We start from the raw sequence: 54,469 nt of genomic DNA on the forward strand, positions 1-54,469 counted from the left end.
GGGAGCCGGATTGGAAGTCCCTCTCCCAAAGCGGGAGAGGGATTTAGGGTGAGGGCTACAAAAGTGGGATACACTCGCTGTGGCTAGAGTGCCCGTTTCAACCAGGGACTTAACAGATTTTGCTAGATGAATAATCGACAATAAGCATCCGCCATCTCGCCTATTGCACCGCAGGCAGCCACTTCATCAGGAGAAAAAATAGGACAAAAAAACGAGGGATACAAACTGACTGTGCAGCAGTCCATAACCCTCATCCGTGATAGTGCTTACGCAGCTTAGTAAGTTCTCATCAATTCATCACCAACTTCTCACCAAAAAGTCTCCGAGAAGTCATTGAAAGATCTGCAAACCCCATCATTTATACGTAAGTTATACGTCAGTCTAGAGATGAGTTAAACCGATTGCCAACTCCATCCAAAAACCAAGAAAACAACAGGACTTACGCACTTGCGATCAGTTTTCTGGGTTTTAGACAATTTCTCGCGGGCTACGCTCGCGAGAAATTGTCCAATTGCGTAAGTCCTAAACAAGTCAAACGGACTCGTTCAAGCCATTTATAGTTTCTAGGGAAAGTTAATTTAAGCCTAAACAGAGATGCTGCCGACGTTGCTTTGTAGAACGCTAGCCTGCGTCCAACTCACAACCCCCAGCACGTTAGCCCCCTCTTTAATCTGGGCACCGCCTGCAACGTTCTGGAAGCTCAGAACGCCGATATTACCCACATCAAACTTGGTCTTGCCCAGAGGAGTGAAACCGTAGCCGTTCAACTTAGATGCCCAAGATTACAGCTTAGATGCCCAAGATTACAGCTCAACACGTAACCCAAGAGAAATCTGGAGCAAAGGAAACCTGGAGCAGAGGTATAGCTGGCTGAATTGAATACCGTGAAGCAGGATGCTTACTCTGAAAATGCGATCCTGAATGTCAAGTTATCATGATGCTATTCCCAAAGATAGATATTTTTATATTTCTTCAGGAAAGATTCTTAAAAGTATTCTTAAACACAGTTACTTTTCCGGCGATATGGCCCTGAAGAAGTATGCAATGCCTGGAGAGATCGAGGGTATGGATACAATGCTTAGGATCATCCTTATACGCCATGAGATAGAGCACATCCCAGATATGCAAGTTTGCCCTCATCCCCCAGCCCCTTCTCCCAAAGAAGGAGAAGGGGAGCCGGATTGGAAGTCCCTCTCCAGCTTTGGGAGAGAGATTTAGGGTAAAGGTTACAAAAGTGGGATACACCCCGGAGATACATCCGGAGACGCTGGGCGATCGCACATCGAGTCTCTATCGACATCAATTCACAACATCAACTCACGGCAATTCGCGGCTTGACGGGCAACCGTATGGGATGTGTTTCCGGTTGGATTGAAGTGGATTGAAGTTTGATCGAAGTTCGATACGGCTTGGCATCAAGCTTTAAAGAGCCACAAACTCTGTAATGCTCTGTAAAGCTTTGTCATGCAGTTTGCAACGTAGCGTTACGTCGGGTCGCCTTGCGTTAAAAGAAAGTGAGAAACCGTTGTCGGATTTCCAAAAGCCCGCACAATGGAGGTCAAACGAGGGGGAATCCCAGAACCGACTTGGTTCCCCAAACTCGCTCCCCCCAAACTTGCTCCCCCAAACTTGCTCCTTAGTTAGGGTTTTGCACTATGACGGCCTCCGCCCTGACTCATCCCCTGCCGCCCACCCACAGCGCGACCGCCGCCCGCGACCAGTTGCAAATTGCGCTGGCGATCGCCGATGAGTCTACCCTAAAATCGCTGCTGATCCGCTGCACACCGCCCATCGCCCAGCCCCATCGCCTCGGCTCAGTGTCGTCGCAGGTGGGCGTGCCCGTTGATTCACGGCAGGCGATTGACGGCATTCTCAGTTTTGAAGATATTACCTGCGTGCTGGCTAGCTCGCCGGAAGAAATCAGCCGCCAAGTTGCCGCCAATATTGACCCCAAAAAGCTGGATCGAGAATACGCCAAGCTGACTCGCTGCGAATCGGAACTGCACACTCTGGGCAACAACCTGACGCTGGCACAGGCGATCGCCCGTCTCTCGCACGCAGGCTTTCCCCCCAAGCAAGTAGACGAAATCATTAACTTACCCAATGAAGCATGGCACAAGTCCTGGTGGTATGCGCTGGATGAGGTGGGGCATTTTACCGTGCCTTTTTTGCGCCTGATGCGGCCGCTGCGCTATCCCGACGGAACCTTCACGCTGCAATATCGCGACCACTTTGCCCAGGACAAGCCGCCCTCCTTTAGCACGCAGGGTCAAAAAGTGCTGGTGGAAATCAAAACCCCCGCCCAGACCTTCCGGCGCACCATCGAGCGGATTAACTTATTTCGGCACCAGATGGGCATCCAAAAGGCGCTGATCATTGGCGATCGCCTCACGGAACTGGAGGCACGGGGCTTCATCAGCCAGGGCATCAGCGTCTACACCACCCAGCAGCCCGTCGCCATCCACGCCGAAGCCGACTGCACCGCCTGCGCCAACTTCGACTGCCCCATGTATCGCCGCCCCGATTCGCCCGTGGTCATGTGCCGCAGCTTTTGCCTGGATGCCACAGCGGAATGAGTTTGATAAGTTTGCAAACTCCCCACAGCGGTTATCACTGGAGTCATCCCGAAACAGGGGCAGGCAGCCGCTTTTTTGAGGGCTGGTATCTGCGGCTGACGCTGCCAGAGTTGGGCGAAAGCTTCGCCTTTATGTATTCCATCGAAGACCCACAGGGTGGCACGCCCTACAGCGGCGGCACAGCCCAAATCCTCGGCCCGGACCACGAGTACCTCTGCCGCACGTTTCCCGATGTGCGCCTGTTTTGGGGCGATCGCCGCGCCTTTGCCCTCCGCCACTTGCGCCAATCCCCCCACGCCTCGAATAAGCTGAATAAGCAGATTGCTGAATTTCCCTCCTTCTCAAGGGAGTCTAGCGGGGATCAATGCAGTCCCTCCAGCAATTCCTCAGAGCATTCATTTGACTGTTCCACTCCAGGTTCCTCTAAGCATCCTCAAGCCGTCTTATCCGACGACTCTGGTCAGTTCCTCAACGAAGGTTATCAGCTTACCGCTACCCATCATCAGGGCATCCTCAGCGAACCCGGTCGGCATTCTGCTCGCTGGTGTTATAGCATTCAACCCGTCTATGGCTGGGGCAATCGCGATCGCCCCCAACAGTCCACAGCAGGCTGGCTATCGCAGTTCCAAATTTTTGAACCGGGCTGGCAGATTTTAATGGCCCACGGGCTGGCAACGGGCTGGGTCGAGTGGAACGGAACCCGCTACTGCTTTAGCCAAGCGCCCGCCTATGCAGAAAAAAACTGGGGCGGGGCTTTCCCCCAGCAATGGTTTTGGATACAGTGCAATGCGTTTGACGGCGAGGCGGATCTGACGCTGACGGCAGGCGGCGGGCGGCGGCGCGTGCTGGGCTGGATGGAGTCGGTCGGCATGGTGGGGATTCACCACCGGGGGCGGTTCTACGAGTTTGTGCCCTGGAATGGAACCGTGCGCTGGCGAGTGCAGCCCTGGGGATACTGGCAGATGCAAGCAGAAAACGCGGGTCATAGGGTGGAACTGCTGGGGACGTGCGATCGCCCTCCCACCCCCATCCGTGTGCCGACGGCGCAGGGCATGGTCTTTGCCTGCCAGGACACCACCCAGGGCAAGCTGACGGTAAAGCTGTGGGAAAAACAGGGCGATCGCCCCACGCTGTTGCTGCAAGCGCAGAGTCATCTTGCAGGGTTGGAAACAGGCGGCGATTTCTCAGCGACCGATACCAGGGGCTACAGCAATTTCTAGTATTTCTGAAGGCGTAAGGCCAGACAGCACTGCGGGGCTGATTTCTGTCTGGAGTATGACAGTTTACTCGAATAAACTCAAAGCTTCCGCAAAAGTGCCAGGATGGGCAAATTAATACGATAGAAAGATTTTATAGCGCAGCTTAAAGACTGTCTAAAAACCCTATTAAATTGCCAGAATTCACGGTTTACGCTGAAGGCTACGCAGATGATGATGGGTATAAGAATACGCACTGAATCGTCAAGTATATGCAAGCGCCCTTTCATCTACCAGGGTCCCAGACCCCTCCTTCGGAAACGCCAATTGACCAGCTTATTCGTGATATTCTGGCGGCCCGACGCATCACGCGGGCAGACCAGGAGCGATTCATGGCGCTCTTTTTGTCTAAGTCCTCTTTGGGGGAGAAGGAGCAAACTCAGATCAATCTACTGTTCGACGCACTGCGAGCGGGTCGCCTGCGAGTTGTGGATTAGCCTCCAAGTGCTTTTGGGATTCACGAAAAGCACTCAGGTCAATCGCAAGCTGGCTAGTAAGTTGCCTTGTAAGTTGGCTAGTAACCTGCCTAATAACCTGCCTAGTAAAAGGGTCAACAGAGGCGATGAAAGCGAAAACGCCGCCAGTCTATCGATAGTTCGTGAACTGGAGGGCAGCGGGATAGTCTTCCTGTTTGAGCCGCTGAATCACCGCCTGCAACTCATCCTTAGACTTTGCAGAAACCCGCACCGCATCCCCTTGAATTGAAGCCTGCACCTTTTTAAATTCGTCTCGAATCAGCTTAGAAATTTGCTTGCCCAATTCAGCGCTGATGCCCTTTTGCAGCTTAATTTCCTGGCGGACTCGGTTGCCGCTGGCAGGTTCGATCTTGCCATAATCAAAAATTTTAAGAGAGAGGTTTCGTTTGGCGGCCTTGGTTTGCAGGATGGTGTGAACCGCTTGCAGCGTAAACTCGCTGTCGGTGTTGACCGTGATTGCCGACTCGCCTAGCTCCAGCGTGGTGTTGGTATCTTTCAGGTCGTAGCGACTTTGCACCTCGCGCATGGTTTGGTCGATTGCATTTACCAATTCCTGCCGATCGAAGTCGCTCACAATGTCAAAGGAGAATGCTGAAGCCATAGCTAAATCATGAATTTCAAATGGGCTGTAGGCTGGTGGGCTGTAGGCTGGTTTAAAGTTTTTGCTTAGCGATTTTCTGAAAGGCGCGTTCAGGCGTTCAAACTCATCAGGCTGAGGAAAAACAGGGTCGCGATGCTGGCGCTGCCGATGCCGAACATGAGCGATCGCCCAAGAGGAATATTCTGAATGTAAAAGATGGAATAAAACAACCGTGCCGTGACGTAGGCGATCGCCGCCAGATTCACCCAGCCGCCGCTCTGCTGAGTGACGTAGGCCATCAGGGCAGCCGCCGAAAAGATCGTGAACGACTCGAACGAGTTTTGATGGGCCCAGGTCGCCCGCTGGGCGTAGGGGGGCAGCTTGTCAAACAGGGCACGGGGGGTGGCCATGTCATAGCCAGCCTGCACCCGGCCCAGCGCCACCGCACCAAACGGGACATAGACCAGGATCGCCGCCGCCACAATGGCATACAGCAGAACCATAGGGCTAGGAAGCTGCTCCAAACTTGCAATCACGCTGCTTTCTCCTAGTCGAAAAAACCTAGTCAAAATAAAACAACGTCACGAGCTTGCGCTGATCCTCGGCATCGCGACAGGTCTTCAGAAGCGTATGGCTATCGTGAAACGCAAAGCAGATTAGCTGCTGACAGCGCGAAATAATTTCCTGATTGCACAGGGCGCTGGCTTCTGCTAAGGAAAGCGGGTCATTAGCAGGATTTTCCACTAGATGCATGACCTGCTCTAGCTGCTCTCGCGACTCGCGGGGCTGGCGAGCCAGACTTTGGGGCAGGATCACCGTGAGCAAATTAGGGTCGGCCCGCATGGCCCCCCGAATTGCCGCAGAATTGGTTCCGGTTGCGCCAGAGGTCAGCAGGCGATTGCCCGCCAGCACCAGCGCATAGCTCATCATCTCGATCAAATGCTGATGCGTAATAGGAACATGGCGCGACCCCAACAGGGCGATGCGTTTCGACCCAGTCTGCTGGATCGTGGCTAGCTCCTGTAGGAAGTCATCAATTTTGGGTAGGTCGATCGACTGGCTCAACGATCACACACAGGCTGAACAACGGAGTTATTCTATCAGGTGTCAGTAACTCTGGCGCGACTTGTCCGATGCGGGACTCGTTCTAGTGGGAAGACCGCATAAACATGAGCGTATCTTCTAGCGGGTTAACTTGGGCAGGGAGCGCATCCTCCGGGCTTTGCAGACAAGTCTCTGAATCGCTTTCGGACACAGATTCTTCCCAATTCTTTGTCAGGGGCGACGAGAATGCAGGCTGTATGGGGGAGGCGGAAAGCGGGGAGGGCTGGCTGGCGCTGGGGGCCGTGGGATGGGCGATCGCTCGCTTGGGTTCAGACGCAGCCGACAACGCCCGCACCTGCGACAGCAGTTCTTCAGAAACAGGCGGCAACACCTGAGCCGTATTGCAGACAAAAAACGAGAAGGTAAGGCTGCCTAATCGAATGCGATCGCCATCTTTGAGGCGCACAGAATGGCGGATCAGTTCGCCGTTGAGGTAGGAACCGTTGCTGCTGTTGAGATCAACGAGGCGAAATCCCCCTTCGTCATACACGATGGCGGCGTGGCAGCGGGAGAGGCGCTTGTCTTGAATCGGCAGCACCACCCGCCGAGAGTCGCGCCCAATCGTCCAAATGTTTTGGGGCTGAGACAGCGACTGGGTTGCGCCCTTCAGCAGATTGGTGACAAGGTGAACGCGATCGCCCAGCACAAGCCCTTGCACGTAGGGAAGCGCAACGCCCGTTAGCGACTTATTGCCAGAGTTTTCTAGATTCAGAATTTCATCGAGCAGTTCGCGGTTGTGCTCGTAGAGCTTGAGAAACACGCGATAAAGCCCCAAACGCTGCTGTAGAGCGTGATCAGAAGCAGTTTCCAGTGAGTTGGCAGGAAAGGCGGCCAGGGTGTTGAGGTTAATCATAAACAACTGACGAAACAGAGGGTTTGGGCGATCTAACCGGAAACCAGTCGCAAGCGAGTAGAGGCAAAGCCATCGCTCTAAAACTAAGGCTTAGATACATATTGCTTGCGTTGCTTACGATAGTTTGCTGGGTCTGGCTTCATCCATCGATTCAGCTTTAGCGGTTAAGAAGCGGAGGAGCCTCGCCGAGAGGGGAGCGTGGTGAGCGCGGCGACCCGTACACTCTGCCACTGTGCCCCCAAGACTGGAGCAATGCCCCAGGATCAACCTTGGGTGTCATCCCCAGTTGACTGAAGAAACCGACCCGTGCGCGTATCCACTTTCTAGCCTAAATGGACTGTCAAGCTGAGGTAACCGCACGACTACGGTTGAGTCTATAAAGCTCCCCGAAAATCTTAGGATTTCTCCAAGTTTTCCCAGAAAGCGCTCCGGATAAACATCACTATAAACATCACCCAGCGTTACAGTTGTCACTTTAAACTTTCGGGTCTTTACGGAGGGCAGGAGCAATAGAGAAATGGCTAGAGAATAGAGAAATGGCTAGAGAATCCTGTTCCAGGCTACGAAATTCCCGGCTGGCTCTGGGGTGGAACCCTGCTCGTGGGGGCCTCTGCGAGATCCGTATGGTGTTCTATATTACTTAGGTGTCTTTGCCGAAACGGAGGCGATCGCCCCCCCGGCTACTCGGTCATCCCTCATAGGGTTTCCTTAAACAAAAAATACTACAGGACGGGTAGACCTTCTACCGAATTTTCTTGGGCTGGAGCAAGACTTGCCGCACCTGTCGCGCAATCCTCTGCCAGTCAAACTGGTCAACGGCATATTGGCGGCAGAGGCCGCGACCGGGTAAGGGGCATTCTCCCGTCAGGAGCGCAATCAGCCGCTGGGCGATCGCCGCTGGTTCGGCCGAGTCTGTCACCAAGTCTGGGCAAAAAGGCATGAGAATTTCTGGCATTCCGCCGACGGGTGTGCAGAGGGCAGGCGTTCCAGACGCAAGCGACTCCAGCAGCACCAGGCCGAATCCTTCTAGGCTCAGGCTGGGCATCACGGTCAGGTCGGCCGCTTGATAGGCGAGGGGCAAGTCTGCTTCGGGCAAAAAGCCGAGAAACTGGACGTGGGGTTGCAGCCCCAGTTCATCGGCCTGCTGCTCTAGGACTTGGCGGAGGGGGCCCTTGCCTGCGATCGCCAGCCACACCTCTGGCACAGCCGCTTTTACCGAGACTAGCGCTTGCAGCAGACGGTCTAGCCCCATGCGCTGCACCAGCCGACGAGTCGTGAACAGAATGGGGCGATCGCCCGGCCAGCCCAGCGCTGCACGGGCCTCGGAACGCGACCGCGTAGGGGCGAAGTGGTGTGTGTCTACCCCGCCAGGAACGATGCGGATCTGGCTCCAGGGAACGCCGTAGGACTCGTGCAGGATCGCGCCAAAGGCTTTGCTCAAGACCAAGAAGCGATCGCACCGGGAAAAAACGCGCTGCTCGACCCATTGCTTTAGCACCACGCTTGGCTTGCTGGCTCCTTCGTGACGGCTTTCGAGCGCCCAGGGCCCGTGAAAGGTAAAAGTGACGGGCACATCTGGCGGCAGTAGGTCGAGCAGCGGCAAGCTATAGAGAGCAAAGTGGAGGTTGATTGCGTCGATGTCCCGAAAATCGGCTTGCCTGGTGCGCTGGGCAAACCGACGACGCACCTCCCAAAGCCGTTGGGGCAACGGGCGATCGGGTTCAGACAAATTCGTCAAACGAAGAGAGCCGTGTTCTAAGCCATCGGGTAGACCGACCCCGCCCAACTCCAGGCGATCGCCCCTGGCAAGCTGAGTTGCCAACTCATAGACATATCGCTCCATGCCCCCTGGCGTTTGGGGAAACCAGCCCGTCCCCAACAGCAAGAGACTGGCATTGGTAGGTTGAACCGCTACATTGGCGCTGGTTGGGTCGTCCATGCTTTCACCCGTCTCAAGCCTGGGGCGTGTTTTCAATACCTGGCTGAACCGAGCCTATCACCATCCCTCAGCGCATTCATCCAGTTTCTAGCCCTTGAGAGACTCTATCAAACCTATTCATGGAAGCTATGGAGCCTACTTTTTGTATCTTAAGATACTGTTTTCTAGACTGGAGCTATCAAAAAGGAGGTAGATACTTATGAAATGGCAATTAGGGCACGGGCAATCAGAATTTCCGGCAAACCCTCAGCAACGATTTCAGTCCGAATCCCAATCGCGTCTGAACTGGCACCAAAATCGACACCATGTTGAAACCCTGGAGCGCATCTTTCATCGGACGGCAACCCCCAAACGCAACTGGAATACGAGGCTGAAGGGACTGTGGGAAAGGGCGATCGCCGCTCTGGATGTGTCGGATGAGCCGCGCGTGTGGCGATCGCAGGATGGGCACGGGAATGTCTTGTGGAATGCCTATGATCCAAAAACCGGAAAGTCAGTGAATTGCGTTTCGGAAGCGGATTTGCGAGTCTGGCTGGAAGCGCGGTATTCCCAAACCCCCAGTTCCCCACTGCCTAATCTCACTGTCTAATCTCACTGTCTAATCCTACTGTCTGATGCCACTCTCTAATCCCACCGTTTGATCCCACCGTCTAATCGCTGGCTGTAGCGATGCCAGAACCTTTCAGAACCCTGCTAACGGTCGGGTGTCTCGTGACGTTCAGACGGTTATCAAGACTGATACTGTTTCTTCAGCACGTCCAGAAACGCATAGACACTGGGCGGCAGCAAAGCATTTGCCAGCGTCACGACTCCGATCAATCGCTCTAGGGGCGTAGGCAAGCTGTAGGTTTTCACGCCAGCAGGAATAGGTTCCGCAGCGAGTCGCGGCAAGATCGCAGCACCCAACCCTTCCGCCACAAGGCTGACGATCGTGGCATCGGTTTCCACCTCATAGTCAGCCTTGAGCGAATGCCCCAAGGTTTTGGCATGGTCGTAGACGGGGCGCATCATGAGGTAATCTCTGGGCGGCATAATCAGTGGGTGCTGCAACAGTTCTGCCCAGGTTAGCTGTGGGCCCGCAGGCTGAAACGAAGACGGCAGCAGCGCAATAAATTCATCCTGAAAGACTCGCCAGACTTCAAACTCTTCACTGGTGGGCATAAACGTAAACCCCACGTCGGACTGCCCTTCGCGGAGGGCCTGCTCGACGTGGGGATAGTTGTCGTGTTCCGACAGGTTGATGGTGATGCTGGGGTGCTGCTGGTGAAATTGGGCAATCACAGACGGCAGCAGGTTGGTCGCAACGCTGCGAAAAGAAGCAACCCGCACTTGTCCCCGTTTCAAGCCTCTGGCATCTTCCGCCGCTTGGGCGATCGCATCCGCCCGCACCACAATTTCGCGGGCATGGACAAGTACCGTTTCGCCCACTGGCGTGAGCCGTGCTCCATGTCGCCCCCGGCTAAACAACACCACACCCAGGAAGTTTTCTAGAGCGGCGATCGCATGACTGACGGCAGACTGCGACATTTCCAGGTGCAGCGCTGCCTCGCTAAAACTACCCCGCTCCGCCACGGCAACGAGAATGCGGAGCTGGGATAGCTTCATCTGGTTTTGGTTGTTTGCGTCTAGCAACTTGCCCTATTTCACTTGCCCTATGGCAAGAATTCCAACAAATTCCAAAGACATCGCCAGCCATTGTAGAAGAGAAGACAGGAGGCGTGGCGAATCTTGGGCGACAGTTTTGGGGCACTCAGTCTTGGCGAATGGTTACGAGAACGCAGCGTCAGGCGGCGTGTGCAGATAGAAGCGATACGACCTCTGCATGAGCCATTACAACCTCTGGATGGGTTTGCAGCGCGGCGCTGTACTTGCTCGAAAAGCGATCGCCCTATTTCACGCTGCTGCGTTGGGAGAAGGGGGCGATCGCCGAGCTTGCAGAAACGGGACTTTCGATTGCTTTCAGCGAAATGCCCAGCGTTTTGGACTCGGTGTGGTCGGCAAACAAGCCCAAAATGCCCCCGGCTGAAATCGTCAGCAGCGGATGGGGAAAGGCATTCAGCAGAGCGTCTGCCATGTTGAGCGCGAGTACGACGGATAGGGCCGCCACGGGCGCAAGCCTACGATGATGCCAAGCGCCTGTGGGGAAATAAAAGATTAGCACCAGACTGGGCAACAAAAAAACGAGCGTAAGGCTTACCAATCCCACCAGTCCGCGAGTGCCATACACGATAATCCACAAACTATCAGTGATGTACTCATAGCCCCTGTGATCAATCACGCGATTTCGCCCATACCCCCCCCAGCCAAACCACATTCGTTGATTGGCCTTGTCCACTAGAACATCTTCAGAATTGAGCCGAAATTGCAGGGATTCCGTCTTGCTTTCAGAAGTAACGCCGCTAACGGCTGCGGTAATGCCATCTTTTGCCAGGGAACCTGAGATGCCGTTATGCAAATAAATCAAAATACAGAACGAAATTGCTAGCAGCGGCAAAAAGTTTTTCAAATATCTGCTGACAAAAAAGATGAACACGCCGACACAGAAAAACACCGTCGCCGCCAGCGATCGCGTCAGGAAAGACTGAACCACGATGGCGATCGCCAGCCACTTAAAGGGAAGCCCGAACAGACGATTGATTGTGCCGCTTTTCCAAAGCCATACTGAAATTACGGCAGCAGACATAAACCAAGCACCCACAACCAGCCCGTGCGCCTGAAACACAATCGGTCGATAGCCAACGCCTTCAATCACGTTTTGACCAATCCGGCCCCCTGAGCCGTCAAATCCGTAGAAGGTCTGGTGCAAGATTGGGCTGAGACGCATCTCAATCCAGCAAAGTGGAATATAGCTCAGCGTCCCCACAACAATGCCCAGACAGAGCTTTCTCAGTCCCTCCAAATCACGGAGATAAATTCTGCCTAATAGATAGGGCAAAACCCAATTTACGCTTTGAGCGCCTAGCTCCTTCAATCCGTCAAAAATGCCCAAGTCGTTCGAGATAGACGAAAGGAACGGGCAGAACCACCACACGATCATCGGCAAATCAAACCAGCTTAGGCGAAAGGAAAACAAGCGCTTTGCTTCCGCATTAAACAGGATGATTCCTAAGAAAACTGCATAAGTCGTGAACGCCATTCGAGTTCCCGGAATCAGAAGCGGAAGCTCAAATTCAAATTGAGACAGATAGAGAAACCCCGTCACGAAGCTCACGACGATCGCCCATTGAATCGACAACTGTCGAAACAAATTAACCACGATCGGAACCCATGCAAGCAGTGCGGGAGCAGGAGGAATGATCATCGATGCTATGAGCTTTTCGTTCCAGGTATTGAGACTTAGGAGTTAAGGGTCAGAAGTTGAGAGTCAGGAGCTAAGTGCTGGAAAATCTACCCCAAAGATGGCTCGACCGGTCAGAAATAGAGCCAGAATAGCCAAAAAAACAAGCGTTAGTTTGAGGTCTTGTCCGATACAAAGCAGGCGCTCTTTCCAGAGTCCATAAAGGTTTGCCGCATAGATGGGGATGTTGCTGATTGGAACCGCAACCACTGCTCCAAAATCGCCTGCTAGGTGAGCGCCCAACGGAATTCCCAGAATTAGAAACAGAAAACTCAACAACTTGCCGAACGCCGAATATTGAGATTGTCCCAGCGCCAGGAGGACAGGCCCAATTGTATTCGTCAGTGCTAGGGGCCAAATTCCTAAGGAGAGGACTGATAGCATCCACCCTGCCTGACGGTAGCGTTCGTCATACATGATGGAGATAATAATGTCTCCGGTGCTAATCAGCAGAGCAAGCAATATTCCAATTGCTGCCAATACCAATCCCCGGTTTTTGAGAATCTTGGCCCGCAGTTCAGTCCGCTCTAGATGAATCAGCTTGGCTAGAGACGGAAAGATCACCGTGCCGCCGACCTTTTCGATCAGCGTAGAGGGTAAAATTGCGATTCCCAGGGCAAGATTGTAGATCCCAAACATCGAGAGGGTGATGAGTTTTCCAAGCACCAATCGATCGGTCTGGGTCGCCAGAAAATGCATCGCGCTGGATGCAAAAATCCACTTGCCAAAGTTCAAGATTTCTCGAACGGCTGACTTATCCCAGGCAAATTTATTTAGCGGGCCGGGAATGCTCCAAATGTTCAGGATCAGCGTGATAACCGCAGAAATAACTCCCGCAGAGGCGATCGCCCAAATTGATGGACTCAGCCAGGCCCAAATAATCAAGATGACACCCGAAACCACCTGGGCGCTGATTTCAAGGGTGGAAATATGCCGCATTGAAAGCTGGCGATTGAGCGTGATTCGCTTGGTCGGGTTGAACCCATCAATGACCAGAAAAAGCCCCATGAACGGTAGCAACAAGACCAGTTCAGGCTGTCCATAAAAACTGGCAACGGGCCACGCAATTAGCAAACTGCCTGCCCACAAAATGAATCCCCGAATCACCTGAATAGTCCAGGCTGTGTTTAGAAAATCGGGATCATCGCCGCGCTTGCTTTGAATAATGCTAGGAGCAACTCCTAAGTCCGAAAACAAAACTAGCGCACCCAAAAACACCCAGACCAAGCTGACTTTCCCGAACATTTCCGGGTTGAGCAGGCGGGTCAGAATCAAGTTGCTGCCAATTCGCAGCGCCAGGGAAATGCCGTAGGTCAGGACAACCCAGGCCGTCCCGCGAATTGCCAACTGTTTAATAGATGCCATGACCCTGCCTAAGCAACTTTGCTAATCCAAACCCGTCCAAATTCATTCACCAGTTTCGTCGCATTCCATCAGATAGTGCTAGTTCGCTGCGATACAGTTGCCTGTTTGGATATGTGTTTCTAACAATAATTTGGAAACAACTTGAAAATAACTTGAGAGCCACTCCGAAAGTATTCTTAAAGCCACTCTTAGAAGATTAAAAGATCTACTTTAAGCAGAAAAACCGATGTAAAAATCGGGGGGCGATCGCCCTCTAATCCCCCTTCAGCAGAGCTTGTAAAGTCTGCCGACTCAATTGGACTCAGATTCAATCAGACTCAATCAGACTCAAAATAACGCCAGTTTGCCAGTTGTTTCTTTTTGTATAGCTAACTTATATCGGTGAAGCTGGGGGCTTGTCAGTAATTTCACGGCCCTTCATCAAAACTTCATAAAATTCTGGATACCTTTTCTGAGGAAACCCGTAGTCCTTGCCAGTTCTGGATTTCATCGCTGTTGCCGAGCGGTTCTGTTTTTGGGCGATCGCCCAAAATTTACGGGATTAGGCGTAATGATACCGTTTGCCCCGGAACAGGTTTGGTATTATCTGCTTGCTTCGATTCACAGAACTTATTAAAGCCAGGTTAATGACAGGGCATCAGTCGCAAGGAGCGTGCCTTATGTCGGATTATCAGGAACGCATTTACTCCCGAAGTGGGGACTATGCTATTGCGGTTAGGAATGAGTCTGGAGGGGAATCCAGAAATTTTTTAGGACGGGTTTGGAACGCAGGTCTTGGGCTGGCAGGGCTAGGACTGGGTTGCTGGATGGGGGCGATCGCCCTTGCGCTGCCATCCACCGCCCAGACCTTGCCGAACCCTGTACCCTACGAACCTAGCGGACGGGTTCCTTCTCGTGCGGCGGCAGCGATTCCGGCAGAAGCAGCCAGCACCGAGTACACGCTGGGGGCGGGCGATCAGGTGCGGGTCGATGTTTTTGGCGTTGCCGATCTCAGCGGCACAACATATACCCTGTTGTCCGACGGCTCCCTGACCTTGCCCTGGGTCGGAAAGGTGGTTTTGCAGGGATTGACGACCGAACAGGCTTCAGAAACCTTGGTGCAGCGCTATCGCCGCTATATCCACCGACCGTCGATTACCGTCAGCTTGGTCAGCCCGCGCCCGGTTCGCATCGGCGTGGTGGGCGAGGTAAATCGTCCCGGCGCATACACCACCGGGCAATCGGCGGGCGGCACAATCGAGGGTGATGGGGCAGCCGCTCCTATTCGCACCGTGACGCAGGCCATCCAGGCCGCAGGCGGCATCACTCAATTAGCCGATATCCGCAACATCGAGATTCGCCGGCCGCAGTTGGGAAATCGCCAGGAGGTGATTCGGGTTGATCTGTGGGCATTTTTGCAGGCAGGCGAGCTGGATCAGGACATTCCCCTGCGAGACGGCGACACGCTGATCGTGCCGACAGTCAGCGCTCTCGACCCCCGCGAAGCCGTCCAGTTGGCTGCCGCAAACTTTTCGCCCGAAACGGTCAGAATTAACGTCGTCGGGGAAGTGAAGTCTCCCGGAACGCTGGCGCTACAGTCCAACACTTCGCTAAATCAGGCAATTCTGGCGGCGGGCGGGTTTGACCTGACTCGCGCCCGCACCAGCGAAGTGCAGTTAATCCGCATCAACCCAGATGGTTCGGCCGTCCGTCGAGAAATTCAGGTAGATCTCTCCGCCGAGGTCAATGAAGCCACCAATCCGGCCCTGAGAAACAACGACATTGTGGTGGTGGGTCGCTCTGGGCTGGCGCGAACCGGAGACTTTTTGAATACGCTATTGGGGCCGATTAATCCGTTTGTGGGGGTGTTTAGCATCCTCCGAATTTTTGGCGGGAACTAATCTTGGTGCAGGGTTCGATGGCGTTCCCAAACTGGGAGTAAGCGTGTGTGAGTGAGCGTGTGTGAGTGAGCGTGAATGAGAGTGTGGGGCGATCGCCCGTTTCTATTCTTTGAGTTGCATTCATGTTGCATCGATAGCGTTCAGCAAGCTGTTCATGTTTTTTTCGTATTTTTATCCGTGTGTTGTGCCAGTCTTCTGTAACTCCTCCAATCGTCAGTTGAGTCAGGTATGAACCCAGAAAATCGTCACGAGCCGCTCCGCCTGGAGAGTAGTAACCAGCTGATCAGCCAGTTGCTCAGCCAAAATTCTGCTAGCGATGCCGATGAGTTTGCCCGCCTGATGCGAAAGGGGCTGAACATTGGTACGTATCGGCGCAGCATCTTCCGAAATTTCTGGCTAACGGCGAGCATTGTGGGGTTGGTCAGCAGTCTGGCTGCGTTGCGATATGCCACCACGCCCCCCACCTACTTGGGCGAGTTTCAGCTTTTGGTGGAGCCGCTGAATACACAGGCGCGGGTGGTCGATCCACTGGCAGTCACGCGAACAGGCAATAACGTGCCGACCGAGCATTCCTTTGGCGGGCTGGATTATCCCAGCCAGATTGCCGTGCTGCAAAGCCCCGGAATGCTGGAGTCGATCGTGCAGGAAGTGCAAAAGTCTTATCCAGCCTTCAACGTGGGGATGCTCCAACGGGGGCTGACGGTGGAGCGGAAAGGGCAGATGAACACGGATATGACCAAAATTCTTCGCGTCAGCTATGTCCACTCCGACCCCGAACTGGTGGCGACGGTGCTGCGGGAAACGTCGAATCGCTATTTGCAATACAGCCTGGAAGACCGCAAGACCCGCTACAGCGAAGGCATTAAATTCGTTGAAGACCGCTTGCCAGAACTGCAAAATCGGGTGAACTCGCTGCAAGACCAACTGCAAGCGCTGCAAGAGGAATATAACCTGGTTGACCCTAAGGAGCAGGGAACGTTGCTGTCGGGAGAGGTGAGCCAGATTGCGGCAGAGGAGCGGGAAACGCGCAAACTCTTGCGGGAACAGGTAACGCTGTATAACTCGCTGCGGCAACAGTTGAACCTGACCCCAGAGGAGGCGATCGCCGCGTCTGCCCTCAGCGAAGAACCGGGCTATCTGAAGCTGCAAGAGCAGATGCAGCAGCTAGAAGCCGAAATCGCCACCCAGTCGGCACAGTTTAGCGAAGAAAGCCCGATTATGCTGGATTTGCGGGCAAAGCAGCGCAATCTTTCGAGCCTGATGGCGCAGGAGGCACAGCGCATCTTGGGGCAAAATCTGGGGCAGGGCACGGGCAATCCCCGCGTGCAGGCGTTCCAGAACTCTGTTCGGCTCAAGCTAATCGAAGAAATGGTAGCGGCTATCAACCAGATTCGCGTGTTGCAGGCCCGCAGCGCCGAAATTGCAGGCATCCAGGCGCAGGTGCAAAACCGCTTTCAGGAGCTTCCTGCTGTCTCGCGGCGATACAGCGAAATCCTGCGGCAGCTTGAGATTTCCAACCGCAGCCTGGATCAACTGCTTACCCAGCGCGAAAACTTTCAGATTGAATCGGCTCAGACGGAGGTGCCGTGGGAACTGGTATCGCCCCCGACGCTGCCGAAAGACGGGCAGGGTCGCCCAATTCCCTTTGCCAAGAGCAACCGAGAACTGCTAGGGGCGATCGGCGCTTCGATTTTGCTGGGGCTGCTGGCGGCTATCTTACTTGACCAGTTCCGCAACGTTTTCTTTAGAACAGAGGACATTCAAGACGCGATCGATCTGCCAGTCATTGGCGTGGTGCCCTACGACGCTGGCGCTGCCCATCTACAAGCCGAGGTTCAGCCAACTGCAACGGGCGATCGCCTTGATTCTTCTCTGTTCAAGGAAGCCTTCAGTTCGCTCTATGCCAACCTCTGCTTTATGTCAGACGGTGCGCCAATTCGCTCGATCACCGTTTGCTCTGCCTCGCCCAGTGAGGGCAAAACCACGATCGCCCTGCACCTGGCCCAGGTCGTTGCCAGCATGGGCAAGCGGGTGCTGCTGGTAGACAGCAATCTCCGCCACGCCGACTTGCATCGACGGCTGCGGCTGGAGAACGAGACGGGCTTGAGCGATGTGCTGCTGCGTGAGGTGCAGCCTGATGACTTGATCCAACCCACCAGCGTCCGCAATCTGTTCGCGCTGACTGCTGGGCAACCCTCGCTAGAAGCCGTCCGGCTGCTGGCATCAGAACACATGCAGACCGTCATGTTCAGGCTGCATCAGACCTACGACCTGGTGATCTACGACGCACCCCACCTGTTGGGATTGACGGATGCAGAGTTCATCTCGGCAAATACCGACGGCATTCTCATGGTGGTGAGCGTTTGTCAGGCTAAGAAATCGCACGTTATGCAAGCCCTGCAATCCCTGAGCGTCCATCGCCTACCGAGTCTAGGTGTGGTTGCCAATCATCCCAACCTCAGGGCGATCGCCTCTCTGGGCTACTACAACACCCATCCGCGCCCGCTGCGGCGACAGGCCCGCATGGTAGAGGAACCCGCCCGCGCCCTGCTGAATGGCAGTTCTGGGAATTTCAGCAGTGGTAATGGTTCTCATCATTCCAAAAGCTAGACACGGTTCAAAAAAGCTGTTTTTTCTGTGTATCGAGCGTAGCTCAACTTAAATATTTAGCGGTGGAGGGTGTAATGCGGATTGCGATTGTTGGTTGTGGATTCGTTGCAGACTACTATCTCAAAACCTTGCAGCGACATCCAGAACTCAAGCTGATGGGCGTGATGGATCGCGTTCCAGAACGTGCCGAGCGCTTTTCTGCATACCATTCCGTCCCTCGATATGACACGTTCGACGATCTGTTAAAAGATCCCAACGTGGATATCGTCCTCAACCTCACCAATCCCCGCAGCCATTACCAGGTTTCCAGAGATTGCCTGGCCGCTGGCAAACACGTCTATTCTGAAAAGCCGCTGGCGATGGACATGGCAGACGCAACCGAACTGGTTGAACTGGCTGAAAGACGCGGCTTGCTGATTGCTTCAGCGCCCTGTAGCGTGCTGGGCGAAACGGCGCAAACCGTTTGGCGGGCGCTGCGGGAAAATCGCATCGGCAAGGTGCGCCTGGTCTATGCCGAAATGGACGACGGACTGGTTCACAAAATGCCCTACCAAAAATGGGTCAGCGAATCGGGCGTGCCCTGGCCCTACAAGGACGAATTTGAAGTGGGCTGCACGCTGGAACACGCAGGCTATTACGTGACGTGGCTCACGGCATTTTTTGGCCCGGCAGAGTCGGTGACGGCGTTTTCCTCCTGCCTGATTCCCGACAAGGAAACGGACGTGCCGCTGGCGGTGAACGCGCCCGATTTCTCCGTTGCCTGCATCAAGTTTGCCTCTGGCGTGGTGGCGCGACTCACCTGCGGCATTGTGGCCCCGCATGACCACGGGCTGCGAATCATTGGCGACGACGGCGTGTTGGGCATTCACGACTGCTGGTATTACGAAGACCCGGTGTATATCCAGCAGATGGTGACCCTGCGCCGCAAAGCCTTTATGAGTCCGATCAAACAGCGCTACCCGCTGCTGAGAAAAGGGGGCAAACGGTTTAACTACAAGGGTTCTCAGCAGATGGACTTTGCTCGTGGCGTGGCGGAGATGGCAGCGGCGATCGCCGAAGGTCGTCCCTGTCGCCTGTCGCCCCGCTTTTCGCTGCACAACAACGAAATCGTGCTGGCGATTCAAAACGCAATGGAAACTAGCCGAACCTATCGGCTCACCACAACCTTTGAGCCAATTGCGCCGATGCCCTGGGCCAGCGATGGGGCAGAGACGCGGGAACAGCCCCAATTGGAGCCAATGTCCACAGCGAAAGTCGCAGCTTTCACATCTAGAAGCCCGCAGTAAAGTCCTGCACTAGAATCCTGCACTAGAATTTCGCACTAGAATTTCGCATTAGAATCCCGCACTCAATTTCTCGCACTAAAGTCCCGCTGTAAGGTTCGCACTCCAATTCGCACTCAATTTCTCGCGCTAAATTTCTGAGATGCAAGCACCATCGCGCACAATTCGCTGGGGTATTTTGGGTACGGGCTATATTTCCAGGGCGTTTGCCGAGGGGCTGCGGCCGCTGCCGGGGGCGCAACTGGTGGCGATCGCCTCGCGTACCCCCTCTAGCGCCCAGCAGTTTGCCCGAGAGTTTGGCATAGCCAGGGCCTACGGCAGCTATGGGGAACTGGTTCAGGATGCTGAGGTGGATGTGGTGTACATCGGCACGCCCAACAGCCGCCACCGCGACGACTGCCTGCTGTGTCTGGGAGCAGGCAAGCCTGTGTTGTGCGAAAAGCCCTTTGCAATGAATGCGCGGGAAGCCAGCGAGGTGATTGAGTTTGCCCGCAAGCAGCATCTCTTTTGCATGGAGGCGATGTGGATGCGCTTCTTGCCGCTGGTGCAGCGCGTCCGGCAGATGGTTCAAAGCGGGGCGATTGGCGAAGTGTGTACGCTGACAGCGGAGTTTGGCTATCCGGCTGCGTTTGACCCGTCCGGCCGCTTGTTTAACCGAGAACTGGGGGGCGGGGCGCTGCTGGATCGGGGCGTGTATCCGCTGTCGCTGGCGTACTTTTTGGTGGGGGAACCGGAGAGCGTGGTCAGTCAGGCGGCGATCGCCACCACGGGCGTTGATGAACAGTCCAGCTATTTGCTGAAATATGCGAGCGGGCAACTGGCGATGCTGTCGGCAAATTTGCGAACCTACGCCAGCAACGAAGCTGTGATTACAGGCACTCGCGGACAAATTCGCATTCATGCACCGTTTTATAAGCCGCATCAGCTTTCAGTGACGACGTTTGCGGCGGCGGGCGATGGCTCAAGCCAAGCCTCAGGCGGGAATCGTCCCTCCGGCCTGAAACAAGCCGTAGCATCTGCTGTTCGAGACAATTCCCTTCTGCAACGCCTCTATCTGCAATTCGGCGATCCGTTCCTCAAGCGACTCCGTCAGCCAACCAAAACCATTCTGGAGCCATACGCGGGGAATGGCTACGGCTATGAAGCCGCCGAGGTGATGCGCTGTCTTCGCAGCGGCGAGATCGAGAGCAGGATCATGCCACTAGACGAGACGCTGGCCATTCAAAAAACAATGGACGAGATGCGTCGCCAGTGGGGTCTGGCATATCCTCAAGACGAGATCTGACTTGAAATCTGACTAGGAACTTTTTCGAGATTGCCAGGAAGGGCGATCGCCCCTGATTCCCGTTCCTTAGAGTCCCGTTTCTTAGAGTCCCGTTCCTGTATAGAGTCTGCCATGTCTGCAATTCCTGGATGCGTCACGTAGCGCTGGAATAACGCCGCCAGCCGCGCCGCTTCTACCCTGGCGCTGTGGGACTGAGCCACTCGCGCTGCGCCAGCCTGCCCCATGCGCTCCAGATCTGCCAGCGGTGTCTGCAAGACCTGGCGCATCGCCGCCGCCAGCGCAGTTACGGAACCTGAGGGCACCAGCCAGCCGCAGACTCCCGGCTCCACCAGTTCAGGAATCCCAGCAATATAGGTACTTAGCACGGGTCGCCCCAGCGCCAGCGACTCCATCAGCACCACAGGCAACCCCTCGGCAAAACTGGGCAGCACCATCACCTGCGCCGCTAAAATCTGCTGCTGCACTTCCGAATTGGTCGCCCAGCCCGTGATTTCCAGATAGTCGTGCAGGTTCAGCGCATTGATACGCTGTTCAATCTGCGCCCGTAGCGGCCCATCGCCCACCAGGACGACCTTAAACCTTAATCCCTCTGCCGCAAGCTGGCTCACCGCTTCCAGCAGCAGCAGGTGACCCTTTTGCTCCCCCAGCCGCCCCACGCAGACAAAGCGAGACTCCTGCGGCAGCGGTACAGACGGCTGCGATAAGAATAAGTCATCTACGCCGCAGTGGATGATGTGAATCTTTGACCACTGCGGATAGTCGCACCAGCGAAAAAGCTGACTTTCGGTAAAGGAACTAATGGCGACGACAAAGGCAGCGTGGCGAATTTTTTCAGGGAGGGCGATCGCCTCTGGCTTGTCAAACTCGTGGGGGCCGTGAACCGTGAAGCTATAGGACGGCCCGCCTAGCGCATGACACAGCATCGCCACTGCGGTTGCATTCGTGCCAAAGTGCGCGTGTACGTGGTCGATGCCCGTTTCCATGCAGCCGCGCAGCAATCCACAGGCCTCAGCTAAGTAAACTAGGTTCACCAGCAGCCCCCGATCCGATTTCCAGCCCGTTTTAAGCGCTAGTCGCAGCGCAGCGAGAAATCGTTGAGGGCGGCCCATCACCCCGCGAACCGCATTCAGCAGCAGGTCAAATTTAGAGCCTAGAATAAACCGTGTTTTTTGAAACTCTTGCTGATCTGCCGCATCGGTCAGCGCTAGTTCTGGCTTGCGAATCGAGAAACGGGTTACGTCAATTCCCTGCGTTTCCAGTTCCAGAATTTCTCGACGGATAAATGTGCAGCTTGCGTAGGGATGCTGATTCATCAGGTAAGCAATCTTCATAGCAGCGATGCACTCAAAAAAATGAAGTTCACATGATTGTGACATATCGCAGCACTGCATTAATGTCCCGGACAACACTAAGGCGAGAAGTTGGCCGACGGTGCAAGTTCTGTGTGTTTCAATCTATGTGTTTCAAAATTATGTTTTATGTGAACAGTTCAGAGCGAGATAAAGACGAGGGGTTGGGATTTGGCCTGGCAGAGAACTTTTCAGAATTATGAAGTTTACATGAACTTGAAACGTAGAAACTGTAAAGCTGATGATCTAGAACAAAGCCATGCAGCAGTGTCCTCGGTGTATTCACGGAAACATTTCTAGCCCACAAGACGCTTGAATTCATGGGATTTTAGCCCGATGCTTCTTGGAGAGAGGCGATCGCCTGCGTCACAGTCATCAATTCTTGAATATGAAGTTTACGTGAATCTGAGGTGTAGATATTGCGAAAATCAGGTGTTGCCTAAAGAATAAATTCGAGCAGAGCTAAGTGTATTCACTGAAGCTCCTCTGTTGCTCCAGGGTTGCAGTTATGATCATCACTGATTGGGTCTTGCTTCTGCTGTCTGGAGTCGTTCTGATTCCCTGCGCCGTTCTACTCACTGAGTGTGTAATGGCGTTACGGATTTCGCAGAAGTCATCAGGCAGACTGCCTCGTTTGTGTTCAGATGAGGATTCGTGGTCTGGTGTACGAAGCGATGTGGAAGCGGGCGATCGCTCGTTCCAGTTTATGGTTCTTATGCCTGCTCACAACGAGGAGCTTGGTATTTCAGATTGCTTGCATCACCTCATCCGCGAGGTTGATTCTCCTGAGCAGGTTTTAGTCGTAGCAGATAACTGCACAGATCAGACAGCGGCGATCGCTCGTTCCTTTGGAGTGAACGTGATCGAGCGCCAAGACCCAGATCGGCTTGGTAAGGGCTATGCGCTGGACTATGGTCTGAGGCATCTTGAAGCTGTGCGTCCAGATGTCGTTGTTCTTGTAGATGCAGATTGCGTAGCACGTCCGGGTAGCATTCAGCGAATTGCTCAGTTGGCGTTCCAAGAAAATCGTCCCGTTCAGGCGGTCTATCTAATGCAGACCCCTGAGGCTCCGAGTCAGCGAGATCTGATTTCTGCTCTAGCCTTCTTGTTCAAAAATTTGGTTCGTCCCGCAGGAATGACCCAGCTCGGGCTTCCCTGCTGGCTGACGGGTACGGGTATGGCCTTTCCGTGGTCAGTGATTCGCCAGGTGTCGCTGTCTAGCGGAAACTTGGTTGAGGATATGCAGATGTCAGTTGACTTGGCGATCGCGGGTTTTGCCCCCCTCTTGTGTGCAGATGCGGAAATTGGGGGCTGTTTGCCGTCTCAGCGCACGTCTGCCAAGCAGCAGCGGACGCGGTGGGAGCATGGTCATTTGCAAACTTTGAGGACGCAGGTACCCTGCCTGTTGAGGGCGGCGATCCATCAGCGGCGGCTCGATCTCTTGATGCTGGCACTAGATCTGGCCGTTCCGCCGCTGGCGCTGCTGGTGCTGCTTTGGACAGCATCGGTTTTGGCTGCCATAGCGGGTTTTGCAGTGGGCGGAACAATCTTACCTCTGGTGGTTTCGGCACTGGCGGGCGCGTTTTTATTAGCCGCTGTGCTGTTGGGGTGGTATCGATTCGGGCGATCGCTCGTGCCCCTGAGCGCGATCCTTGCTGTTCCGTTTTACATTCTTTGGAAGATTCCGCTCTACGTCACATTTCTGTTCCGTCCGCAAACCAAATGGATTCGCACCGACCGCGAGACGCTTCGTACTGCTGAAGATTAGCAGCACAGCGTTTCAAGCAAGCGTTGATCGTAAACGCTGTGTCAGAGTTTTTTATCTACAGCCTTTACCTAGAAAAAGTGGGCCGGTCACGACCGTTATCGACAGGCAAGCAGGGCGCAGCACTATGCAAATTACGCAGGCTGAAATTTCAGATGTTTTAATTCTTGAGCCTCGTCTATTTGGCGACAGCCGGGGCTTCTTTTACGAAAGTTTTAATCAGCAGGTTTTTAGGGATAAGACCGGTGTGGACGCACAGTTTGTCCAGGACAACCATTCTCGCTCAATGCAGAACGTGCTGCGCGGGCTGCACTATCAGATTCAGCAGCCCCAGGGAAAGCTAGTCCGGGTGATTCAGGGAGCCATCTTTGATGTTGCGGTCGATTTACGCCGACAATCGCCCACCTTCGCACAGTGGGTGGGTTGGGAGTTAAGCGCTGAAAACCGCCGCCAGATTTGGGTTCCGCCTGGTTTTGCCCACGGTTTTGTGGTGCTGTCGGAAACGGCAGAGGTGCTGTATAAAACGACGGACTATTACGCGCCGCAGCACGAGCGGTGCATTCGCTGGGATGATCCCGATTTGGCGATCGCCTGGCCGCTCCAGTCGCCGCCGATCCTGTCTGCAAAGGATGAAGCAGGACAGCCATTGAGGATAGCGGAGGTATACCCATGACCTCGATTTTGTTAATCGGTGCCGCAGGACAACTGGGACAGGAATTGCAGCGAAAGTTACCCTGCATTGGAACCGTTAAAAGCCTGGATCGACGCTGCCTAGATCTCACACAAACCGGCCGAATTTATCAGGCCGTTTATGAATGCAAGCCGGACGTGATCGTGAACGCGGCCGCCTACACAGCCGTTGATCAGGCAGAACGCGAACCAGAACTCGCCCACGCCATTAATGCGGAAGCGCCCACAACGCTGGCGGAGATTGCAAGCCGCATTGGTGCATCGCTGGTTCATGTCTCAACGGACTACGTGTTTGATGGGCAGTCCCACATGCCCTATCAGGAAGCTGCTTTGACCGGGCCCATTAGCGCCTATGGACGCTCCAAGCTGGCAGGGGAGATCGGCATTCGGCAGGCCTGCGATCGCCATATTATTCTCCGCACGGCCTGGGTCTACGGCACTTGGGGCAAGAGCAATTTTGTAAAAACCATGCTGCGGCTGGGGGGCGATCGCCCAGAGATTCGTGTAGTCGCGGATCAGGTGGGCGCTCCTACCTGGGCGGCAGACCTGGCCCAGGCGATCGCCATTTTGATATCGCGCTCTAGTGCGACTTCGGATCGGGTGCATCAGGGCTTGCCGAATGGGTTGCTGGTGCAGAGCAGTTCCCCTGTCAATGGCAGTTCCCAGGAATCGCTCTGGGGAACCTACCACTTTACGAATAGCGGCGTAGCAAGCTGGTACGACTTTTCGGTAGCCATTTTTGAAATTGCGCGTCAGCTTGGGTTTCCGCTCCAGGTGCAGCGGGTTGTGCCAATTTCCACGGCGGAGTATCCCACGCCCGCACAGCGTCCTGCCTACTCGGTCTTGTCGCTCAAAAAAACCGCTGCGGTGCTGGGTGGCTATCCCCCCCACTGGCGGCAATCGTTGAAAAAAATGCTGGCTGAACTTTATACCCACTCCTATGAAAGCGCTTATTCTCTCCGGCGGTAAAGGAACGCGCCTGCGTCCACTCACCTACACTGGCGCAAAACAGTTGGTGCCTGTGGCCAACAAGCCCATTCTCTGGTACGGGATTGAGGCGATCGCCGCTGCGGGCATTACCGACATCGGCATCGTCATCAGCCCAGAAACGGGCGCAGAGGTAAGGGCGAAGACGGGCGACGGTAGCCGCTTCGGGGTTCGCATTACCTACATCCTCCAAGAACAGCCCGCCGGCCTGGCCCACGCGGTTAAGATAGCGCAGCCCTTTCTAGAAGATTCGCCGTTTGTCTTGTATCTGGGAGACAACCTGGTGCAGGGGGAACTGGGCCTGTTTCTGGAATGCTTCCAAGCGAGGGGACTGGACGCATTGACCCTGCTATGCAGCGTACCAAACCCCAGCGCGTTTGGGGTCGCTGAGGTCGATGAGCAAGGGCGCGTGCTGCGGCTGGTCGAGAAGCCCAAGCATCCCCCGTCTAACCTAGCGCTGGTGGGGATTTACTTCTTCTCGCCACGGATTCATGAGGCGACCGCCAGCATTCAGCCCTCTGCCCGGGGCGAACTGGAAATTACCGACGCAATTCAATTCTTAATCGATCAGCAAAAGCAGGTAGAAGCGCTGCAAATCCAGGGCTGGTGGCTGGATACCGGAAAAAAAGACGACCTGCTAGAGGCAAATCAGATTATCCTGGACGACTGCCTCTGTACGCAGCTAGAGGGCAACATCGACAACGCCAGCAAAATTAGCGGTCGTGTCCAGATTGCACCAGACTCTCAGGTGATCAACTGCACCATCCGCGGCCCGGTTGTAATTGGTCGGGATTGCTACCTGGAGAATTGCTTCATTGGCCCGTACAGCAGCATTGGCGATCGCGTCAAACTAGTCGATGCCGATTTGGAACACAGCGTTGTCTTGGAAGGTGCTGCGGTTGTTGGAATTCACCAGCGCATTGTAGATAGCGTAATCGGTCAACGGGTTCAGATCAAAGCCGCACCGCAGCGCCCAAAGGCCCTCCGGTTCATGGTGGGCGATGACTGTCATATTGAGCTTTGCCAGTAGCACGGCATAGGTAACGCAGAGGATTTGAATGGGGAAAACACCGATTTTGTTAATGACTTCTTTTGTTCAGATATCAAGATGAAATGTCAAGGTTAAAAAATGAGTCAAGCCATTCAGGATAACGTGCATCTACCAGTTACTCGCCGTCTGCTGATTACAGGTGGCGCAGGATTCATTGGGGCGAACTTTGTGCATCATTGGCACAGGGCCTATCCGGGCGATCGCCTAGTCATTCTCGATGCCCTGACCTATGCAGGCAACCTGCAAAATTTAGAGTCACTCCTTGAAGAAGACAATATCCGATTCGTGCAGGGAGACATCTGCGATCGCCCCTCGCTTGATTCACTGCTGCGAGAAGAAGCGATTGACACTCTCGTCCACTTTGCAGCAGAATCCCATGTCGATCGGTCAATCTTTGGCCCTGCGGCATTCGTGCAGACCAATGTCCTCGGCACGTTCACGCTTCTAGAAGCCTTCCGGGATCATTGGAACGAGCAGCAGCAGCCCGATCACTACCGCTTTCACCATGTCTCCACGGATGAGGTCTATGGCAGTCTCGGTCCCAACGACCCGGCTTTTTCAGAAACTACGCCCTACGCCCCCAATAGCCCCTACTCCGCATCGAAGGCAGGCAGTGATCACCTTGTGCGGGCTTATCACCACACCTACGGACTGCCGACGCTGATTACCAACTGCTCGAATAACTACGGCCCGTATCAGTTTCCAGAAAAGCTGATCCCGCTGATGTGCATCAACATTCTGCTGGGCAGGCCGCTGCCTGTATATGGCGATTGGCTCTACGTCGGCGACCATTGCAGCGCTCTAGAAGCCGTGCTGACCCGCGGCATCCCCGGAGAAGTCTACAACATCGGCGGCAACAACGAGGTCAAGAACCTGGACTTGGTGCAAGCACTCTGCGACCTGATGGATGAACTTGCGCCCCAACTGCCAGTGCGCCCCAGTCGCAACTTAATCACCTTTGTCAAAGATCGTCCAGGGCACGATCGCCGCTATGCAATTGACGCAACCAAAATCAAAGCCCAGCTCGGCTGGACACCTGCGGAAACCTGGCAGACGGGGCTTCGGCGCACCGTGGAATGGTATCTCGCGCACCCTTTCTGGTGGCAACCGCTGCTGTCGAAGAAGCTTACCCTGCCTTACACATCTGCCGAATTTTCAGATCTTTTTCAGACCACCCGCTGTTAGTTTGCAGTCATAGCTCATCTCTCAATCATCAGGGTTTGCATTTTTGAATCATCCTTCCAGCCAATACTTTTTGTTTGATTTAACAATCATTTTTAGAGCGATCGCCCGAAATAGCTACAGCTATAGAATTTCTCCTGAAAAATCTCGTCACAAGGTTACGATCAATACTTACAAGCTCAATTAATTTGTGGTTTATTCACCTTATTAGCTCGTCTTGAAACACTTTCAAGTCGATTCATTGATCGACTTCAAGCGTGTTGATTGATCCAGCCGATAGGCACTCACACTGGTCATTCATTAAGCGTCAGGATCACTAGCCATGAAACTTGGTAACGGGTTTGGTGCCCTAAGGGAAATTAAAATCCTGGGCATTTCAATACATAATTTCTCTAAGCAGGAGTTCCTAGAATTGTTAGACTCTGGCGTTGTGTTTACTCCTAACGTCGATCACCTCATCAAACTAGAACAAGATTTTGATTTCTATCGGGTTTATCAAGAGGCAGACTATCGAGTTTGTGACAGCAAAATTTTATATTATGTGTCTCGTTTCTTGGGAGCGCCAATTAGAGAAAAGATTTCTGGCTCTGAACTATTGCCGGATTTTTGTCAGCACCACAAAGACAACGAAGATATCAGGATCTTTCTGCTGGGTGCCCGTGAAGGAGTTGCCTATCGAGCGCAGCAGCGGATGAATGCCAAAGCAGGCAGAGACATTGTTGTGGGAGCCTACTCGCCTTCGTTTGGCTTTGAGCGAGATGAGACAGAGTGCGCCGAGATCATCGACATGATTAATCGCTCCGGCGCAACGGTCTTGGCCGTTGGCGTAGGGGCCCCCAAGCAAGAAAAGTGGATTGCTAAATACAAACATCAGCTCCCAAATGTTCGTATTTTTCTGGCAATCGGCGCAGCCATTGACTTTGAGGCGGGCTATAAGCAGCGATCGCCCCGTTGGATCAGCGAGGCGGGCCTGGAATGGCTCCATCGCCTGCTGTCTGAACCCCGGCGGCTATGGCGACGCTATCTGATTGAGGGACTTCCTTTCTTTTGGCTCGTCCTCAAGCAAAAGCTGAATCTCTATCGCTCTCCTCACCTTTCTGCACTCTCGCATCAAGCCCACAAATCTCAAGAAAAAATCGCTCAGAAAGTTGGCGGTTAAACGCTTTAGGAAACTTGAACGGATGAGAAACTCAGATTCCAAGACCTATTTGATGGTTTTGCCTGTTTACTATTACAGGCTGGATTCCCAAACCGTTGCATTAGAGAGTGCGTTTGTGAAGCACTTAATGCTGCTAAGAGAAAAGATTTCGCCCGTCTTTAATCATCTTGTGGTTGGGCTGGTTGAGATGAGTGATGAAGAGTATTCTCATAGGAAGCAATGGCTATCAGTTGTGGATGAATCTGAAGCAAGAATTCGATTCAAGTCGCTGTATAGAGTTCAAGATTTATCTTCCAAAGCTCAGCAGTTTTTTCAGCTATTTCGGGTTTCAAACAGATTAAAAAATCTGATTTCGCAATGCGATCTGTTGCATACTGGCTTGGCTGCAAACATCTGGTTTCCGATGGAGTTTATTGCGACACTGCTGGGTCGATTTTTTAGGAAACCGACAGTTTACGTCGTAGACATTGACTTCAGAAATACGGCTCAGATGAGCTATAAGACAGGGAATTGGTCACTCAAGAGTTATCTACTTTGCAAATATATCTACGACAGCTTTCGGGTTCTGCAAGTTCACTGCGCGTCCAAAATCTGCTCACTAATTTTGCTAAAGGGCGAAAAGCTCTGTCGTGATTTTGGCAGCGGCAAGCCAAATGTGAAGAATTTTTTAGACGCGGCGCATAGCAAGCATCACATTATCGGAAGGGATCGGCTGGCTCAAAAGTTGCTAAATCTAGAAGATCAAGGGCGGCCTCTAGAGGTGGTTTACTTCGGACGGTTAACGCCCTACAAGGGAGTTGATCGGTGCCTTCACGCCGTGGCGATCGCCCATCACCAGTTCGGATGCGATGTCGTATTTCACGTCATTGGTAGCGGTGAGCAGCTAGAAGAACTAAAGCGTCTGGCACAATCTTTGAAAATTAGCGAAAGAGTCATTTTCCACGGCGCACTTCCATTTAACCAGGGCTTTTTTGAGAAGCTTTACTCATATCACCTGCTGTTAGCAGCACCGCTCAATGAAGACACGCCTCGCAGCGCCCTAGATGCGATGGCAGCAGGGATTCCAATCCTTGCATTTGATACCTACTACTACAGAGATCTTTCAGCCACTGGTGCGGTTGACACAGTTGCCTGGCCGTCCATCGAAGAAATGTCTCAAAAGATTGCATACTACAGCAAGAATAGAGATTTGCTAGCGGACATGGCAGTCCAAGCTGTTGAATTTGCAAAACAAAATACTCAAGAAGAATGGTTGCAGCGACGCTTTGAGTGGACGCTAGCTTTTGCTGGAATCACTCAACCAGCTTTGGCTACTCCACAGTCAGGACAGCGACAGCTTTCAAATGTGAGTTAAGTCTTCTGTTATTCAGAAATTAAATTTTCCAAAGTGTATTAATCGAAGTTCTTGGAGATTTCTCCATGCAGCTAAAGCATCTTTCAAGGCTAGCGACTCGATATCTCTATCACCAAGTTTCTGAGACTCTCTATTTGACAGCTGGACATGACTACACTCGCCCATTGTCTATTCGAGGATTTGTTAACGAACGCGACTGCTAGCAATTGTCAAGAGTATCATGAAGGCAATTTTAGTCAATAACTATGACCTGCTTGGAATCTTGAACTTGCTCCAAGAGGAGCATGGAAACGCTCCGTCTCAGCATCTTTGGGGCTACGACTCGTTGACTCATCATGATATTAGAGTTGATATTCTCCCCTTTCAAGGAAGTGCTTTTCTCAAAAAAATCAGTGGCAAGCTGAAGATTTTTGGAGATTTGGATCAGCAGCTTAGATTGTTGGCAAATTGTCGCCGCTATGATGTAATCTATTCGGCGCATTATTTAACCACAACACTTCTTTCTTTTCTGAGCATTCTGGGGTTTCTGAAAAAGCCAATTGTGGCGATTGGGTATCAGGCTCCTCGCACAAAAGCGTTTCATTGGAAGCTGTTTGTGAAAACGTTTATTGAAGGCAATAACAAGATTCTGTGCTTGAGTGAATCTTTGCTGAGGGATTTGGAAGATTTTGGAGTTCCCAGGCAAAAGCTAGATTTGATTGAATGGGGTGCAGATTTGAGATTTTATCGGCCTGACAATCTGACTGAATCGGCGGCTGAACAGGCTGGTAGGGAGAGGTTTATTCTCAGCCCTGGAAAGTCTTATCGAGACTATCCAACCCTGGTCAAAGCGTTTGAAAACTTGGACTGTGGCTTAACGATTTGTGGGGCTGGTCAGATTGATCTCGAGCATCTAAAGCAGCGAGCGGTCGGCAGTGCCGAGGCGCATTTGCCCAGTAATGTATCTATCCTGCGAGACATGATTGACTGGCGAGATTTTATTCGTCTCTATGAGCAGGCGTATGCGGTAGCGATTCCTGTCGTGGAGGAAAAAGCCAGGTTCAAAAATGCGATTGGTCTAACGGTGCTGACGGAGGCGATGGCAATGGGGAAGGCGATCGCCATGACGCGCAGCGACTATGTGGGTGTGGATCTGGAGCGAGAAGGAATTGGGCTGTGGGTTGAGGAAGGCGATGTGGATGGCTGGCAAAGGGCGATCGCCTACCTGCTGGACAATCCCAAAGAAACCCGCGAAATGGGTCGCCGCGCCCGCCTTTTGGCCGAGCAGCGCTTCAACCTAGAGCAGTTCTCCAAAAAACTGGCTGATTCGCTCTGGCAAGCCTACAATGCCCAGCAACCCGCCCGCCCAACCACTCCCGCTCGCCAGCGGGCTCTGCTGCGCTAACTTGCGCCCAGTTGCAGCGCATACAGGTTTGCATAGATACCCTTTTGGGCAATCAGCTCAGCGTGGGTTCCCCGTTCTGCGATTTGCCCCTGCTGAACCACGAGGACCTGATCTGCCTGGGTCACGGTGCTGAGGCGATGGGCAATTACAAAGCTGGTGCGGTTCTGGAGCAATCGGGCGATCGCCTCTTGCACCAATGCCTCAGTGCGCGTGTCAATACTGCTGGTCGCCTCATCCAGGATCAAAATTTTTGGATCAATCAGCACCGCCCGCGCAATACTGACCAACTGCCGCTGTCCTTGGCTCAGCGGTGCGCCCCGCTCCCCCAGCAGCGTGCTATATCCCTGCGGCAGCGAGGTGATAAATTCATGCACATTTGCAGTCTGGGCAGCCGCCTCAATCTCTGCCTGACTAGTATTGGGCGCACCAAAGGCAATATTCTCCGCCACCGTGCCGCTAAAAAGTAAGTTATCTTGCAGCACAATCCCAATCTGGCGGCGCAGGCTGCTTTGGGTAACGCGGCGCACGTCGATGCCGTCGATTTTCACTGCACCCTCCGTCACGTCGTAAAACCGCAGGATCAGGTTAATGATCGTGCTTTTGCCTGCGCCCGTCGGCCCCACCAGCGCCACCATCTGTCCCGGTTCTGCGACTAAGCTCACCTCTTGCAGCACGCGCTGATTTTCCGTATAGCCAAAAGACACCGACTCGAACCGCACCTCTCCGCGAATCGGCGGCATCTCAGTCGCATTCGGCGCATCCTGCAACGTCACAGGTTCATCCAGCAGCAAAAAGATTCGGTCTAATCCCGCCAGTCCAGACTGCGCCTGCGTATAAAACTGGCTGAGAATTTGAATGGGGCGAAAGAACTGCTGCACATACAGCAAAAACGCCGTCACCACGCCCACAGACATCGCCCCCGTCACCGCCAGATAGCCGCCGTAGGCCATCACGCCCGCCGTCGCCAGCGTATTCAGAAAATCAATCGATGGCAAAAAGGCAGAGGTCACGGCCACAGCCTGCACATTGGCCCGGCGATTGGCCTCGTTCAGGCTATCAAATTCCTGAATATTCAGCTGCGTCCGGTTAAACGCCTGCGCCTCGCGCACGCTGCTAATGTCCTCTTCCAGCTTGGCCGACAGTTCGCCAATGGTCTCCCGCGCCACGCGAAACCGCCGCCGTGCCCAGCGCGAAAAGAACCCGGTCGTGAAAATCATCACGGGCACCACCAGATTGCTCAGCAGCCCCAGTTGCAGGTTCATTGACAGCATGGCGATGATGATGCCGACCAGGCTAAACGTCTGCCCCAGCATTTGCGGCACCGTCAGCCCAAAGGCCTGATTCACCGTGTTCACATCATTTAGCAGACGGCTCATTAGGTCGCCCGCCTCGCTGCGGTCAAAAAAGCTGACCGGAAGACTCTGCACCTTGGTAAACAAGTCCTGCCGCAGTTGCCCCAGCACCCGCTGCATCATGTTGCCAATGCGCCAGATTTGTCCCCGAATCGCCACCACGCCCAGCACGTAAATCACCACCAGCAGCACCAGCAGCCGCGCTAGCCCCGGCCAGTTGCCCTGCAAGATGAGGTGGTCGATCGCCCAGCCAATCAACAGGGGTCCAATGGACTGCGTGGTTGCGCCAAGCATCACCAGCAGTAGCGCGATGGGAATTTCCTGACGATAGGGCGCGAAATATTGCAAAAATCGCCGCAGGGTTGAGAGCTTGGGCTTTTGCTCCGCAGCGACAATGGGGGACGGGCCTCTGATCATACGGCTTCAGCCTTGGGTGCGGGGTAGAGATGCACATCGCGCTGAGGAAAGGGAATGGTAATCCCGGCAGCATCCAGCTTTTTCTTAATGTTTTCGTAGGCGGCAAAATAGACGGGCCAGTAGTATTCAGCCCTCGTCCAAGGGCGCACGGCAAAGTCTACGCTGCTTTCCGCCAGTTCCAAAACGCCAATCATCGGCGGCGGATCGCTGAGAATTCGTTCATCTTGGGCTAGCGCTTCGGCGATCGCCCGCTTCACCCGGTCAATGTCTTCGTGGTAGGCAACGCCCACCACCAGATCCACCCGCAAAATGCCCTTCGTAGAATAGTTAATGATATTGCCGCCAGTAAGGCTGTTATTGGGAATAATCACCGTCTTGTTATCCAGCCGCCGCAGCACCGTTGTAAAAAGCTGAATATCTTCCACAAAGCCCGATTCGCCGCCGCCCTCGATCCAGTCGCCAACGCGAAACGGATGAAAGAAGACTATCAGCAGCCCCGCTGCAAAATTGGACAGCGACCCTTGCAGCGCCAGCCCAATCGCCAAACCCGCCGCCCCCAGCACCGCCACCAGCGACGTGGTTTGGATACCCAGTTGCCCCAGCACTGCCAAAATCACAAAGGCCGTCAGTCCGTATTCAGCCAGATTGCTGGTAAACGCAATCAGGTTGGGGTCAATCGTGGTCGGGGTCATCAGCCGCTTGATCAGGCGGCGGAGTTGCTTGGCCAGCCAGCGACCCACGACTAGAATAATCGCCGCGCCCAGCAATCGCAGCCCAAAGTCTACGCCCAGGGATTGCAGTTGCAGCAGCAGGGCATTCCAGGCATCGAGGTTAAACAGATCAAAATCAAAGGTCATGAGCAGGAGATTGTCAGTATGGCATCAGTATGGCGTATGAGGTGAGGGGGTTAACCTTGGGGCGGGTGTCCGCATTCTATAACCTAATCCCGAACCACTGCACTGACCCCCGGATACCGAATCTAGATCTCTAGACCCCGCACGGCAGGGGGCACTTGTCCAGACATCTCGCTCATTCCCTAGTTCGCTACAATGAACGTTAGGCCTTAGAACCTGTAAGTTTCTTCCTTCACTATCGCCCATTGACACCATGCTGAAAGCCCTGCTGGGAGACCCCAACGCCCGTAAGCTCAAGAAATATCAGCCCGATTTAGCAGAAATTAAGCTGCTAGAGCCAGAAATGGAGGCACTGTCGGATGATGAGCTGCGCGGCAAGACGGCGGAATTTAAGCAGCGAATTGAGAAAGGAGAAAGCCTGGACGACCTGCTGCCAGAGGCTTTTGCGGTGGTGCGGGAGGCGGGCAAGCGGGTGCTGGGAATGCGCCACTTTGACGTGCAGCTACTCGGCGGCATGGTGCTGCATGATGGACAGATTGCCGAGATGAAGACGGGCGAAGGAAAGACCCTCGTGGCCACCTCGCCTGCCTATCTCAACGCGCTGTCGGGCAAGGGCGTGCATGTGATTACGGTAAACGACTACCTGGCCCGCCGGGACGCAGAGTGGATGGGGCAGGTGCATCGCTTCTTGGGGCTGTCAGTCGGGCTGATCCAGTCGGGGATGAACCCGATCGAGCGCAAGCGCAACTACGACTGCGACATTACCTACGGCACCAACAGCGAATTGGGGTTTGACTATTTGCGCGACAACATGGCCACGTCGATGCAGGAGGTGGTGCAGCGCCCGTTTAACTTCTGCATCATCGACGAAGTGGATTCGGTGCTGATTGACGAAGCGCGGACACCGCTGATTATTTCGGGGCAGGTGGATCGCCCCAACGAGAAATATACCCGTGCGTCGGAGGTGGCGCGGGAGTTGTGGCAGGTTCGTCAGGGCGTGAAGCGGCAAATCGAGAAAGTGGAGGGGGCGATCGCCGCTGCTCTGCAAGAAGGCAACAAAGCCGAAGCCAGCCAGCTTAACCGCGAACTCGATCGGCTCAAGGAAGAACTCGATCGCTATTACGAAGTAGACGAAAAGCAGCGCAACGTGCTGCTGAGCGACGAGGGCTTTGAGGTGGTAGAACAGCGCCTCGGCGTGAAGGACTTGTTCGACCCCAAAGATCCCTGGGCACACTTTATCTTCGGGGCGCTGAAGTCCTACGAACTCTTTATTCGCGACGTGAACTACATCGTTCGCAATGGTGAAATTGTGATTGTGGACGAATTTACCGGGCGGGTGATGCCGGGCCGCCGCTGGAGCGATGGCTTGCACCAGGCGATCGAGGCCAAGGAGGGTGTGGAAATTCAGCCAGAAACCCAAACCCTGGCGACGATTACCTACCAGAACTTCTTCTTGCTCTATCCCAAGCTGGCGGGCATGACGGGCACGGCAAAGACCGAAGAAGCCGAGTTTGAGAAAATCTACAAGCTAGAAGTGACAGTCGTGCCCACCAATCGCCCCACGGGTCGGGTTGACCTGTCGGACGTGGTGTACAAAAACGAAAACGCCAAATGGCGGGCCGTCGCGCAGGAATGCGCCGAGATGCACCAGATGGGTCGCCCGGTGCTGGTGGGCACGACCAGCGTGGAAAAGTCGGAGCTACTGTCGAGCTATCTGTCGCAGCTAAGTGTGCCCCACAACCTGCTGAACGCGAAACCCGAAAACGTAGAACGCGAGTCGGAAATTATCGCCCAGGCCGGTCGCAAAGGCACGGTGACGATCGCCACTAACATGGCAGGACGCGGTACGGACATCATTCTGGGGGGCAATGCCGACTATATGGCGCGGCTCAAGGTGCGGGAATACCTGATGCCGCGCATTGTGCAGCCAGAAGATGAGGCCGCCTTTGCCATCAGTGGAGCCGGGGCAGGCGGCGGTCGATCGGGTGGGCAGGGCTTTGCCCCTGGCAAAAAGCAGAAGACCTGGAAGGTGGCGGCGGATCTGTTCCCGGTGCCGATTTCCAAGGAAGCTGAGCGGCTGCTTAAAGAAGCGGTGGACTTTGCAGTGCAGCAGTATGGCGAGCGATCGCTCTCTGAGCTAGAGGCCGAAGACAAGCTAGCGACTGCATCGGAAAAAGCGCCCAGCAGCGATCCGGTGATCCTCAAGCTGCGCGAAGCCTATAACCTGGTGAAGCGCGAGTACGAAGCCCACACGTCTGCCGAGCATGACGAGGTGGTGAAGCTCGGCGGGCTGCACGTCATTGGCACAGAGCGCCACGAGTCGCGCCGGATTGACAACCAGCTTCGCGGCCGTGCGGGTCGGCAGGGTGACCCCGGTTCCACCAAGTTTTTCCTCAGCCTGGAAGATAACCTGCTGCGGATCTTTGGTGGAGAGCGCGTCGCGGGGCTGATGAATATGTTCCGCGTGGAAGAAGACATGCCCATCGAGTCGGGTATGTTGACGCGATCGCTCGAAGGCGCACAGAAGAAAGTCGAAACCTACTACTACGACATCCGCAAGCAGGTTTTTGAATATGACGAGGTGATGAACAATCAGCGCCGCGCCATCTATGCCGAGCGTCGCCGCGTGCTAGAAGGGCAAGACCTGAAGGAGCAGGTGATTAAGTATGCCGAACTGACGATGGACGACATCGTGGATGCCTACATCAACCCCGAACTGCCGCCGGAAGAATGGGAGCTAGACAAGGTCGTGGCCAAGGTCAAAGAGTTCGTCTACCTATTGGCAGACTTGGAGCCAAGCCAGCTTGAAGACCTCTCTGCGGGGGAAATCAAGACCTTCCTGCACGAACAGGCCCGCATCGCCTACGACATCAAAGAAGGCCAGGTCGATGCCGCCTCTCCAGGGCTGATGCGCCAGGCCGAGCGCTTCTTCATCCTCCAGCAGATCGACACGCTCTGGCGCGAACACCTGCAACAGATGGAAGCCCTGCGCGAAGCCATCGGCCTGCGCGGCTATGGTCAAAAAGACCCGCTGATCGAATACAAGAGCGAAGGCTACGAGCTATTCCTGAATATGATGACCGACATCCGCCGGAACGTGGTCTACTCGCTGTTCCAGTTCCAGCCGCAGCCGCAGCCCGTGACCTGATCTCCTGGGGTTTAATCTGGTCTAACCTATGGGACTTGACCTGTTCTGAGGCGTTTAGACGTTAGCGTTGAATGCTAGTGTTTTTTGCGCGGACTGATCGTCCCAAACCCGGCAGGTTTGTTGGAGGCGGACGCAGCTTGAGCATCCCCAGCGGTGGGCGATCGCAAAACGACATGCTGCTTGTTGGCTTCCCGCAGCTTGGCATCGTCCTGGTTGTAGAAAAATGACAGCAGCGTAAATCGTCGTCCCTGCGTCACGGGCGTTGCTTCATGCAGCAGCGAACAGGAAAAAATCACCGCTTCGCCGGGGACCGGGCGATAAAGCTGAGAGCCGTATTCGGGAAACCTGAGATAGCCCCCTTCATAGCCCTCGTTAAGATTTAACGTCATGGCAAAGCGACGATGCAAAGAACCGACATTTGTATTGTCGCGGTGCGGCTTGAAAAACCCTTGCGTTTGGTCATCGTAGCAGCCCACCAGATAGCGCTCGAAATTGGTCACACGGTAATAGAATGCCTTCTCAATTTCTGGGACAATCCGCCGCCAAATGCGCTGATTAATTTGCCCAATCAGGCTAGGGTCAGTAATTCGCAGATCCCGCCGTCGCTTGATGGACGGGTTCAGCACTTCCACCGTCTGATCGCCAATCTGCTGCATAAAGCCAGAATCAACGCTGCCCTCTGCCTCGTAGCGATCCATCAGCAATTGACAAAACGCTGGCTCCAGGACGCGAGGAACCAGCAGCACCGGAGCCTGTCCCGTTACCAGAGTTGGCGGCGAGAGCGGCGGCAATTGCGACAACTGCTCCATCACCATCGCCCCATGACTGACCTGGCGATCGAGCGGGATAATGGCAACAATCCGCAAGTTCTCATCCAGTACAAAGGTCGTGGGATCGTAGACAATGCCGCCGCTGCTATCAATCTGGCACACGCCGTAGAGAGCGCTGAGTTGTCCGTCAAAATCCCACAGGAGGTCGAGATGGGGCGATCGCTCGATCAGCTCACTCAGCGCCTGGTCTTGGGGATCGATGCTCACCCCCAAAACCGACACCCCCAGCGCCTGCAACTGGGCTTGTAGTGACACAAATTCCATCAGCGCTGCCGAAGTTTCGGGGCTGCTGGCGCTACCCAAGAAAAACAGCACCGTGCGATCGCCATTCAGATAATCGCCGTAGTGCTGCGGATGGGCAGTCGAAGGGAGGGCTGCCCAAGGAGCCGGGTCACCAATCGAAAGCGGAACTGCGGAAGTAGCCATGTAGCAAGGGTTTTAAGGGTCAAGGGGGGGGTAGATTGATTCTGGATTTTAGATTTTAGATTGGCGATTTTAGATTGCCAGTCCAAGCATCTGAAAAGCTTCTGGCAAGTTCATCTAGAGCGCTGTCTGCCAAAAGTCGTCTAGGATTCCGGCTCCTTCAGCCGCTCCAGCGCCACTAGCAGTCGCTCGACGCTGGCGTTTGGCTCCAGAAACGAGAACAGGTGACGGAAGCGGATTTTTCCGGCGGGGTCAACCCAAAACTGGGCGGGGAGCGGTGCGCCTAATGCTTGCCCGGTTTGGTAGCGGCGAAACACGCGACATTCGGGATCGCTCAGCAGCGGCATTTTTAGCCCCAGATCTTGCAGCACAATTTTGCTCTGGCGCTCGTCCGTGCTAGTGATCATCAGCACCTCTGCGCCGCGCTGGGTGAACGCCTCGTACTTCTCGTTCATCTCCAGAATATGCGGATAGCAGAGCGGGCAATACTGCTTTTCCGTAAAAATCCGTGTGAAATAGAGCAGCACCGGGCGGTTCCACGCCTGCTCATTGAGCTTGCGGTTGCCCGTATAGTCCGACAGGCGCACCTTGCGATCGCTCTTCACATCCAGCAGCTCAAACGGCGGCGCGAGGCTGCCCGTGACAAACTGATTGGTGGCGGGAATGGGGAAGAAGTTTTTGTAGAAGCGATCGCCCAGCAGTCCGCGAAAGTCGGTAGAAGTTAGCATTGCAGAGGTTGGGAAGTTCAAGGGAAGTTCAAGGGGGGGCAGGCACAGTGAGGACGGGGGGTATGGAATGACCCATCAAAACCTTGAAGCACGGGTCAGAGCAACGGTCGAGAGGGAACTGCGAGAGGCAGAGACACCAGGAGCGGCGATCGCCCTCCTCCGCAACGGCGAAACCCTTCTGGAAGCTGGCGTAGGCTATGCCGACCTCCAGCAGCAAATTCCCCTGCCCAGCGATGCCCGCTTCTATATTTACAGTATTACCAAACCGCTGCTGGCGACGGTGGCAATGAATCTGGTGCAGGCGGGGCGGCTAGATCTGGACACATCGCTAGCGCCGCAGTTCGCCCAAATTCCTTACACCGTCGAATCTCCCGTGACCTTGCGGCAACTGCTGAGCCACACAGGCGGCATCCCCGGCTATGGCGATGGCAGCGCCTATGTGCAAGATTTGCAGGCGCATCCCCAGCAGGCCTGGACAACGGAGACGTTTCTCCGGGTAGCGCAAGACCAGGGACAGCTTTTTTCACCCGGCGCAGGTTGGGCCTATTCCAACATCGGGTATCTGCTGCTGCGGCTGATCTTGACCCAGGAAACAGGGCTGTCAATGCCGCAATACCTGCACGAGTGGATTTTTCACCCGCTGGGGCTGCGACACACCTTCGTCGCTGAAACGCTGGAACAAGCGCATGGATTAACCCCCGGCTACAGCCAGCTCTTGACTGGGGACGAAACTGGAGACGCATTGCAAAACGTCGCGCTGCTCTATCATCCCGGCTGGGTGTCGCATGGGGTCGTGATCTCCACCGCTGCCGAGCTGGGCAAAATCATAGACGCACTGTTTGCAGGCAGGCTGCTGGAGCCAGAGCGCGTGTGCGAAATGCGAGAGCCGATCCAGGTGTTCGATTTCGAGCATCCCCAGATCGGCAAAATTGGCTATGGCTTGGGGCTGTGTCTGGGGTTGGAGTTGCCCTACGGCACGGTCGCAGGGCACAATGGCGCGGGGCCGGGCTATGTCACGGGCGCGTTTTACCTGTCGAATGTGCAGGGGCAGCCAACGACGGTCGTGGCACTGGCCAACCGCGATCGCCATGACCTCGACCTGGGGACGCGCATCGTTTTTGCTATCCTCCGGGCGCTGACAGATGCCCCCAATTAGCCCAACCCCTGATTCACACGCCACCTACTCAATCCCAAAGGTCACCGAAACCACGGCTGTAATGTCCTTCTCGATCGAAGACGTGTCATACATGCCGTAGTCGCTGACCTCGGTGGAGTTGCGCGAGGTGATTTGAAACACGCCCGTTTCAGCACTGCGGACTGCGCCAACGCGGTTGCCTGCGCTCTGGGCGATCGCCTCTGCTCGGGCCTTGGCATCCTTGGTCGCCTCGGCCACCATCTCAATCCGCAGCTTGCTCAGCTCGGTATAGAGATACTGCGGCGACTCCGACACCAGATTAATCCCCTCGTTGATCAAGTCGGTCGATTGCTGTGACAGCGTGGTGTATTGATCGACCTCCGTCGAGCGCACCTCAAACCGCTGCGTCAGCCGATAGGCCAGGGTTTGCCCAGTTTCCCGTCCGTTGGGCGCAACCTCCGGAATCGAGTAAGATTCAATCGCGCTGAGGGTGACTGCTTCGGCAGGCACCTGGTTTTCGCGCAGATAAGCCTGCACTCGCTCAGTCTGTCGCTTCAAATCCTGATAAGCTGCCTGAGCCGTTGGCTGCTGGCTGGATACGGACAGTCGCCAGATGATGTAGTCGGAGCGGATGGGCCGCTTGGCAGACCCCGTCACCACCATCACATCATTGCTGGATTTCACGTCGCGCAGGGCCGTTGCGCCGATAAACGTGCTGCCCACCAGGGCCAGCGAGAGGGCCACTAAACCTGCGAAAAGCTGGGGATAGCGTTCCGATGAAGCTGAATTTTGCATGATCATTTCTCCTCTCCACCAGGGAGAATAAAGACCCTCTGCGCGTTCGTCCGATGCGGAGAATTGCTTTACAACGCTGACGTGAGGGGCTAGCAGGAGCGACAAACACTGGCTTCACCAGAGCTTTGGTGGCTCCGGGTGGCACAAACTATTCATCGATTCCCGCCGCCTCCACGAGGCTCTGAGGACTGGACTCGGCTCAGGCTCGATTCCAGTTTCAAAAATCCAGGACTGACGCACTTGCAATAAGCTTTCTGGATTTTGGATAATTTCTCGCTGCACCCGCGAAAAATCGTCCAACTGCATAAGTCCTAGAATCGTTGCGTGGCTCTGTCACCGAGCGGCGGCGCGGCATTTGGGTCGAATTTTTATAAAAACAATTGGGTTCGTCAGTCGAGCTTGCCAGAACAGCGTTCACTCCACTCTGGCGGGGTATGATGCGATCCCTGACTGACGCGGCCAGTTTGGCAGCCAACAACCGAGCAGGAGAGCGATCGCCACACTTGGCTACTTACTAGACCAGTCTTTCCAGTACCTCATTCACGAAAGCGGTTTCGTCAGTATGCTTAACTACAGCAGCACCTGGAGCAATTCCCGATGCGATCGCCCCCTTTGCCAACTCTAAAATCCAAGCTCCAGCAGATCTCCCTGTCCTAGCCCCCTTAACCGCCCTTCATCCGCTGCTCCAACTCTTCCAGCGTGTTGATCAGCAGGCGCTTGGCTTGCAGCGACCAGCCCCACTTTTGAACGGCGATCGCCCCCGCCCCACCAACAATCGTCGCCAAAAAATCGATAGGCTGCATAAACGAAATGCCCAACAGCAGGCCCAGCCCCGCAATGCCCCACAGCGGCAGCGCCACGGCCTGACGCTGAGTTTCCACCAGCTTGGCAAGGCCGCTCGTAGGCATTTCTGCCAGCAGGGTTTCCTTAATCTGCTGCTGCTCAGCCCGCGACACCGACAGGGCAATCTTTTGCCGCAGCTTTTCCATCTTGCGGGCATCGGTGCTGTATTGCGTCAGTTCATCTTCTGCCATCAGCAGCAGGCGTTCAAGCTGTCCCATCGTTGGTTGCGCCTCTAGTGTGAGTCACGGTTGCGTCAGTGATTACTCCTTAACAATACGACACATTACGACATATTCTGGCACTCATTGCCCCAGGTGCTTTCCGCTATTCTTCGTCCCACAGCCGCTCTAGCTGATAGCGCCACGCGCCCAGCGTTTGGTCACGCTCGGCAGCCCCCGCCTCCAGGCTGCCCATCATGCCCTCAGCATAGAAGCGTTCTAGGGTTTGCAGCGTGGTCTCCATCGACTGCCCTTGCTGCTTGGCAGCGCGAATGATCTGGCGAATTTGGGCTTCGGCCAGACGGTCGAAGCTGGGGTTTAGCCCGCGCTCTTGCAGAGACACCAGGCGGGCGATCGCCGCTCGAAAATCTTCCACCGTCAGGCTGGCCAGGGCATGTTGATAGACCCCCCACAGCACGCCCTGATAGAGGGCATAGCGAACTTCCTGGGTTTCATCGAAATTTGCCTCCAGAAGTTGGGCAAGATAGGGGGCAGCCGCCTGCGCCGAATCAATCGAAACGAGCGATCGCAGCCAGCTCTGGTCTTCCGAAAGCAGCACCAGCAGGCGCAAGTTGCCGATCTCGACTTGCCAGGATTCTGGCTCGGCAGCCTGCACCGCAGGGCCAAACAGGGTCATCAAAAGCGTCGTGATGTCGCTAGGAATCATGAGTGCGATCGCCTTGGAAGTGAAATTTGTAACCTACAATACCTCTCTTCCTGAACACAGAACCGAGAATACCGGCATAAAAGCTTTATAAATATAGAGTCTACGCGGGGAGGAATAGAAGTCGTATGAGTATTTCGTCAGATTCACAATATGTGGATCGCAGTCAGGCCGGGGAAGACTATCCGCTTTCGGCGGTGCCCTTCGAGGCCCGCAAGCCCATCTGGTCGCTGGCCCCGCTGCTAATGGGGTTTGCGCTTACCTCTACCACGCTGTTTGCCGGTGGGCTAGTTGGCTCATCGTTCCCCTTTTCCACCATGCTGGCTATTGTGCTAATTGGCAACCTACTTTTGGGAACCTACTGCGCTGCAATGGGCTACATCGCCCAGCGGAGCGGGCTGACGACCGTTCTCATGTCGCGCTTCAGCTTTGGCAATGTCGGCTCTCGCTGGGTCGATTTTGTGCTGGGCTTTACGCAAATCGGCTGGTATGCCGTGACCAACGCCTTTATCGCCGATGCGCTCACGAAGCAGTTTGGACTGTCAGACGGAATGAAGGTCTTCCTGACGGTGTTCTTTACCTTCGCCTTTTGCGTCACTGCCTATATCGGCTACACGGCGATGGACTGGCTTAGCCGTATCGCTGTGCCCGCAATGCTGATCCTGATGGCGATTAGCCTGATTCGAGGATTTGGCGATGCAGGCGACCTGGCCAGCTTGCAGCCCGCCCAGCAGATGGGGGTTGGGGTGGCGATCGCCACGGTGATGTCTACCTTTATCTCCGGCGGCACCCAATCTACCAACTGGAGCCGCTTTGCCGACACGCCCAAAAACGCCATCTGGAGTACCTTTCTGGCGTTTTTCTTTATCAACGGGCTGCTGGTGTTTACGGGAGCCTTTACCACCCTGGTCTATGGCAGCGAAGACCTGATCGCGGCGATGGCCAAGCAAGGCTTGCTGCTGGGTAGCCTGGTTCTGCTGATCCTCAACGTGTGGACGACCCAGGACAACACCATCTACGCCTTCTCAGTGGCGGGAACCAACTTTTTCCGCACTACCAAGCGCCATGCCTTTGTGCTGGGCGGGGCACTGTTTGCGCTGCTGCTGGCGCTGACGGGCATCTATGAAAACCTGATCACTTACCTCCTGCTGCTAGGCACGCTGATCCCGCCCATTGGGGGCATCATCATGACCGACTTTTGGCTGCGCCACCGGGGTCAGTTTCCCTCGCTGGATACTCCCCTGCCTGCGTTCAACTGGGCTGGCGTGATTTCGTACATTGCTGCTGCGCTCATTGCCTACTTTACGGGCACTGCGGGCATCGGCATTGGCCCGCTAAATGGAATTATTGCGGCGGCGATTCTCTACGCGGTGCTGACCAAGGTGATTCCTCAGCCCATCCGGGTGACGGAAATGTAGTTTCTTCCCCAAGAGTTTCTTCCCCAAGCGGGAGACGGTTAGCAGCGGGCGATCGCCCCCACTCCGTCCGTCCAACACTCTAGTCAAAGCGCCGCAGGGTATCTCTTGTGGCGCTTTTTAGGCTTATTAAACTCCATCCAATGTTTAAACTTCCCTAAAGGAATGCCGGAGTATGCACATAACTAGTTGCTAAGATTAATAAATATCTAGGAAAAAGGATTGAGTGCATGCGCTACACCACAGAAGATGGCGGTCGCCTGAACAACTTTGCCGTTGAGCCGAAAATGTATACCGCTGAGCCACCCAGCAAAAAACAGCAGACGATTTATCTCATTGCTGGCATTGGCGCACTGGTGCTGGTGGGCGGTCTCGTGGCGATCGCCGTCTCTGTCTCCTAGCCCGTCTTTTGGCACACCCTGAATCGATCAAAAAGCCGAGCGCCCCAGGCTAAGCTCTGTGGGACTCGGCTTTTTAATGTGCTTCTTTTAATATGCTTTTCTAGACGACCCCTTGCCCTCTGCTAGGCTGTCGCCAGTTCTCGCCGCAAAAAGCTCAGCGTCTTATCCCAGGCATCAGCAGCGGCAGCGGGTTGATAGACCTCCGGGCGGGTGTCGTTGAAAAAGGCATGGTCGGCTCCGGTATAGGTGTGGGTTTCGATAGAGCCACCCGCCTGTTGAATGGCTGCCTCTAGCGATCGCACCGCCTCTGGAGTCACGAACCCGTCGTTTTCCCCAAAAATACCCAGCACGGGCGCACGCAGCTTCGAGAAATCGGGCTGCACGTTGGGATGGATGCCGTAGAAATCCACCACTGCGCCCACGCGCTGGCTCAGGGTCGCCGCCAGCAGCGCCAACTGGCCGCCCATGCAAAAGCCCACCACGCCCAGGCGATCACCCGTGACTGCCGGGTGACTCTGCAAGTATTGGAGGGTTTCTTCGAGCTTACGAGCCGTTTGCTCAATGTTGAGCGCCATAAACAGCCGCCCCGCCTCGTCGGGTGAGGTAGTCGTTTCGCCGTCGTACAGATCGGGGGCGATCGCCACAAACCCCGCTTCGGCAAAGCGATCCGTTACCGTTTTGATATGGGGAACCAATCCCCACCACTCTTGCAGCACCACCACCCCCGGCCCAGCGCCGTTCGATGGCAGTGCCAGATATCCTCGATTCGCAATTTCTGTTCCCATGACCTGTGCCAGCTAAAAATCAAGTCGCCATTCAAGAAACCTCACCCAGTAAAGCGTCGAAATGTCCTGCTCCGCAAGAGTTCGCGCGAACAGTTAGCTGAAAATCAATCCCTGAGCCACCCTGCAAAAGGTTAAAATATTTAGTAATTTGGTGTATGCTGCATTGCACAAGGCGTGCGGGCTGCATTTGCTGCATTTATGGCGTGTCTCCCCTGACAATTCTTAGCCATGCCTAAGCTGTGAACTGCGCTAGAAGGCTATTCTGGCGATCGCCCCCAAAGTCACTCTACCCTGCACTTAGCTCACAACTGCCTTCCTTAAACTCCAGCCAGCCTACTTGAAACACAGCGCTACCGACGTTCCGTTTGCTCGCCCGATCCCATCCGTTGTGATGTAGCCGATATGGAGGCCCTATCCACTCCACCCGACCGCGCCGAACCGTCTCTGCAACTGCTGTTGTTTGTAGACAAGCGCCCTAGCTCCGTCGAAAAGATTCGGCAGATTCGCAGTCGCCTCAAAGAGCTAGCGGCAGACTATCCATTCGACCTGCAAGTGGTAGATGTGGGGGAGCAGCCGCACCTGGCCGAGCATTTTCGCCTGATTGCCACGCCGGCCATTATCAAAATTTACCCAGAGCCGCGCCAAACCCTCGCTGGCAGCAACCTGATCGCCCAGATCGATAGCTGGTGGTCGCGCTGGAAACAGTCTGCCCAGGAAAGCCGGATTAGCCTCGGTTCCACGTCGCCCTTGCCTATGGCGATAGAGTCGCTGCCAGTTCCCAATTCCGTCACCTATTCGGCTGAGCTAATTCGCCTGTCGGATGAGATTTTTCGGCTGAATCAGGAAAAAGAGGAACTTCAGGAACAGCTTCGATTCAAAGACCGACTCATAGCGATGCTGGCCCATGACCTGCGAAATCCCCTCACGGCGGTTTCCATTGCGCTGGAAACGCTGGAACTGGGCAGCAGTATGCGAGAAATCTACGCCGAGTCGCGGCTGACCCCAGAAACCATGAGTCAGCTCATCAAACATGCCCGCACGCAGGCGAAGACGATTGACCGCCTGATTACAGACACGCTCCACGCTGCAAACAGCACTGGCGGCAAGCTCAACGTGCAGCCTCGCAAGTTTGACCTGGGCAAGCTGTGCCTCGGTCTGGTAGATGATTTTCAGACCAAGCTGCAAATCAAGGCGCAGAGCATTTCTACGGATATCCCCAGCGATTTGCCTGCGGTGTATGCTGACCCCGATCGGGTGCGGCAAGTCTTGGTAAATCTGCTAGACAACGCCGTGAAATACACGCCCAATGGCAGCCATATCCAAGTTTCGGCCTTGCATCGCACAACGCAAAAGGTGCAGGTGAGCATCTGCGACGATGGGCCAGGTATCCCGGCTGAAAATCGCGATCGCATCTTTGAAGACAGCTATCGGCTGGAGCGAGATACCACGCAAGACGGCTATGGGATTGGGCTAGCGGTTTGTCAGCGCATCGTGCGGGCGCACTACGGTCAAATCTGGGTCGATTCAGAACTGGGAGCCGGAAGCTGCTTCCACTTTACGCTCCCAGTCTATCGACCGTAAGGGGGCGGGCAAACGGGCGATCGCCCCTGCTCTACATTGCGCCCACGCCAAACAGCACGGCGCGGATGGTTTTCAGAATCAGCGACAGGTCGTAGAGCGGGTGCCAGAGCGCCTGATATCGCAAATCGAGCCTGACAATTTCCTCAAAATCATCGATTTTTGACCGTCCGCTCACCTGCCACTCGCCCGTAATCCCCGGCTTCACATTCAGTCGCAGCCAGTGATGGTCGGCGTAGTTTGCGACCTCATCCAGAGTGGGCGGGCGAGTGCCCACCAAGCTCATCTCGCCTTTGAGGACGTTGAGAAACTGAGGAAACTCGTCGATGCTCGTTTTTCTAAGAAACCAGCCGACGCGAGTTATCCGCGGGTCGCGGCCACGCTTGAAATTAAAAGGTTTTCCCTGTGCCGCATCGGAGGCGCTATCGGGCTGATCCTGCATCCGATCAGCGCCTTGAACCATCGTGCGGAATTTGTAAATCGTAAAGCAGCGTCCTAACAGACCACAGCGCTGCTGGCTATAAAAGATGGGGCCAGGGCTGTCGAGCCGGATGGCGATCGCCACGGGCACAAAGATAATTGCTAAGACCAGTAGCCCAACTAGGCTGCCAAGAATATCGAGCGATCGCTTGAACCAGTGATTTACAGAGGGGTGGGGTAGGCGATCAGGTGTTTGTACGTGCAGAGCGGGCGCTATTGAAACGGAGCTAAGTGAGTCTTGGAGCGAATCTGGAGATGCATAGCGAGACATTAGTAGTAACCCTTTTTGAAGTAACAACCCTGCTGGAAGAAGACCGCATAAATACGTAAAAACCCTTTCGTGCAGGAATATATAGCAAGCGCTTATGGATCAAAGGTTCAGCAGAAACGTCTTCACGGAATCTTTGCAGAAGCCCGAAAGTAGCTCATGTTTTTAAAGTCTTCGTGAAGCTTTTTATGAACACTCCATCAAGCGATTGAGACGAAATGTTAAGCAATGGTGTGCTTGGTAGAAACAGGCTGCCTTGATCTGGCGCTCTGAATCACGCACCTGAGTTACGCATCCTGCCATAGGCCAACTCGCTCGACCCTGCACAGAAACAGTCAGCAGCGTTCATGTTTCCAATTTATTCAGTTCATGCTTCTACCTTATTCATCAGGTGAGGCAATGTACTGAGGCAATGTACTGAGGCAATTGAGGCAATGTCCTGAAGCAATGTCCTGAAGCAATGTCCTGAAGCAATGTCCTGAAGCTATATGCAGAGGCAGCAAACGACTGGGCAAGACAGTGAATGGGCGATCGCCCCAATCTCCTGCTCCAATCTCTCGCCCCAATCTCCTGGGCAACCGCTGCAAACGGCATCACAGATTATTAAACTGTGTGACAAGATGTTCCCGATGCTCCCGATTTAGCCGAAAGTGTTGGACAGTAGCACGTTTATTGGCGTGTCGTTTGTTATTAGGAGTGTTACAAAATGGCTTTGTCAGATACTCAAGTTCTTACAGCGCTGGTGATTGCTCTGCTGCCTGCGGTGCTGGCATTTCGGCTTTCGACTGAGCTGTATAAGTAAGTCATCAGTCTGCTAGGGCTGAGTCTCTGCTGGGCACTGCTGCGCGGCGACTCAGCCCTCTCAGGTTTCACTCAAACCTCTCACCCAAGCCTGCCGGGATTTCAGACTTGCAGATTTCTGGCTTAATAGTCAGGCTTAAATAGATCGCCTAGATCGCCTAGATTCAGATCGCCAGATCGCCTAGATCGCCAAGTTTGGGTCGCCAAATTTAGGTCGCCAGATTTAAACTCCCAAATTTGGGTCTTAAGTTTTGGCGCGAGAGGTGCCAGAGCTTCGCATAGCGATTATATTGGGGTAGATTCCGGGCTACCGGTCAAATCGCCCCGTTTTTTTATATGAACTGCTAGCATGAATGCGATTCAACCCTCCCGCCCGCCGCTTTACCCTGTCGAGCCAGTTCGCAAGCAGGCTCCCCGCCCAAGACGCAGGCTCCGGCAGCGGCGCAATCCCCATCAGTCGGTTGCGGTTGAAGCCAGCCTTCGGTTAGCTGTGAATGTCGTGGTAGGGATGGTGGCGATCGCCTCAATTGTCCGGCTGCTGCCCCAAAACATCAGCCAACAGCACAAACTCAACAAGCTCCAGTCAGACGTGACGGCACTAGAGCAGCGCGTGGATCGACTCCAGGAAACCTTTGCCCGCCAGTTTGATGCAGGGCAAGCCCGCAGCGTCATGCAGGAAGAAACCGGCCGCATTGGCATTGGCCAACGTCCGGTCGTCTGGGTAAAGCCCGCTCCAGACACGGCGATCGCCCCTACCCCTGCTGCCGATCCTGCAAGCGTCGCAAACCCAGCCAACCCTGTTTTGCCCGTCACGCCGCCAGACACAACACCCGTTCCCCGGCCTGCGCCCAGCCAGCCAGACGCTTCTCCGACCAATGTGGTGTCTGATCCTGCACCCGCTCAGGCTCCGGTCGCTGTGCCGAGTCAGGCATCGGTCGCCCCTCCGGGGTGGTAGCCCTTGGAATCGGCTAGAGGGCGATCGCGCTGCCACGAAGGGAGCCAAGTTCAAGGGCTGTTTAAGGGTGCTAGTTTTTACGGAGATTATTAATCCGGGTTACGCTGAATCCCTGCGTCTACCGATTTGCCCGGAGTTAGATGTCGATTTGGGTTGATTATGATGGGTTAGGTACAGCTTCAGCCGCCTAACAGGTCACCCCTGCTCTCTTTGGAATGGTGCCCCTGGATCATGTCGATTCAAAAATTCCCCCTAGCCACGCTCCTCAAAATCAGGCGATACATGCAGACGACCCTGGCGTTGCCTGATGCCGAGCAGCAGGCAAAGGTGGTAGAAACGCTAGACGACTTGCCAGAGCCGGAATCCATCGATGACCTAAGCGGGCTATTTTCTTCGGGAACGCCCATCGTCAAAACCCTTTCGCCGATTCTGCAAGAACAGTGGTTTATCAGCACGGTAAACCCTGCTGCCCCGCTGATCAAAATGCCGGGGCTGTGGCTAAAGCCGGGGTTTCGCCTGGTGAGCTATTTGTATCGCTCAGCAGAGGGCAGTGGGGTTGGGGTGGTGTGGGCTGTGCCAGAAGAATTTGGCACCACAGCCCAGCTTGAAAAGGCTGTGAAAGAGAAACACAACATTGCTCAAGTTCCTCGTCCAGAAGGAGCGCTCGGCCACGTCATGGAAGCCATCGAGGGCGATCGCTCGGCGGCTTCGTTTGTGCTGGCATCGATCTTGCGACGAGAGCTTCAGGAATTGGGCGTGTTGGGCGATCGCCGCAACTGGGCCTACCACCATCTTATCGAGGGCATCCCTGCCAAATATAACTGGCAGTGGCGAACCGAGATCCCCAAAGACCTGTCGCCCAAGGTGCGCCTCTATCCCGATGGACACGCAGCCGTGGAGCTATTCTCCTGCCGGGTTTCTGGAGCCAAGACGCTGTATCGCCACCTCGACCGCTATCCGCCCAATTCCTACAAGCCCGACAGCCTGGATAAGATGCTGGCGGTAGAGCAGGTGGGTTAGCTTGCCAGATTCCCAAATTTCCAGAGTCACCTGGGATCAATTGATCCTCAATTGATCTGATGATCTGCTCTGAATCTAATCAGCTAATCTTGTCAGCTAATCTTGCACATAGTCCTGCCCAGACAGCAGCGCCAGTTCCGCCCGCACAAACTCGCGCCCCAAATAGGCAGCGTGGTCAAGATAGCTGATGGGGCAAGGCTGCGCTTTTTCAAAAATTTCGATGCAGAGTTCCTTGGCGGTGCGTCCGCGAAAGATTGCCGTGGGCGATCGCTTCAGAGAACCGTTACAAGGCAGCGGCTCCCCAGTTTCGGGATCGCAGGCCAGCCCCTTGTCATTGATGACGTTAGAAAAATGGTCTGCACAAATCAGCTTGGCATCCCGATCCACATAAATAATGAAATAGCCCTGGGGATCTAGCTCAATGTAGCGATTGGATAGCTTGTCATCCAGAGCGGCGTATTCATTGCGGAGCGCGATCGCCTCAGGACGCAACTCTTGTTCGGCAGTTTGATTCATAACAAAGGTACAGGTTCTCGGAAGCTACGGATATTGAAGGTCGGCCCAACCCCTAATCTATCGCATCCCAGCAGAGTATCAGATGGGGCATGTGGGGCATGTAGATGGGCATGTAGGTGCGATGATGCCATCAAAAGTGGGTGATGGGACTCGAACCCACGACATTCAGCTTGGGAAGCTGATAAAAATCTTTGTATATCAAGACTTTTAAGACTTTTTGCGAATTTCTACACCCAATTTACACCCAAAAAGTTTTTTTCATCTTCCCTTCATGGAGAACTGAGGCGATCGCTTTTACTCCTCTTCATCTCTATCTGGTTTGAGTGAATACTTCCACTCAACAAGAACTCTCATCCCGTGGATACTCTCACTCAATAAGAGTATAGTGAGAAAGAGCATAGTGAGAATCAAAGCCCAGTCCCACCGACTGGCAATCTACAAGACTGGGCATCTCACAGATAGAGTTATACCCATGATGACGGATAAAGAACGATATGAAGTCGCCAAATCAGCCGCAGGGGAAGCGATCGACGTTGACTGACAGAAGTTGTCTAGAAGCTGCTGAATAGCTTGTGGTGTGGTCGTTTCTTGGTTGACTGACAAAAGTTGTCTAGAAGTTGCTAGACAGCTTGCGGTGCGGTAGTTTCAGAGATCTAAGGAGAGAGAGTGGAGCCAGCGTTCTAAGCTTAGATACCACTCAAAAGCATAGATGTTGTGAACTCCCCTCTCTACAATGCCTTGAACACTTGGCTGGGTCAATCGGTACCCTGTGCGTATCGTGGGCAGCAGCGTGCCTATCGAATCGAGTTCAAAATACACACGTACTGCTACGTCGCCCATTAGTTTTGTCAGTCAACCGGGGGCGATCGCACGGTCACTCATTTGTTCGTTTGCTGGAGGGTCATTCGAGTCCCTCAAAGCTGGTTGCTCTTATTGTAGGTCGGTTGATTACGCAGATCATCGCGCCGCTGGTGTGGCATCCTTGACTGCGAAGCGCAACGCCCAGAGCAGCGGGAACGCTGGACACTCTACGGCGGCGGCTACAGCATCCACTGGGAAGAACTGGATGAGGATTTGAGTACGGAAGGAATGCTGCGGGGTGCGCCTGCGCCGGGTGCTGGGATAGCAAAAGATTGAGCAAGAAGATGATTAATTACGGCGATTCAGAGACTTCCAAGCAGAGCGAAGGTGTATCAAACGGTGCCCACTTACATTCCCAATCTGGATCTTTTTCTCCGCCAACAATGAGCTGAATAAAAACTGCGTGCTGATAATTAAATGGTGACTCAAGAAAAGCATCGAGCTTTTTCTTATCTGTCTCACCTGTGCTTTGCTGATTAGTCGATTTCTTTACTTCTATAACTAAAAGATTGTTTTCATTGTCCCCTCTTTTGTGAACAATAATATCCGGGTAGACTGTTTTTGCGTTCGTGTCATCATAGCCAGGCAAACCACCACTCTCTTCTAATACTTTGCTTAGTCTGTTTCGAATCTCTTGCTCCAGAATCAGCTTTTTATGATCTCCCTGGCTTCGATTGTATTCACAATCCACATGCAACTCTAGATTACGGGTTTGGAAACCAGCCTGAAGATATCCCGCAAGCTTATGCGTAAATGATCTTTCGTTTGCGTCTACTCTAAATAAATAAGAATCATGTTCTTTTAATAACTCAAGCGCTTCTTGCAGTATTTCCTCAACCTCTTTCCTTTCCATTAGTTCTCCTTCACAAGGATCAATCTGTATCTTTATTACAATTCCCAAGTGTGATCCGGGCTTTTCAGTGCTTCCTTAACTTTTGATAAATCTCCTAAGTCTTTAAAGGGGCTAGCTTTTGCCAAGTTTATGATTGAATCCAGAGTCAGTGCCAGCTGTTGATTATCGCCATTGGCAAGGGCTTGATCCGCAAGCTGAAAAAGTGACTTGAAGTTCTGAGAGCGTTCATCAAAGGATCGCTCAAGATATCCAATAAGCAGATCCCTGTGGGCTTGGATTTCGGCAATCTTAGTTTTCTCCCATGCTTCGATCTCTCGACGCTTAGTTGTTTCAGTCTCAATGGTTCTTTTACATTCTAGATACGCCTGAATAACTTCATTGAAAGCATTGGATACGAGAAGAATGTTCTGTCCTTTAGCAAAATCTAGAGGTGATTTCTCTTTCATATTCATCGACTAAATATTGCGGTACCTAAATCTAATTTTCTCAAACTCTTGATTAATCTCTCCTTTCTCATCCAGTACAGGAGTTTTCAAGATTTCAACCAGAGCCTTGATTAGGAGAAGAACTTCCTGAAAGCTTTCAGCGTGTTCTTCAGGCTTAAAGTTTATTGTTTTCTTGAAAAAGATTCCTCTGCGTACAAAGACCTTGGATTCAAGCTTATTCAAACTTTTTAGGGCACGTTCATCTATCGAAACCACAAGACCTGACAATTCTTGAATTCGGTTCTGCACTTGCTTGAGAAATGCTTGCAATGCAGCAAGTTTTGCAGTTGCCACATTTGCTTCTGAAACATAAAGTTGCGCTTTGGTCAGCGCTTTCTCACCTTGTCCACGCAGAACAAAGCCGCCAATCATTAAAGCTGGTCCCAGGGTAATTCCACCTAAAATTACGCTACCAAGCGCCATGCCACCGCCGCCCGTCGCCAGAGAGCCACCGCCTAGCCAGGCTAAAGTAGCATTCCAAGCAGCAGCGCCACTAAGTCCACTAATTGCTGTACCTGTGCTGGCTGTACCAAATAGTCCTATAAGGGTAACTGTTCCTTGCCCGGCTGCATAAGCAGCGCTTGCAGCCTTCAGTCCGCCTGCAGCAAAACGTTGTGCTTCCAGTGCTGCGGTTTTGTACTCCTGAAACTGCTCTGGCGAAAAACCTTCCATGCCCTCTAGAAATTTCATGTCGCTCTGTGAGACTTGCTGACCAATGCGCTCAATAAAGTCAACAAAGCGTTGAACAGTTTCAAGATATACCTGAATTTGGAGTTGAGCATACTCTTCTGCAATAGCCTGTGTTTCTAAAGCCTTCTCTTCAGTGAGTTTCTTGGCTTCTTCATAGCGAGTCTGGGCCTCTTTGCCAATTTTTTGGGCTTCCCGGATTTTTGTTACTCCCTTTGCTCCTGCGACAGCTCCTGTTCCTCCTGCAATTAATGCCGCAGCACCAAGAATGATAGGGATAATAAAAATCATGAGTAAGCCTCTATGCCAATGTATCTTTTACTCCAGAGTGCCCAGCTTGTAATAATCAGCTAACGTCTGAGGAATACCAGATTATTCAGCACTCCAGGAAAAAATCAGGACAAATACTACGGAATTAGCCACTTTGTTCATGCCAATCTTTGGCGTGTTGGCGGATGGCTTGGAGTTCTTCGGGGGGCATTTTGTCGAGGT

Annotated in this window: 47 protein-coding genes and 1 pseudogene; 26 read left to right on the forward strand and 22 right to left on the reverse strand. The window is 54.1% G+C overall.

Annotated features, from left to right (window positions below; genetic code table 11):
- Positions 1-921: 921 nt before the first annotated feature.
- From IGS51_RS13230 to IGS51_RS13245, 4 genes are all read left to right on the forward strand, one after another.
- Entirely contained in the window at positions 922-1,218 is a 297-nt protein-coding gene (locus IGS51_RS13230) for a hypothetical protein (protein WP_297078820.1), read from the forward strand.
- A gap of 437 nt (positions 1,219-1,655) precedes the next feature.
- On the forward strand, positions 1,656-2,576 hold the full coding sequence (locus IGS51_RS13235) for a hypothetical protein (protein WP_172358247.1): 921 nt from the start codon (positions 1,656-1,658) through the stop codon (positions 2,574-2,576).
- Positions 2,573-3,796: a tocopherol cyclase family protein gene (locus IGS51_RS13240; protein WP_297078821.1), complete on the forward strand. Its 1,224-nt coding sequence runs from the start codon at positions 2,573-2,575 to the stop codon at positions 3,794-3,796. Before IGS51_RS13235 ends, IGS51_RS13240 begins: the two co-directional genes overlap by 4 nt.
- A gap of 248 nt (positions 3,797-4,044) precedes the next feature.
- Positions 4,045-4,269 (forward strand): hypothetical protein, encoded by a 225-nt coding sequence (locus IGS51_RS13245; protein WP_297078822.1) that lies wholly within the window; start codon positions 4,045-4,047, stop codon positions 4,267-4,269.
- A 148-nt stretch (positions 4,270-4,417) separates the two neighbouring features.
- On the opposite strand, the gene IGS51_RS13250 is transcribed toward IGS51_RS13245, so the two are convergent.
- From IGS51_RS13250 to IGS51_RS13270, 5 genes are all read right to left on the reverse strand, one after another.
- The gene (locus IGS51_RS13250; protein WP_297078824.1) at positions 4,418-4,909 is read right to left on the reverse strand and encodes a YajQ family cyclic di-GMP-binding protein; all 492 of its coding nucleotides are present in this window, start codon (positions 4,907-4,909) and stop codon (positions 4,418-4,420) included.
- Between the two features lie 89 nt (positions 4,910-4,998).
- Positions 4,999-5,391 (reverse strand): MAPEG family protein, encoded by a 393-nt coding sequence (locus IGS51_RS13255; protein WP_297078826.1) that lies wholly within the window; start codon positions 5,389-5,391, stop codon positions 4,999-5,001.
- A 58-nt stretch (positions 5,392-5,449) separates the two neighbouring features.
- Positions 5,450-5,953 (reverse strand): DNA recombination-mediator protein A, encoded by a 504-nt coding sequence (locus IGS51_RS13260; protein ID WP_172358250.1) that lies wholly within the window; start codon positions 5,951-5,953, stop codon positions 5,450-5,452.
- An 82-nt stretch (positions 5,954-6,035) separates the two neighbouring features.
- Positions 6,036-6,845: an FHA domain-containing protein gene (locus IGS51_RS13265; RefSeq protein ID WP_297078827.1), complete on the reverse strand. Its 810-nt coding sequence runs from the start codon at positions 6,843-6,845 to the stop codon at positions 6,036-6,038.
- 742 nt (positions 6,846-7,587) lie between these two features.
- Positions 7,588-8,784, reverse strand: coding sequence for a glycosyltransferase family 4 protein (locus IGS51_RS13270; protein ID WP_297078829.1), 1,197 nt, complete (start codon positions 8,782-8,784; stop codon positions 7,588-7,590).
- Positions 8,785-8,983: 199 nt separating this feature from the next.
- On the opposite strand from IGS51_RS13270, the gene IGS51_RS13275 reads away from it, so the two are divergent.
- On the forward strand, positions 8,984-9,373 hold the full coding sequence (locus tag IGS51_RS13275; RefSeq protein WP_297078831.1) for a hypothetical protein: 390 nt from the start codon (positions 8,984-8,986) through the stop codon (positions 9,371-9,373).
- A gap of 140 nt (positions 9,374-9,513) precedes the next feature.
- Here IGS51_RS13275 and IGS51_RS13280 read toward each other — a convergent pair whose 3' ends face one another.
- The 3 genes from IGS51_RS13280 to IGS51_RS13290 all read right to left on the reverse strand — a co-directional run bounded on the left by IGS51_RS13280 (position 9,514) and on the right by IGS51_RS13290 (position 13,486).
- A complete protein-coding gene (locus tag IGS51_RS13280; protein ID WP_297078832.1) occupies positions 9,514-10,389 on the reverse strand; it encodes a LysR family transcriptional regulator in 876 nt (291 codons plus the stop codon).
- Positions 10,390-10,672: 283 nt separating this feature from the next.
- Positions 10,673-12,040, reverse strand: coding sequence for a hypothetical protein (locus IGS51_RS13285; protein ID WP_297078833.1), 1,368 nt, complete (start codon positions 12,038-12,040; stop codon positions 10,673-10,675).
- Between the two features lie 108 nt (positions 12,041-12,148).
- Positions 12,149-13,486, reverse strand: coding sequence for an oligosaccharide flippase family protein (locus IGS51_RS13290; protein WP_297078834.1), 1,338 nt, complete (start codon positions 13,484-13,486; stop codon positions 12,149-12,151).
- 659 nt (positions 13,487-14,145) lie between these two features.
- On the opposite strand from IGS51_RS13290, the gene IGS51_RS13295 reads away from it, so the two are divergent.
- The 4 genes from IGS51_RS13295 (at position 14,146) to IGS51_RS13310 (ending at position 20,544) form a co-directional block, all read left to right on the forward strand.
- A complete protein-coding gene (locus tag IGS51_RS13295; RefSeq protein WP_297078835.1) occupies positions 14,146-15,366 on the forward strand; it encodes a polysaccharide biosynthesis/export family protein in 1,221 nt (406 codons plus the stop codon).
- Between the two features lie 228 nt (positions 15,367-15,594).
- On the forward strand, positions 15,595-17,976 hold the full coding sequence (locus IGS51_RS13300; RefSeq protein ID WP_297078837.1) for a tyrosine-protein kinase domain-containing protein: 2,382 nt from the start codon (positions 15,595-15,597) through the stop codon (positions 17,974-17,976).
- A 74-nt stretch (positions 17,977-18,050) separates the two neighbouring features.
- Positions 18,051-19,262: a Gfo/Idh/MocA family oxidoreductase gene (locus IGS51_RS13305; RefSeq protein WP_297078838.1), complete on the forward strand. Its 1,212-nt coding sequence runs from the start codon at positions 18,051-18,053 to the stop codon at positions 19,260-19,262.
- Between the two features lie 139 nt (positions 19,263-19,401).
- Positions 19,402-20,544, forward strand: coding sequence for a Gfo/Idh/MocA family oxidoreductase (locus IGS51_RS13310; RefSeq protein WP_297078840.1), 1,143 nt, complete (start codon positions 19,402-19,404; stop codon positions 20,542-20,544).
- Here IGS51_RS13310 and IGS51_RS13315 read toward each other — a convergent pair.
- Positions 20,529-21,875, reverse strand: a complete 1,347-nt coding sequence (locus tag IGS51_RS13315) for a glycosyltransferase (RefSeq protein WP_297078841.1) — start codon at positions 21,873-21,875, stop codon at positions 20,529-20,531. The two genes, IGS51_RS13310 and IGS51_RS13315, sit on opposite strands and share 16 nt — an antisense overlap.
- A 733-nt stretch (positions 21,876-22,608) precedes the next feature.
- On the opposite strand from IGS51_RS13315, the gene IGS51_RS13320 reads away from it, so the two are divergent.
- From IGS51_RS13320 to IGS51_RS13355, 8 genes are all read left to right on the forward strand, one after another.
- Positions 22,609-23,661 (forward strand): glycosyltransferase family 2 protein, encoded by a 1,053-nt coding sequence (locus IGS51_RS13320; protein ID WP_297078843.1) that lies wholly within the window; start codon positions 22,609-22,611, stop codon positions 23,659-23,661.
- Between the two features lie 124 nt (positions 23,662-23,785).
- Positions 23,786-24,331: a dTDP-4-dehydrorhamnose 3,5-epimerase gene (gene rfbC, locus IGS51_RS13325; RefSeq protein WP_297078845.1), complete on the forward strand. Its 546-nt coding sequence runs from the start codon at positions 23,786-23,788 to the stop codon at positions 24,329-24,331.
- Entirely contained in the window at positions 24,328-25,317 is a 990-nt protein-coding gene (gene rfbD, locus IGS51_RS13330; protein ID WP_297078847.1) for a dTDP-4-dehydrorhamnose reductase, read from the forward strand. The genes rfbC and rfbD overlap by 4 nt, the downstream gene beginning before the upstream one ends.
- Positions 25,289-26,365 carry a glucose-1-phosphate thymidylyltransferase gene (locus IGS51_RS13335; protein WP_297078849.1) on the forward strand — a complete coding sequence of 359 codons (1,077 nt, stop codon included), beginning with the start codon at positions 25,289-25,291 and terminating at the stop codon, positions 26,363-26,365. The genes rfbD and IGS51_RS13335 overlap by 29 nt, the downstream gene beginning before the upstream one ends.
- A 99-nt stretch (positions 26,366-26,464) precedes the next feature.
- Complete coding sequence (gene rfbB / locus IGS51_RS13340) at positions 26,465-27,571, forward strand: dTDP-glucose 4,6-dehydratase (protein WP_297078850.1); 1,107 nt, start codon at positions 26,465-26,467, stop codon at positions 27,569-27,571.
- A gap of 319 nt (positions 27,572-27,890) precedes the next feature.
- Positions 27,891-28,727: a WecB/TagA/CpsF family glycosyltransferase gene (locus IGS51_RS13345; protein WP_297078851.1), complete on the forward strand. Its 837-nt coding sequence runs from the start codon at positions 27,891-27,893 to the stop codon at positions 28,725-28,727.
- A gap of 22 nt (positions 28,728-28,749) precedes the next feature.
- Positions 28,750-30,081, forward strand: coding sequence for a glycosyltransferase (locus IGS51_RS13350; RefSeq protein ID WP_297078852.1), 1,332 nt, complete (start codon positions 28,750-28,752; stop codon positions 30,079-30,081).
- A gap of 220 nt (positions 30,082-30,301) precedes the next feature.
- The gene (locus tag IGS51_RS13355) at positions 30,302-31,465 is read left to right on the forward strand and encodes a glycosyltransferase family 4 protein (RefSeq protein ID WP_297078853.1); all 1,164 of its coding nucleotides are present in this window, start codon (positions 30,302-30,304) and stop codon (positions 31,463-31,465) included.
- On the opposite strand, the gene IGS51_RS13360 is transcribed toward IGS51_RS13355, so the two are convergent.
- A complete protein-coding gene (locus tag IGS51_RS13360) occupies positions 31,462-33,234 on the reverse strand; it encodes an ABC transporter ATP-binding protein (RefSeq protein ID WP_297078854.1) in 1,773 nt (590 codons plus the stop codon). The genes IGS51_RS13355 and IGS51_RS13360 overlap by 4 nt on opposite strands.
- On the reverse strand, positions 33,231-34,091 hold the full coding sequence (locus IGS51_RS13365; RefSeq protein WP_297078855.1) for a mechanosensitive ion channel domain-containing protein: 861 nt from the start codon (positions 34,089-34,091) through the stop codon (positions 33,231-33,233). Before IGS51_RS13365 ends, IGS51_RS13360 begins: the two co-directional genes overlap by 4 nt.
- 250 nt (positions 34,092-34,341) lie before the next feature.
- Here IGS51_RS13365 and secA point away from each other — a divergent pair, with 250 nt between their 5' ends.
- Positions 34,342-37,236 carry a preprotein translocase subunit SecA gene (gene secA / locus IGS51_RS13370; protein ID WP_297078856.1) on the forward strand — a complete coding sequence of 965 codons (2,895 nt, stop codon included), beginning with the start codon at positions 34,342-34,344 and terminating at the stop codon, positions 37,234-37,236.
- A 74-nt stretch (positions 37,237-37,310) separates the two neighbouring features.
- On the opposite strand, the gene IGS51_RS13375 is transcribed toward secA, so the two are convergent.
- Both IGS51_RS13375 and IGS51_RS13380 read right to left on the reverse strand, forming a co-directional pair.
- Complete coding sequence (locus tag IGS51_RS13375) at positions 37,311-38,492, reverse strand: redoxin domain-containing protein (protein WP_297078857.1); 1,182 nt, start codon at positions 38,490-38,492, stop codon at positions 37,311-37,313.
- A 140-nt stretch (positions 38,493-38,632) separates the two neighbouring features.
- The gene (locus IGS51_RS13380) at positions 38,633-39,217 is read right to left on the reverse strand and encodes a peroxiredoxin family protein (RefSeq protein WP_297078858.1); all 585 of its coding nucleotides are present in this window, start codon (positions 39,215-39,217) and stop codon (positions 38,633-38,635) included.
- 67 nt (positions 39,218-39,284) lie between these two features.
- Between IGS51_RS13380 and IGS51_RS13385 the strand changes: the two genes are divergently transcribed.
- Positions 39,285-40,373 (forward strand): serine hydrolase, encoded by a 1,089-nt coding sequence (locus IGS51_RS13385; RefSeq protein WP_297078859.1) that lies wholly within the window; start codon positions 39,285-39,287, stop codon positions 40,371-40,373.
- Between the two features lie 24 nt (positions 40,374-40,397).
- Here IGS51_RS13385 and IGS51_RS13390 read toward each other — a convergent pair whose 3' ends face one another.
- The 3 genes from IGS51_RS13390 to IGS51_RS13400 form a co-directional block, all read right to left on the reverse strand.
- Entirely contained in the window at positions 40,398-41,147 is a 750-nt protein-coding gene (locus tag IGS51_RS13390; protein WP_172358276.1) for an SIMPL domain-containing protein, read from the reverse strand.
- A 662-nt stretch (positions 41,148-41,809) separates the two neighbouring features.
- Positions 41,810-42,208, reverse strand: coding sequence for a hypothetical protein (locus IGS51_RS13395; protein WP_297078861.1), 399 nt, complete (start codon positions 42,206-42,208; stop codon positions 41,810-41,812).
- A gap of 106 nt (positions 42,209-42,314) precedes the next feature.
- A complete protein-coding gene (locus IGS51_RS13400) occupies positions 42,315-42,875 on the reverse strand; it encodes a hypothetical protein (RefSeq protein ID WP_297078863.1) in 561 nt (186 codons plus the stop codon).
- A 125-nt stretch (positions 42,876-43,000) separates the two neighbouring features.
- Here IGS51_RS13400 and codB point away from each other — a divergent pair, with 125 nt between their 5' ends.
- On the forward strand, positions 43,001-44,290 hold the full coding sequence (gene codB, locus IGS51_RS13405) for a cytosine permease (RefSeq protein WP_297078864.1): 1,290 nt from the start codon (positions 43,001-43,003) through the stop codon (positions 44,288-44,290).
- 227 nt (positions 44,291-44,517) lie between these two features.
- Entirely contained in the window at positions 44,518-44,688 is a 171-nt protein-coding gene (locus IGS51_RS13410; protein ID WP_172358280.1) for a ssl1498 family light-harvesting-like protein, read from the forward strand.
- 122 nt (positions 44,689-44,810) lie between these two features.
- On the opposite strand, the gene IGS51_RS13415 is transcribed toward IGS51_RS13410, so the two are convergent.
- Entirely contained in the window at positions 44,811-45,473 is a 663-nt protein-coding gene (locus IGS51_RS13415) for a dienelactone hydrolase family protein (protein WP_297078865.1), read from the reverse strand.
- 402 nt (positions 45,474-45,875) lie between these two features.
- Here IGS51_RS13415 and IGS51_RS13420 point away from each other — a divergent pair, with 402 nt between their 5' ends.
- Positions 45,876-47,054, forward strand: coding sequence for a histidine kinase (locus tag IGS51_RS13420; RefSeq protein WP_297078866.1), 1,179 nt, complete (start codon positions 45,876-45,878; stop codon positions 47,052-47,054).
- A gap of 31 nt (positions 47,055-47,085) precedes the next feature.
- On the opposite strand, the gene IGS51_RS13425 is transcribed toward IGS51_RS13420, so the two are convergent.
- On the reverse strand, positions 47,086-47,802 hold the full coding sequence (locus IGS51_RS13425) for a sugar transferase (protein WP_297078869.1): 717 nt from the start codon (positions 47,800-47,802) through the stop codon (positions 47,086-47,088).
- 703 nt (positions 47,803-48,505) lie between these two features.
- Between IGS51_RS13425 and psaM the strand changes: the two genes are divergently transcribed.
- The 3 genes from psaM to IGS51_RS13440 all read left to right on the forward strand — a co-directional run bounded on the left by psaM (position 48,506) and on the right by IGS51_RS13440 (position 50,575).
- On the forward strand, positions 48,506-48,601 hold the full coding sequence (gene psaM / locus IGS51_RS13430; RefSeq protein WP_084782874.1) for a photosystem I reaction center subunit XII: 96 nt from the start codon (positions 48,506-48,508) through the stop codon (positions 48,599-48,601).
- A gap of 348 nt (positions 48,602-48,949) precedes the next feature.
- On the forward strand, positions 48,950-49,555 hold the full coding sequence (locus IGS51_RS13435) for a hypothetical protein (RefSeq protein ID WP_297078874.1): 606 nt from the start codon (positions 48,950-48,952) through the stop codon (positions 49,553-49,555).
- 282 nt (positions 49,556-49,837) lie between these two features.
- A complete protein-coding gene (locus IGS51_RS13440; RefSeq protein ID WP_297078876.1) occupies positions 49,838-50,575 on the forward strand; it encodes a hypothetical protein in 738 nt (245 codons plus the stop codon).
- A gap of 96 nt (positions 50,576-50,671) precedes the next feature.
- On the opposite strand, the gene IGS51_RS13445 is transcribed toward IGS51_RS13440, so the two are convergent.
- Positions 50,672-51,091 (reverse strand): DUF4346 domain-containing protein, encoded by a 420-nt coding sequence (locus IGS51_RS13445; protein WP_297078878.1) that lies wholly within the window; start codon positions 51,089-51,091, stop codon positions 50,672-50,674.
- Positions 51,092-52,014: 923 nt separating this feature from the next.
- On the opposite strand from IGS51_RS13445, the pseudogene IGS51_RS22385 reads away from it, so the two are divergent.
- Positions 52,015-52,228: pseudogene (locus IGS51_RS22385) on the forward strand (DUF2442 domain-containing protein); the annotation flags it as partial.
- A gap of 16 nt (positions 52,229-52,244) precedes the next feature.
- On the opposite strand, the gene IGS51_RS13450 reads toward IGS51_RS22385, so the two are convergent.
- Genes IGS51_RS13450 through IGS51_RS13460 form a run of 3 tightly spaced genes read right to left on the reverse strand, consistent with a single transcriptional unit; the run spans position 52,245 to position 54,268 of the window.
- Positions 52,245-52,805 (reverse strand): hypothetical protein, encoded by a 561-nt coding sequence (locus IGS51_RS13450; protein WP_297078880.1) that lies wholly within the window; start codon positions 52,803-52,805, stop codon positions 52,245-52,247.
- Between the two features lie 35 nt (positions 52,806-52,840).
- Positions 52,841-53,257, reverse strand: a complete 417-nt coding sequence (locus IGS51_RS13455) for a hypothetical protein (RefSeq protein WP_297078882.1) — start codon at positions 53,255-53,257, stop codon at positions 52,841-52,843.
- A gap of 3 nt (positions 53,258-53,260) precedes the next feature.
- Positions 53,261-54,268 carry a hypothetical protein gene (locus IGS51_RS13460; RefSeq protein ID WP_297078884.1) on the reverse strand — a complete coding sequence of 336 codons (1,008 nt, stop codon included), beginning with the start codon at positions 54,266-54,268 and terminating at the stop codon, positions 53,261-53,263.
- Positions 54,269-54,469 lie beyond the last annotated feature (201 nt).

Source organism: Thermoleptolyngbya sp. M55_K2018_002, from assembly GCF_015295965.1.
GTDB lineage: Bacteria > Cyanobacteriota > Cyanobacteriia > Elainellales > Elainellaceae > Thermoleptolyngbya > Thermoleptolyngbya sichuanensis.

Coding starts and splice junctions, on each gene's coding strand:
- IGS51_RS13230 (WP_297078820.1), top strand. CDS start 922: ATGTCAAGTTATCATGATGCTATTCCCAAAGATAGATATTTTTATATT.
- IGS51_RS13235 (WP_172358247.1), top strand. CDS start 1,656: ATGACGGCCTCCGCCCTGACTCATCCCCTGCCGCCCACCCACAGCGCG.
- IGS51_RS13240 (WP_297078821.1), top strand. CDS start 2,573: ATGAGTTTGATAAGTTTGCAAACTCCCCACAGCGGTTATCACTGGAGT.
- IGS51_RS13245 (WP_297078822.1), top strand. CDS start 4,045: ATGCAAGCGCCCTTTCATCTACCAGGGTCCCAGACCCCTCCTTCGGAA.
- IGS51_RS13250 (WP_297078824.1), bottom strand. CDS start 4,909: ATGGCTTCAGCATTCTCCTTTGACATTGTGAGCGACTTCGATCGGCAG.
- IGS51_RS13255 (WP_297078826.1), bottom strand. CDS start 5,391: ATGGTTCTGCTGTATGCCATTGTGGCGGCGGCGATCCTGGTCTATGTC.
- IGS51_RS13265 (WP_297078827.1), bottom strand. CDS start 6,845: ATGATTAACCTCAACACCCTGGCCGCCTTTCCTGCCAACTCACTGGAA.
- IGS51_RS13270 (WP_297078829.1), bottom strand. CDS start 8,784: ATGGACGACCCAACCAGCGCCAATGTAGCGGTTCAACCTACCAATGCC.
- IGS51_RS13275 (WP_297078831.1), top strand. CDS start 8,984: ATGAAATGGCAATTAGGGCACGGGCAATCAGAATTTCCGGCAAACCCT.
- IGS51_RS13280 (WP_297078832.1), bottom strand. CDS start 10,389: ATGAAGCTATCCCAGCTCCGCATTCTCGTTGCCGTGGCGGAGCGGGGT.
- IGS51_RS13290 (WP_297078834.1), bottom strand. CDS start 13,486: ATGGCATCTATTAAACAGTTGGCAATTCGCGGGACGGCCTGGGTTGTC.
- IGS51_RS13295 (WP_297078835.1), top strand. CDS start 14,146: ATGTCGGATTATCAGGAACGCATTTACTCCCGAAGTGGGGACTATGCT.
- IGS51_RS13300 (WP_297078837.1), top strand. CDS start 15,595: ATGAACCCAGAAAATCGTCACGAGCCGCTCCGCCTGGAGAGTAGTAAC.
- IGS51_RS13305 (WP_297078838.1), top strand. CDS start 18,051: ATGCGGATTGCGATTGTTGGTTGTGGATTCGTTGCAGACTACTATCTC.
- IGS51_RS13310 (WP_297078840.1), top strand. CDS start 19,402: ATGCAAGCACCATCGCGCACAATTCGCTGGGGTATTTTGGGTACGGGC.
- IGS51_RS13315 (WP_297078841.1), bottom strand. CDS start 21,875: ATGAAGATTGCTTACCTGATGAATCAGCATCCCTACGCAAGCTGCACA.
- IGS51_RS13320 (WP_297078843.1), top strand. CDS start 22,609: ATGCCTGCTCACAACGAGGAGCTTGGTATTTCAGATTGCTTGCATCAC.
- rfbC (WP_297078845.1), top strand. CDS start 23,786: ATGCAAATTACGCAGGCTGAAATTTCAGATGTTTTAATTCTTGAGCCT.
- rfbD (WP_297078847.1), top strand. CDS start 24,328: ATGACCTCGATTTTGTTAATCGGTGCCGCAGGACAACTGGGACAGGAA.
- IGS51_RS13335 (WP_297078849.1), top strand. CDS start 25,289: ATGAAAGCGCTTATTCTCTCCGGCGGTAAAGGAACGCGCCTGCGTCCA.
- rfbB (WP_297078850.1), top strand. CDS start 26,465: ATGAGTCAAGCCATTCAGGATAACGTGCATCTACCAGTTACTCGCCGT.
- IGS51_RS13345 (WP_297078851.1), top strand. CDS start 27,891: ATGAAACTTGGTAACGGGTTTGGTGCCCTAAGGGAAATTAAAATCCTG.
- IGS51_RS13350 (WP_297078852.1), top strand. CDS start 28,750: ATGAGAAACTCAGATTCCAAGACCTATTTGATGGTTTTGCCTGTTTAC.
- IGS51_RS13355 (WP_297078853.1), top strand. CDS start 30,302: ATGAAGGCAATTTTAGTCAATAACTATGACCTGCTTGGAATCTTGAAC.
- IGS51_RS13360 (WP_297078854.1), bottom strand. CDS start 33,234: ATGATCAGAGGCCCGTCCCCCATTGTCGCTGCGGAGCAAAAGCCCAAG.
- IGS51_RS13365 (WP_297078855.1), bottom strand. CDS start 34,091: ATGACCTTTGATTTTGATCTGTTTAACCTCGATGCCTGGAATGCCCTG.
- secA (WP_297078856.1), top strand. CDS start 34,342: ATGCTGAAAGCCCTGCTGGGAGACCCCAACGCCCGTAAGCTCAAGAAA.
- IGS51_RS13375 (WP_297078857.1), bottom strand. CDS start 38,492: ATGGCTACTTCCGCAGTTCCGCTTTCGATTGGTGACCCGGCTCCTTGG.
- IGS51_RS13380 (WP_297078858.1), bottom strand. CDS start 39,217: ATGCTAACTTCTACCGACTTTCGCGGACTGCTGGGCGATCGCTTCTAC.
- IGS51_RS13385 (WP_297078859.1), top strand. CDS start 39,285: ATGACCCATCAAAACCTTGAAGCACGGGTCAGAGCAACGGTCGAGAGG.
- IGS51_RS13390 (WP_172358276.1), bottom strand. CDS start 41,147: ATGCAAAATTCAGCTTCATCGGAACGCTATCCCCAGCTTTTCGCAGGT.
- IGS51_RS13395 (WP_297078861.1), bottom strand. CDS start 42,208: ATGGGACAGCTTGAACGCCTGCTGCTGATGGCAGAAGATGAACTGACG.
- IGS51_RS13400 (WP_297078863.1), bottom strand. CDS start 42,875: ATGATTCCTAGCGACATCACGACGCTTTTGATGACCCTGTTTGGCCCT.
- codB (WP_297078864.1), top strand. CDS start 43,001: ATGAGTATTTCGTCAGATTCACAATATGTGGATCGCAGTCAGGCCGGG.
- IGS51_RS13410 (WP_172358280.1), top strand. CDS start 44,518: ATGCGCTACACCACAGAAGATGGCGGTCGCCTGAACAACTTTGCCGTT.
- IGS51_RS13415 (WP_297078865.1), bottom strand. CDS start 45,473: ATGGGAACAGAAATTGCGAATCGAGGATATCTGGCACTGCCATCGAAC.
- IGS51_RS13420 (WP_297078866.1), top strand. CDS start 45,876: ATGGAGGCCCTATCCACTCCACCCGACCGCGCCGAACCGTCTCTGCAA.
- IGS51_RS13425 (WP_297078869.1), bottom strand. CDS start 47,802: ATGTCTCGCTATGCATCTCCAGATTCGCTCCAAGACTCACTTAGCTCC.
- psaM (WP_084782874.1), top strand. CDS start 48,506: ATGGCTTTGTCAGATACTCAAGTTCTTACAGCGCTGGTGATTGCTCTG.
- IGS51_RS13435 (WP_297078874.1), top strand. CDS start 48,950: ATGAATGCGATTCAACCCTCCCGCCCGCCGCTTTACCCTGTCGAGCCA.
- IGS51_RS13440 (WP_297078876.1), top strand. CDS start 49,838: ATGCAGACGACCCTGGCGTTGCCTGATGCCGAGCAGCAGGCAAAGGTG.
- IGS51_RS13445 (WP_297078878.1), bottom strand. CDS start 51,091: ATGAATCAAACTGCCGAACAAGAGTTGCGTCCTGAGGCGATCGCGCTC.
- IGS51_RS13450 (WP_297078880.1), bottom strand. CDS start 52,805: ATGGAAAGGAAAGAGGTTGAGGAAATACTGCAAGAAGCGCTTGAGTTA.
- IGS51_RS13455 (WP_297078882.1), bottom strand. CDS start 53,257: ATGAATATGAAAGAGAAATCACCTCTAGATTTTGCTAAAGGACAGAAC.
- IGS51_RS13460 (WP_297078884.1), bottom strand. CDS start 54,268: ATGATTTTTATTATCCCTATCATTCTTGGTGCTGCGGCATTAATTGCA.